At 72.9% G+C, this 57,671-nt stretch carries 48 protein-coding genes (1 of these 48 cut by a window edge); 26 read left to right on the top strand and 22 right to left on the bottom strand.

Annotated elements, in window-relative coordinates:
* Positions 1–34, top strand: partial view of a helix-turn-helix domain-containing protein gene (locus LE548_RS41150; RefSeq protein ID WP_225102170.1) — the end only. The gene continues 722 nt to the left of window position 1, outside the view; 34 of the gene's 756 nt are visible here — the last part of the coding sequence; its start codon lies beyond the left edge, outside the window; its stop codon occupies positions 32–34.
* 47 nt (positions 35–81) lie between these two features.
* Positions 82–258, top strand: a complete 177-nt coding sequence (locus LE548_RS41145; protein WP_225102169.1) for a hypothetical protein — start codon at positions 82–84, stop codon at positions 256–258.
* Positions 259–441: 183 nt separating this feature from the next.
* Here the strand turns inward: LE548_RS41145 and LE548_RS41140 are convergent, their stop codons facing one another.
* Both LE548_RS41140 and LE548_RS41135 read right to left on the bottom strand, forming a co-directional pair.
* Positions 442–1,707, bottom strand: coding sequence for a nucleotide disphospho-sugar-binding domain-containing protein (locus LE548_RS41140; protein ID WP_225102168.1), 1,266 nt, complete (start codon positions 1,705–1,707; stop codon positions 442–444).
* 4 nt (positions 1,708–1,711) lie between these two features.
* Complete coding sequence (locus LE548_RS41135) at positions 1,712–2,974, bottom strand: nucleotide disphospho-sugar-binding domain-containing protein (RefSeq protein WP_225102167.1); 1,263 nt, start codon at positions 2,972–2,974, stop codon at positions 1,712–1,714.
* Between the two features lie 162 nt (positions 2,975–3,136).
* Between LE548_RS41135 and LE548_RS41130 the strand changes: the two genes are divergently transcribed.
* From LE548_RS41130 to LE548_RS41100, 7 genes are all read left to right on the top strand, one after another.
* On the top strand, positions 3,137–3,781 hold the full coding sequence (locus tag LE548_RS41130; protein WP_225102166.1) for an SDR family NAD(P)-dependent oxidoreductase: 645 nt from the start codon (positions 3,137–3,139) through the stop codon (positions 3,779–3,781).
* Between the two features lie 14 nt (positions 3,782–3,795).
* Positions 3,796–5,031 (top strand): nucleotide disphospho-sugar-binding domain-containing protein, encoded by a 1,236-nt coding sequence (locus LE548_RS41125; protein WP_225102165.1) that lies wholly within the window; start codon positions 3,796–3,798, stop codon positions 5,029–5,031.
* Positions 5,032–5,084: 53 nt separating this feature from the next.
* Positions 5,085–5,765, top strand: a complete 681-nt coding sequence (locus tag LE548_RS41120) for a TylF/MycF/NovP-related O-methyltransferase (protein WP_225102164.1) — start codon at positions 5,085–5,087, stop codon at positions 5,763–5,765.
* Positions 5,766–6,548 (top strand): NAD(P)-dependent oxidoreductase, encoded by a 783-nt coding sequence (locus LE548_RS41115; protein ID WP_225102163.1) that lies wholly within the window; start codon positions 5,766–5,768, stop codon positions 6,546–6,548.
* Between the two features lie 10 nt (positions 6,549–6,558).
* Positions 6,559–8,037: an FAD-dependent monooxygenase gene (locus LE548_RS41110; RefSeq protein ID WP_225102162.1), complete on the top strand. Its 1,479-nt coding sequence runs from the start codon at positions 6,559–6,561 to the stop codon at positions 8,035–8,037.
* A 31-nt stretch (positions 8,038–8,068) separates the two neighbouring features.
* On the top strand, positions 8,069–9,136 hold the full coding sequence (locus tag LE548_RS41105; RefSeq protein ID WP_225102161.1) for a glucose-1-phosphate thymidylyltransferase: 1,068 nt from the start codon (positions 8,069–8,071) through the stop codon (positions 9,134–9,136).
* Positions 9,137–9,220: 84 nt separating this feature from the next.
* Positions 9,221–9,478, top strand: a complete 258-nt coding sequence (locus tag LE548_RS41100) for an acyl carrier protein (protein WP_225102160.1) — start codon at positions 9,221–9,223, stop codon at positions 9,476–9,478.
* 331 nt (positions 9,479–9,809) lie between these two features.
* Here the strand turns inward: LE548_RS41100 and rfbH are convergent, their stop codons facing one another.
* The 6 genes from rfbH to LE548_RS41070 all read right to left on the bottom strand — a co-directional run bounded on the left by rfbH (position 9,810) and on the right by LE548_RS41070 (position 16,594).
* Positions 9,810–11,108: a lipopolysaccharide biosynthesis protein RfbH gene (gene rfbH, locus LE548_RS41095; protein ID WP_225102159.1), complete on the bottom strand. Its 1,299-nt coding sequence runs from the start codon at positions 11,106–11,108 to the stop codon at positions 9,810–9,812.
* A 116-nt stretch (positions 11,109–11,224) separates the two neighbouring features.
* On the bottom strand, positions 11,225–12,148 hold the full coding sequence (locus tag LE548_RS41090) for an NAD(P)-dependent oxidoreductase (protein ID WP_225102158.1): 924 nt from the start codon (positions 12,146–12,148) through the stop codon (positions 11,225–11,227).
* Complete coding sequence (locus LE548_RS41085; RefSeq protein WP_225102157.1) at positions 12,148–13,497, bottom strand: NDP-hexose 2,3-dehydratase family protein; 1,350 nt, start codon at positions 13,495–13,497, stop codon at positions 12,148–12,150. The genes LE548_RS41090 and LE548_RS41085 overlap by 1 nt, the downstream gene beginning before the upstream one ends.
* 49 nt (positions 13,498–13,546) lie before the next feature.
* A complete protein-coding gene (locus LE548_RS41080; protein WP_225102156.1) occupies positions 13,547–14,761 on the bottom strand; it encodes a nucleotide disphospho-sugar-binding domain-containing protein in 1,215 nt (404 codons plus the stop codon).
* 20 nt (positions 14,762–14,781) lie between these two features.
* On the bottom strand, positions 14,782–15,825 hold the full coding sequence (locus LE548_RS41075; RefSeq protein ID WP_225102155.1) for a ketoacyl-ACP synthase III family protein: 1,044 nt from the start codon (positions 15,823–15,825) through the stop codon (positions 14,782–14,784).
* Positions 15,826–15,835: 10 nt separating this feature from the next.
* Positions 15,836–16,594, bottom strand: a complete 759-nt coding sequence (locus tag LE548_RS41070; RefSeq protein WP_225102154.1) for an SDR family NAD(P)-dependent oxidoreductase — start codon at positions 16,592–16,594, stop codon at positions 15,836–15,838.
* A 172-nt stretch (positions 16,595–16,766) separates the two neighbouring features.
* Between LE548_RS41070 and LE548_RS41065 the strand changes: the two genes are divergently transcribed.
* Positions 16,767–19,925, top strand: coding sequence for an AMP-binding protein (locus LE548_RS41065; protein ID WP_225102153.1), 3,159 nt, complete (start codon positions 16,767–16,769; stop codon positions 19,923–19,925).
* 15 nt (positions 19,926–19,940) lie between these two features.
* Here LE548_RS41065 and LE548_RS41060 read toward each other — a convergent pair whose 3' ends face one another.
* Positions 19,941–21,317 carry an NDP-hexose 2,3-dehydratase family protein gene (locus LE548_RS41060; protein ID WP_225102152.1) on the bottom strand — a complete coding sequence of 459 codons (1,377 nt, stop codon included), beginning with the start codon at positions 21,315–21,317 and terminating at the stop codon, positions 19,941–19,943.
* 147 nt (positions 21,318–21,464) lie between these two features.
* On the opposite strand from LE548_RS41060, the gene LE548_RS41055 reads away from it, so the two are divergent.
* Together LE548_RS41055 and LE548_RS41050 are read left to right on the top strand one after the other, a co-directional pair.
* Entirely contained in the window at positions 21,465–22,328 is an 864-nt protein-coding gene (locus tag LE548_RS41055) for an AfsR/SARP family transcriptional regulator (RefSeq protein ID WP_225102151.1), read from the top strand.
* Positions 22,325–24,706: an NB-ARC domain-containing protein gene (locus LE548_RS41050; RefSeq protein ID WP_263637164.1), complete on the top strand. Its 2,382-nt coding sequence runs from the start codon at positions 22,325–22,327 to the stop codon at positions 24,704–24,706. Before LE548_RS41055 ends, LE548_RS41050 begins: the two co-directional genes overlap by 4 nt.
* A 22-nt stretch (positions 24,707–24,728) precedes the next feature.
* Here the strand turns inward: LE548_RS41050 and LE548_RS41045 are convergent, their stop codons facing one another.
* From LE548_RS41045 to LE548_RS41035, 3 genes are read right to left on the bottom strand one after another with little or no spacing between them, the layout of a single operon-like run.
* Positions 24,729–25,775: a methyltransferase gene (locus tag LE548_RS41045; protein ID WP_225102150.1), complete on the bottom strand. Its 1,047-nt coding sequence runs from the start codon at positions 25,773–25,775 to the stop codon at positions 24,729–24,731.
* Positions 25,768–26,979, bottom strand: coding sequence for an acyl-CoA dehydrogenase family protein (locus LE548_RS41040; RefSeq protein ID WP_225102149.1), 1,212 nt, complete (start codon positions 26,977–26,979; stop codon positions 25,768–25,770). The genes LE548_RS41045 and LE548_RS41040 overlap by 8 nt, the downstream gene beginning before the upstream one ends.
* Before the next feature lie 17 nt (positions 26,980–26,996).
* On the bottom strand, positions 26,997–28,028 hold the full coding sequence (locus tag LE548_RS41035) for a class I SAM-dependent methyltransferase (protein ID WP_225102148.1): 1,032 nt from the start codon (positions 28,026–28,028) through the stop codon (positions 26,997–26,999).
* Between the two features lie 113 nt (positions 28,029–28,141).
* Between LE548_RS41035 and LE548_RS41030 the strand changes: the two genes are divergently transcribed.
* From LE548_RS41030 to LE548_RS41015, 4 genes are all read left to right on the top strand, one after another.
* A complete protein-coding gene (locus tag LE548_RS41030) occupies positions 28,142–29,809 on the top strand; it encodes an FAD-dependent monooxygenase (protein WP_225102147.1) in 1,668 nt (555 codons plus the stop codon).
* Between the two features lie 70 nt (positions 29,810–29,879).
* A complete protein-coding gene (locus LE548_RS41025) occupies positions 29,880–30,887 on the top strand; it encodes an ATP-binding cassette domain-containing protein (protein WP_225102146.1) in 1,008 nt (335 codons plus the stop codon).
* Positions 30,884–31,714 carry an ABC transporter permease gene (locus LE548_RS41020; RefSeq protein ID WP_225102145.1) on the top strand — a complete coding sequence of 277 codons (831 nt, stop codon included), beginning with the start codon at positions 30,884–30,886 and terminating at the stop codon, positions 31,712–31,714. Before LE548_RS41025 ends, LE548_RS41020 begins: the two co-directional genes overlap by 4 nt.
* Positions 31,715–31,811: 97 nt before the next feature.
* Complete coding sequence (locus tag LE548_RS41015; protein WP_225102144.1) at positions 31,812–33,032, top strand: nucleotide disphospho-sugar-binding domain-containing protein; 1,221 nt, start codon at positions 31,812–31,814, stop codon at positions 33,030–33,032.
* A gap of 62 nt (positions 33,033–33,094) precedes the next feature.
* On the opposite strand, the gene LE548_RS41010 is transcribed toward LE548_RS41015, so the two are convergent.
* Positions 33,095–34,225 carry a polysaccharide pyruvyl transferase family protein gene (locus LE548_RS41010; RefSeq protein WP_225102143.1) on the bottom strand — a complete coding sequence of 377 codons (1,131 nt, stop codon included), beginning with the start codon at positions 34,223–34,225 and terminating at the stop codon, positions 33,095–33,097.
* A gap of 196 nt (positions 34,226–34,421) precedes the next feature.
* On the opposite strand from LE548_RS41010, the gene LE548_RS41005 reads away from it, so the two are divergent.
* Positions 34,422–35,612, top strand: a complete 1,191-nt coding sequence (locus LE548_RS41005; RefSeq protein WP_225102142.1) for a nucleotide disphospho-sugar-binding domain-containing protein — start codon at positions 34,422–34,424, stop codon at positions 35,610–35,612.
* Positions 35,609–36,883 (top strand): nucleotide disphospho-sugar-binding domain-containing protein, encoded by a 1,275-nt coding sequence (locus LE548_RS41000; protein ID WP_225102141.1) that lies wholly within the window; start codon positions 35,609–35,611, stop codon positions 36,881–36,883. Before LE548_RS41005 ends, LE548_RS41000 begins: the two co-directional genes overlap by 4 nt.
* Here the strand turns inward: LE548_RS41000 and LE548_RS40995 are convergent.
* From LE548_RS40995 to LE548_RS40980, 4 genes are read right to left on the bottom strand one after another with little or no spacing between them, the layout of a single operon-like run.
* Positions 36,835–38,370, bottom strand: coding sequence for a PH domain-containing protein (locus LE548_RS40995; RefSeq protein WP_225102140.1), 1,536 nt, complete (start codon positions 38,368–38,370; stop codon positions 36,835–36,837). The genes LE548_RS41000 and LE548_RS40995 overlap by 49 nt on opposite strands.
* Complete coding sequence (locus tag LE548_RS40990; protein WP_225102139.1) at positions 38,367–38,876, bottom strand: PH domain-containing protein; 510 nt, start codon at positions 38,874–38,876, stop codon at positions 38,367–38,369. The genes LE548_RS40995 and LE548_RS40990 overlap by 4 nt, the downstream gene beginning before the upstream one ends.
* Positions 38,873–40,084, bottom strand: coding sequence for a nucleotide disphospho-sugar-binding domain-containing protein (locus tag LE548_RS40985; RefSeq protein WP_225102138.1), 1,212 nt, complete (start codon positions 40,082–40,084; stop codon positions 38,873–38,875). The genes LE548_RS40990 and LE548_RS40985 overlap by 4 nt, the downstream gene beginning before the upstream one ends.
* Before the next feature lie 56 nt (positions 40,085–40,140).
* A complete protein-coding gene (locus tag LE548_RS40980; protein WP_225102137.1) occupies positions 40,141–41,139 on the bottom strand; it encodes a Gfo/Idh/MocA family protein in 999 nt (332 codons plus the stop codon).
* Positions 41,140–41,267: 128 nt separating this feature from the next.
* On the opposite strand from LE548_RS40980, the gene LE548_RS40975 reads away from it, so the two are divergent.
* Entirely contained in the window at positions 41,268–41,873 is a 606-nt protein-coding gene (locus tag LE548_RS40975; protein WP_225102136.1) for a dTDP-4-dehydrorhamnose 3,5-epimerase family protein, read from the top strand.
* Between the two features lie 38 nt (positions 41,874–41,911).
* On the opposite strand, the gene LE548_RS40970 is transcribed toward LE548_RS40975, so the two are convergent.
* The 4 genes from LE548_RS40970 to fabG form a co-directional block, all read right to left on the bottom strand.
* Entirely contained in the window at positions 41,912–42,679 is a 768-nt protein-coding gene (locus LE548_RS40970) for an SDR family oxidoreductase (protein ID WP_225102135.1), read from the bottom strand.
* A complete protein-coding gene (locus tag LE548_RS40965) occupies positions 42,676–44,511 on the bottom strand; it encodes an AMP-binding protein (RefSeq protein ID WP_225102134.1) in 1,836 nt (611 codons plus the stop codon). Before LE548_RS40965 ends, LE548_RS40970 begins: the two co-directional genes overlap by 4 nt.
* A complete protein-coding gene (locus tag LE548_RS40960) occupies positions 44,504–45,451 on the bottom strand; it encodes an aromatase/cyclase (protein WP_225102133.1) in 948 nt (315 codons plus the stop codon). The genes LE548_RS40965 and LE548_RS40960 overlap by 8 nt, the downstream gene beginning before the upstream one ends.
* A gap of 73 nt (positions 45,452–45,524) precedes the next feature.
* Positions 45,525–46,310: a 3-oxoacyl-ACP reductase FabG gene (gene fabG / locus LE548_RS40955; protein WP_225102132.1), complete on the bottom strand. Its 786-nt coding sequence runs from the start codon at positions 46,308–46,310 to the stop codon at positions 45,525–45,527.
* Between the two features lie 187 nt (positions 46,311–46,497).
* On the opposite strand from fabG, the gene LE548_RS40950 reads away from it, so the two are divergent.
* Positions 46,498–46,965: a nuclear transport factor 2 family protein gene (locus LE548_RS40950; RefSeq protein WP_225102131.1), complete on the top strand. Its 468-nt coding sequence runs from the start codon at positions 46,498–46,500 to the stop codon at positions 46,963–46,965.
* 108 nt (positions 46,966–47,073) lie between these two features.
* A complete protein-coding gene (locus LE548_RS40945) occupies positions 47,074–50,238 on the top strand; it encodes a non-ribosomal peptide synthetase (RefSeq protein ID WP_225102130.1) in 3,165 nt (1,054 codons plus the stop codon).
* Positions 50,239–50,335: 97 nt separating this feature from the next.
* Here LE548_RS40945 and LE548_RS40940 read toward each other — a convergent pair whose 3' ends face one another.
* Entirely contained in the window at positions 50,336–51,778 is a 1,443-nt protein-coding gene (locus LE548_RS40940; RefSeq protein WP_225102129.1) for a class I SAM-dependent methyltransferase, read from the bottom strand.
* A gap of 355 nt (positions 51,779–52,133) precedes the next feature.
* On the opposite strand from LE548_RS40940, the gene LE548_RS40935 reads away from it, so the two are divergent.
* The 5 genes from LE548_RS40935 to LE548_RS40915 all read left to right on the top strand — a co-directional run bounded on the left by LE548_RS40935 (position 52,134) and on the right by LE548_RS40915 (position 57,666).
* Complete coding sequence (locus LE548_RS40935) at positions 52,134–53,078, top strand: AfsR/SARP family transcriptional regulator (protein WP_225102128.1); 945 nt, start codon at positions 52,134–52,136, stop codon at positions 53,076–53,078.
* Positions 53,079–53,187: 109 nt separating this feature from the next.
* Complete coding sequence (gene rfbB / locus LE548_RS40930) at positions 53,188–54,171, top strand: dTDP-glucose 4,6-dehydratase (protein ID WP_225102127.1); 984 nt, start codon at positions 53,188–53,190, stop codon at positions 54,169–54,171.
* Between the two features lie 236 nt (positions 54,172–54,407).
* Positions 54,408–55,169, top strand: a complete 762-nt coding sequence (locus LE548_RS40925; RefSeq protein ID WP_225102126.1) for a thioesterase II family protein — start codon at positions 54,408–54,410, stop codon at positions 55,167–55,169.
* Positions 55,166–56,431, top strand: coding sequence for a beta-ketoacyl synthase (locus LE548_RS40920; RefSeq protein ID WP_225102125.1), 1,266 nt, complete (start codon positions 55,166–55,168; stop codon positions 56,429–56,431). Before LE548_RS40925 ends, LE548_RS40920 begins: the two co-directional genes overlap by 4 nt.
* Positions 56,428–57,666: a ketosynthase chain-length factor gene (locus LE548_RS40915; RefSeq protein ID WP_225102124.1), complete on the top strand. Its 1,239-nt coding sequence runs from the start codon at positions 56,428–56,430 to the stop codon at positions 57,664–57,666. The genes LE548_RS40920 and LE548_RS40915 overlap by 4 nt, the downstream gene beginning before the upstream one ends.
* The last annotated feature ends 5 nt before the right edge of the window (positions 57,667–57,671 follow it).

Genomic DNA, 57,671 nt, shown 5'->3' with positions numbered 1-57,671 from the left:
CGACGCCGCCCAGCCGCATCCGGACCACGGATAGACACACCAGCCGGTCAGCGGCCAGGGACGGGTGTCTCCCGCGGCGGCGTGGCCGAGGGCTTCGAGGCCGGACAGCCAGGCGCCGGCGACAGCTGGGCACTGCCCGCCGAGTGCACCGCGGGCCCGTCGTACGAGGTCGAGGGCTTCGACCCCATTGCCTGCGTGTGCCTCGAACTGGACGGGGGTCCCGGCCTGACAGTCGGTGAGCAGCGGGCCGCCGGCTGAGCGAGCGGCGTCGGCACCGGCCACGTCATCATCCCGTCCCTGCCCGTCCTGGCCGCCGAACGCCGACTCCCCGGCGCGGGCCGGCACGCCGCATCCCTGCGCTTCGCGGAACACGTCCCGTTCACCACGGCACACGCGCCGCTGAACCCCACCCCACCCCACCTCGCGGCGGGGCCACCGGGGTCAGCCCTGTGCGGGCACCGGGACAGGCAGGTCCGCCGCCGTCAGCCGTCCGGACCGGGCGAGCCGCTCCAGCGGCAGCACCAGGTCCGCAGGCGCCGGCTGCCTCTCGACCGCCGCACGCAGCCGGCCGGCCGCCGCTTTGAAGCCCGGTTCCGTCAGAACGGCGACCGCCGCGCGAGCCACGCCGCCGGGATCGGCGTTCAGCACAGGCAGGGCGACACCGCCCCCCGTGGCCGCAATCCGCCTGCTCACCACGCCCTGCTCGTCCGTGAAGTAGAGGGCGAGCTGCGGCATTCCGGCGGCGGCCGCGGTCATCAGCGCGTTGGCGCTGCCGTGGTGGATGACCGCGTCGCTCGCGGTCAGCAGCAGACCCAGCGGGTAGCTGTCCAGAGTCCGTACCCCCTCGGGGAGCGGTCCCAGCGCCTGCCTCTGCTGCGGTGTGGTGGTGAGCACCACCTCCGCCCCCCGGTCGAGCACCGCCTCGATCGCGGCGCGCAGCGGCGGGATCTCCGCGGCCTCGGCCGCGGCCGACGTCCCCACCAGCACGCACACCCGGGGGCGCGCCCGCTGCCTCAGCAGCCAGCCCGGCAGTTGCCCTGGCCCGTTGTAGGGGATGTAGCGGACCGGGATCCGCAGCGCGGACCCCATCGGCACGGTGACACCGGCGGGCGAGGAGTCGACGGCGTACTCGACATGGCCGGTGTGCCACCGGGGCCTGCCGTACCGCGGGAAGGACCCGGAGGGATCACCGTCGCCGAGGTCGATCCCCGGCTCCGTCTCGGCCGTCCCGAACAGCCCCGGCGGGTGGTACACGGCCGGGCAGCCGGACAGCTGTGCCACCAGGGCACCCTCCGGTGCGGTCAGGTCGTGCACCACGAGGTCAGGGCGCCACCGGCGGGCGAACGAGACGGCTCCGTCGTAGCTGCGCCGGATGCTCTCGTGCGTCCGCGCCTGGAACCGGGGGGCCTCGGCGGCCACGTCGAACTCGTCGAGGGAACGGACCGGCTGTCCCGTGTACGGATGCAGGGGCAGCCCCGCACGGGCGCCCGCCACGGTCTCCAGGTAACGGAACATCCGGCCCATGGTCGTCATGTCGACGGATTCGAGGACCGGCACGGCGACCAGGCCCGCACGGCCGACGTACTCGGCCTGGGCCGGCGGGCAGGCGACCCGCACGTCGTGCCCCGCGGCCTGCAGCGCCCAGGCGAGCGGCACCATGCAGTAGTAGTGCCCGCGCCAGTCGGAGGCGGTGAACAGCACGCGCATCTGCTCACCGCTCCCCGGGAAGCGACGCCGGGGAGAGCCGGCCCGTGCGGGCCAGCTCCACCAGGGGTGCCACGAGCTGGGCGGGTGAGGGCTGAGCGGCGAGGCCCGCGGAGACCTGAGCGGCCGACCGTCTCAGGCCGTCGTCGTCCAGGAGCGCGGCGACGGCCTCGTGGATCTGCTCCGGTGCCGAGGTAAGCGCCGACAGGGCCAGCGCGGCGCCGCCGCGGGTGAGGCGCTCCCGGAAGACGGGCTGGTCGATGCTGAGCGTGAGGCACAGCTGGGGCACTCCCGCGGTGAAGGCGTTCATCGCCGTCCCCGCGCCGCCGTGGTGGATCACCGCGTCGCAGGTGGGGAGCAGCAGATCGACCGGAAAGTCCGACAGCACCTGCACACCGGGGGGCAACTCACCAAGAGCCGCGACCTGTTCACCGCTCGCGGTGAGCACCACCTCGGCGCCGGTCGCGGCGGCCGCCTCCAGCGTGTGCCGCAGCGCGGGCACGAACGGCCCGTACATCGCGGTCGCCGAGTAGCCCCACAACACGCACACACGCCGGCCGGCCGGCGGTTCCAGCAGCCAGTCCGGCAGGACGCGCACCCCGTTGTACGGCACGGGGCGGACCGGGATCCGCAGGGCGTCGCCGTGGGGTGGAAGCGACTCGCGGGGGGAGGGGTCGATGACGTACTCGATCTGGTCACGGTTCCAGGGCTTCGCGCCGTGCCGGGCGAACGACCCCGTCGGATCCTCAAGACCGGTCTCCAGGACCGGGTCGGTCTCGGCGGCGCCGAACAGTCCCGCCGAGTGGTAGAGCGCGGGCACCCCTGCCAGCCGGGCGGCCAGTGCGCCTTCGGGGGCCATCATGTCGTAGACCGCCAGGTCCGGGCGCCATGCCCCGGCGAACTCGACCACCGCGTCGTAACTGCGCTGGACGCTGCGGCCCGCCTCCTGCCAGAACCGCGCGGTCTCGGCCGCCACGTCGAACTCCGTCAGATCCTGCACCGGCTTCCCGGTCACGGGGTGCAGCGGCGGCCCCGGCAGGGGGCTGGTGCCGTCCACCGCCTCCTGATAGCGGATCAGCCGGGTGCAGTACGTCATGTCCGGGCCGTCGAGAACCGGCATCGCGACGAGTCCCGCGTCGCTGACGGCCCGCGCCTGCCCGGGCGGGCAGGCCACCCGCACCTCGTGCCCCGCGGCCTGCAGGGCCCAGCCCAGCGGCACCATGCAGTAGTAGTGCCCGCCCCAGTCGGACGTGGTGAACAGCGCTCTCATCCAGGTCTCCCGGCTCGTCGTGTCACGCGGGCAGCCTTTCCCGCGGGCTTAGACGGCACGTAGAAGACACATCGAGTCGGCCGCGGGGGCGCGGGGCGGAAGGGATCGGGCCTTGCCGCAACCTATAACGCGGCTCGAATGAGTGAATCTAGGTTCTGCGCCATGACGCAGTTGCCGTTGGACGCAAAGGTCGCGCTGGTGACCGGCGCCGAGACCGAGATAGGCGCGGCCGTGGCCGCGGAACTGGCCCGCAGTGGCGCGGCGGTCGCCGTGCAGTACCTCACCTCGTTCACCCGGGCGAAACAGGTGGTACGGGGAATCGAGGGCGCCGGCGGACAAGCCGTGGCGATCAAGGCCGACCTGCAGGACCGCGCCCAGGCCGAACTCCTCTGCAAGAAGGCCGGCGGCGCGTTCGGCGACGTCGACATCCTGGTGGTGACGGACCCCGGCCGGTCCGGCCCGCCGTCGCACCCCGACCGCGATCCGGCGACGGAGCTGGCCGACACGGTGCGGGCCCGGCTGCTCGACTGCCTCGCCCCCGTCTACGCCGCGCTGCCCACCATGGTCGGCCGGGGCACCGGATCGCTCGTGTACATCTGCGGCTCGGCGCTGGCGGGTACGGGCACACCCGGCCCGGCGCACGCCATCACCAGCGCGGCCGTCCGCGCCGCGCTGGACGAACTCGCCCGGGAATACGGATCGTTCGGGATCCAGACGCATGTCCTCCCGGCCGATTCGGCACAGCAGGTCGGGCACACCGTCGCGCTGCTGGTGGCCGAGGGTTCGCCGGCCCGGGCGGGGGCGTGACGGTGGGGGCCGGCATGCGTGTGCTGTTCACCACCACGAACTGGAAGGGCATCTACTTCTGCATGGTGCCGCTGGGCTGGGCCCTGCAGGCCGCCGGCCACGACGTGCTGCTGGCCTGCGCCCCCTCCCAGGCGGCGGCGATCAGCGCGGCCGGGCTGACCCCGGCTCCCGTGCTGGAGGGCTTCGAGCTGATGCAGGTGGAGCGGATGTCGCGGTATGCCGCCGCGGTACGCTCCCCCGGCGACTTCGACGCGGTCCCCCCGGTCCACCCGGTCACCGGGCAGGCCGTCGGCGACTACGCCGAGTACGACGTGCTGGCGCACGAGGAGGAGTTCGCCCGGCGCTACCGCGAGACGCTGGGGCGCAACTGCGACGCGGCGGTGGAGTTCGCCCGGTCCTGGCGCCCCTCGCTCGTGGTCCACGACCTGATGACACCGGAGGGAGTCCTGGCGGCTCTGGCCACCAAGGTGCCGTCGGTGTACCACTCGCCCGGCATGTTCGGCAGCGTCGAGGCGAGCCTGCACGACCCCACGGGTGCCTTTCCCCGGCACGGTGTGCATGGCTGGGACCGCTCGCAGATCGCCTACGCCATCGACCCCTCACCGGACCGGCTGGCCCCCGACATGGGCCGTGCGCTGCGGATGCCCGTGCGCTACGTCCCGTACAACGGGCCCGGGGCGATGGAGCCCTGGCTCCTGGAGCGACCCGAGCGGCCACGTGTCTGCATGATCTGGGGAAACTCCGCGTCCGGCATCTTCGGCACCCAGGTGCCCGCCCTGCGGTACGCGATCGACGCCGTCACCGCGGCAGGCGCGGAACTGCTCCTGACGACCGCCCCGGAACAGGCCGACGCCCTCGGCGACCTCCCGGACGGCGTACGGCTGCTGCGCGACCACCCGCTGCATCTGCTGCTGCCGCACTGCGACGCCGTCATCCACCAGGGCAGCGTCAACCCGATGATGACCGCGGCCGGGCTGCCCCAGCTCATCCTCGCCCTGACGGACGATCAGGTCGAGATCGGCCGGCGCTTCGGGCGGGGCGGCTCGTCGCTGCTGCTGCCCGGCCTGGAGGCCACCGCGCAGCAGACGCGCGAGGCCGTCTCCAGGCTGCTCACCGACGACGGGCTGCGTGCGGCGGCCCGGCGTGTTCAGAGCGACATCGACAGTCACCCGGCGGTGGCCCGGCTGGTACCCGCGCTGGAGCAACTGGCGCGCACCGGCACGCTGACCGCCGCGGACCTCCCCCGGTAGCCCACGGCGGGCGCATCACCGGACGACGACCCACGACAGCGAGGAAAAAGGCAGTGACGACGATCAGCGATGCGCCCCGGCACGACAGCCTGGACGAACTCCACCAGTGGCTGCTGCGCGAGCACGGGGAAACCGTGGACCCGGACCGCCTCGGGCATGTACGCAGGGAGGTCGAGCGTGTCGTCGCGGCCGGGGTGCCCGGCGCGGTGGTCGAGCTCGGCTGCTTCCGGGGCGCCATGACCCTGTGGATCCGCTCGGTGCTCGACTCCCTCGGGGACGACCGGCCGGTGCATGTGTTCGACTCCTTCGAAGGGCTTCCCGACACCACGGAGGAGGACGAGATCGTCATGCCGCTCGGCGCGATGTCCGCCGGCCAGGCGGAGGTGGCGGCCACGTTCGAGATCTGGCACAAGACACCGCCGCTGATGTACCCCGGCTGGTTCGAGGACACGCTCCACACCCAGCTGCCCGAGCAGATCGCGTTCGGCTATCTCGACGGCGACCTCTACACCTCGACCGTGGTCTCCCTCGCCGAGTGCATCCCGCGGCTCGCCCCCGGCGGCTCGGTGATCCTGGACGACTACGCGGACCCGGAGGCCAACCCCCGTACGGTGGTGAAGTTCCCCGGCGTCAAGCTCGCGTGCGACGAGTACTTCGGCCTGCCGTCACCGGTCGAGGTCCTGATCGGCGAGGGCGACCTCGCGTACGGGCGCTACATCAGGGCGCAGTCCTGAATGGACGTCATCGGGAACGGGTTCCTGGCCGGTCATCTGTCCACCATCGCGCAGGGCCACCCGGGGGTGGTGGTCGCGGCGGCCGGGGTCTCCGCGGCGCAGCACACCTCGGCCGAGTCCTTCCGGCGGGAAACCGCGCTCCTCAACGACCTGATACGCCGCTGCTCACGCAGCGGGGAGCGGCTGGTCTTCTTCTCCACGGCTTCCAGCGGCCTCTACACCCAGCCCGGACAGCCGGGGACCGAGGACGGCCCGGTGCGGCCCACCACCCCGTACGGGCAGCACAAGTACGCCCTGGAACAGGAGTTGGCGGTGTCGGAGATCGACTATCTGACGCTCCGGCTCGGCCATGTGGTGGGCCCCGACCAGCCGCCCCACCAGCTGCTGCCCGCGCTGACGGCGCAGGTGCGGTCCGGGCGGGTGCGGATCTTCCCCGGCTCCCGGCGGGACCTGATCGACGTCACCGATGTCGTCACGATCATCGATGCCCTGCTCGGCACCGGCGCCAGCCGTACGACCGTCAACGTGGCCTCCGGCTGCGCGGTGCCCATCGAGCGGATCGTGCGCCACATCGAGCGCCGGCTGGGCCTGACGGCGCAGTGGGTCGACGGTACCCCGGCCGTCACCCAGGAGATCAGCACGGCCAAGCTGCGCCGTCTGGTTCCGCGCGCGGAGCGCATGGGCTTCGGCCCCGACTACTACCGCCGGGTGCTCGACAAGTACCTCTCCCCTGTCGGCGCGGCCGGCTCCGACCACCGGCCCCTGCCGGTGACTCCCCTGTGAGGAGACCAACGTGGTTGATGTGATCGTGGCCGGCGGGGGGCCGGTCGGGACTCTGCTCGCCTGCGAACTGAGGCTGCACGGCATCGATGTCGTCGTACTGGAGCAGTCGCCGCAGCCCAGCCCGCATTCGCGAGCCTTCAGGCTGCAGCCGCGGACCATGGAGATGCTGGACTACCGCGGTCTGGCGGAGCGGTTCAGGGACGGCCGTCTGGAGTGGCCCAAGGCCCACTTCGCCGGACTGAGCCCCCTGCTGGATCTCGCGCGGCTGACGAGCAGTCACCCCTATTCCCTGCTGATCCCGCAGGCGGACACCGAGCGGCTGCTCCAGGAGCGGGCCGCCGAGCTCGGCGCGGAGGTCCGGCGCGGCCACCAGGTGACCGGACTGGTCCAGGACGCCGACGGCGTGACCGTCAGCGTGAGCGGACCGCAGGGCCCGTACGACCTGCGGGCGCGCTTCCTCGTCGGCTGCGACGGTGGCCGCAGCACAGTCCGCAGGCTGTCCGGCATCGGCTTTCCCGGCACCGCGGCCAGCGTCACCGCGCTGCTCGGCGACGTCATCCTCGACGACCCGGCCCAGCTCCCCTCCGGCATACCGGGCACCGCGCGGACCGCCGACGGGCTGCTGATGTGCGTCGCCCTGCAGGACCCCGTCGTCCGCGTGCTGACGACCGAGTTCCGGCCTCCGCAGGGCGGACCCGACGACCCCGTCACCCTCGACGATCTGCGCGAGAGCATCGGCCGGGTCATCGGCAGGCAGGTCGACATCCGCGAACCGCGCTGGCTCTCGCGTTTCAGCGACGCCACGCGGCTGGCCGAGCGGTACCGCAGCGGGCGGGTGCTCCTCGCCGGCGACGCCGCCCACATCCACTTCCCGATCGGCGCCCAGGGCCTCAACCTGGGCCTCCAGGAAGCCATGAACCTCGGCTGGAAGCTGGCGGCCGAGGTGCACGGCACCGCGCCGGAGGGACTCCTCGACACCTACCACGCGGAACGACACCCGGTGGCGCAGCGCGTCCTCAAGGAGACCCAGGCGCAACTGGCGCTGATGAACCCCGACCCCCGCACGGACCCGCTGCGGGAACTCTTCGGCGAGCTGCTGGCGCTGCCCGAGGCCAACGCGCATCTGTCCGGCCTGGTGGCGGGCACCGACGTGGTCTACGCCCCGAGCGCGGACGCGCACCCCTGGGTGGGCCGCAGCGCGCCCGACCTGGAGCTGAAGACCGACGGCGGCCCGGTCCGGGTCGCCGAACTGCTGCGCACGGGCGGCGGTGTGCTCCTCGACCTGACCGGTTCCGACGCGTTCGACGCCACCGCCCGGCAGTGGTCCGGCCGGGTCGCCCTGGTCCGCGCGCACACTCCCGGGGCGCCGGCGGCGCAGGCCCTCCTCATCCGTCCGGACGGCCATGTCGCCTGGGCGGGTGAGGCCGATGCCGCGGCCGCGGGACTTCACGACGCCCTGCGCATCTGGTTCGGGCTCGGCCGATCGTGACCGTGTCACCCCTCAATCCACGGAGAAGGTCATGAAAGCCCTGATTCTGTCCGGCGGTACAGGCACGCGATTGCGCCCGTTCACGTACTCGATCCCCAAGCAGCTCGTCCCGGTGGCCAACAAGCCCGTGCTGCTGCACTGCCTGGAAAACGTGCGCGACATGGGGGTGACCGATGTCGGCGTGATCGTGGGCGGCCAGGAGGAGCAGATCAGGGCCGCCGTCGGCGACGGTTCCGAACTGGGCCTGGAGATCACCTACATTCCGCAAGCCCTGCCGCTGGGTCTGGCGCACTGCGTCCTGATCGCCAGGGACTTCCTCGGGGACGACGACTTCGTCATGTACCTCGGCGACAACATGCTGGTCGGCGGGACGGCCGAAGCGGCCGAGGCATTCCGCAAGGAACGGCCGGACGCGGGCCTGCTGGTGACCGAGGTCGCCGATCCCCGGCAGTTCGGGGTCGCCGAGATCGACGCGGACGGCCGGGTCGTCGCCCTCGCGGAGAAGCCGCGGTTCCCGCGGAGCAACCTCGCGCTGATCGGCGTCTACTTCTTCACTCCGGCGATCCACGAGGCGGTCGCCCGGCTGAAGCCCAGCGCCCGGGGTGAGCTGGAGATCACCGACGCGGTGCAGCACCTCGTGGAGCGGGGCCACCATGTGACGGCCGAGCGGTTCACGGGTTATTGGAAGGACACCGGGAACGTCGACGACATGCTCGACTGCAACCGGGTGCTGCTGAACGGCCTGCGCTCGGGCGGCGACCGCGCCGGCGTGGACAGGAACAGCGTGATCCTCGGCGAGGTGGTGCTCGGTCCCGGAGCGAGGATCATCGGCTCACGGCTGGAGGGGCCCATCGTCGTGGGGGCGGGCACGGTGATCCGCGACAGCCACATCGGCCCGCACACGGCGGTGGGCCGCGACTGTGAGCTGTCCGGGACGGGCATCGCCAACTCCATCGTGCTGGACGGCGCTTCGATCCGTGACGTCCAGGACATCCACGGCTCGCTGATCGGCCGCTGGGCGGATGTCCAGGCGGGCGCGAGCAGGCCCCGGCGCAGGCTGCTCGTGGGCGACCACTCGCGTATCTCCCTGCCGGCCTGACCGGCCCGGCTCGAATTCTCCTTGAACAACTCCCTTTACCGTCGGTCAACGGCGGGATTCGGACTCCCCGGAGAGGCAATGACCATGACTGAATTCACCTTTGAACATCTGAAGCGTTTCATGCAGGAATGCGCCGGCGGCGAGGAGCCGGCGGGCCTCGACGAGAACGCGCTGGACGAGAGCTTCCCGGAGCTCGGTTTCGACTCCCTCGCTCTGCTGCAGATGGCGTCCCTGATCGAGCGGGAATTCGGCGTCGCCCTGCCGGACGAAGGGCTGCACAAGCTCGACACCCCGGGAAAGCTCATCGCCCTGGTCAACGAGCAGCTCAGCGCGCATGCGTAGAAAGGCCGCCCGGACAGGCATCGTCATAGCGATGCCTGTCCGGGTACTCGTTTACTGGCAAGCCCGCTGGCTGCTCCGTCATGCCGCCGCGTCCGTCGTCCGCTGCTTGTCCGCCCTGGGCTGCTTCTACATCGGCCCGCATGCATGGGAGCCCGCCGCGTTCGACCCCTTTCCCTCCCCTTCCTTCTCCTTCCCTTCTTCTCGGTTCCTGATCCTGGATGCACCGATCTCCGATCGGCACGGCACGTCGTAAGTGAAATGACGAAGGCATGGTGCGGTGCCCGGGCAGTTCTTCAGCCCGGGCACCTTCCTGGTGTCTGTACGGGGCCCGTCAGGCCGCCTTGGCGAACTCCCTGATGGACGTCACGACATAGTCGATCATCTCGGTGGTCAGCGCCGGGTAGACGCCCAGCCAGAACGTGTGCTCGGTGATGATGTCGGCGTTGGTCAGCTCACCCACGACTCGGTGCACCCGGTCGAGATAGGCGGGGTGCCGGGTGAGGTTGCCACCGAAGAAGCGGCGGGTGCCGATCTTCCGGGACTCCAGGAAGTCCACCAACTGACGCCGGGTGAACGGCGCGTCGGGCTGCACCGTGATCACGAAGCCGAACCAGCTCGGATCGCTGTCCGGCGTCGCGCTCGGCAGGAGCAGGCCGGGGACGTCGGCGAGCCCGTCGCGCATGCGCTGCCAGTTCCGCTTGCGGGCCTCGGCGAACTCGGCGACCTTCTTCAGCTGGCTCAGGCCGAGGGCCGCCTGGAGGTCCGTCGCCTTCAGGTTGTACCCCACGTGGGAGAAGATGTACTTGTGATCGTACCCGTGGGGCAGTGTGCCCAGCTGGTAGTCGAACCGCTTGAAGCAGGTGTTGTCCTCGCCCGGCTCGCACCAGCAGTCCCGGCCCCAGTCGCGCAGCTGCTCCACGATGCGGGCCAGTCCCAGGTTGCCGGTGACGACACAGCCGCCCTCGCCCGTGGTGATGTGGTGCGCCGGGTAGAAGCTGGCGGTGGCCAGGTCGCCGAACGAACCGGTGGGCTTGCCGCGGTAGAGCGAGCCGACGGCGTCGCAGTTGTCCTCGATGAGGAACAGGTCGTGCTCGGCGGCCAGCTGGGCCACCTCCTCGGCCTGGAACGGGTTGCCCAGCGCGTGCGCGATCATGATGGCCCGGGTCTTCGGCGAGATGGCCTGGGCGATCCGCTCCGGTGTCGTGTTGTACGTGCCGAGTTCCACATCCACGAAGACCGGGACCAGCCCGTTCTGGATGATCGGGTTGACGGTCGTCGGAAAGCCGGCGGCAACCGTGATCACCTCGTCGCCGGGATGCAGCCGCAGATCGCCGAGCTGGGGGGAGAGCAGAGCGCCGAGCGCCAGCAGATTGGCCGACGAACCGGAGTTGGTCATGTGCGCCTTGCGCAGCCCGAAGAGCTTGGCGAACTCCCGCTCGAACCGGCGTGAGCTGGTCCCGGCCGCGATGCGCATGTCCAGGGCCGCCTCGGTCAGAGCCACCCGGTCGTCCTCGTCCAGGGTCGCACCGGACGGCCAGATGGGTGTGACACCCGGAATGAACTCATCCCGGGCCTTCTCGTGGTGGTACTTGCGCACCAGGTCGAGGATCTGTGTCTTTCCCTCACTCATGCAACGTCACTTCCTGAAGTCTTTCCGGCAAGGAAAGGGGGCGGCGGTGGGGGACCGTCGGTGGTGACCACCATGGACCGTGGGTTTCGAGACTGCTTCGATGCCTCGGCGAGGCGTTACGGGAAGGCCGCCCGCCACATCGACACCAGACCGTCGTGCGGGGTGAACCGGGCCTGCCAGCCGAGCAGTTCGCGGATGGCCGAGATGTCCGCGTGCTGCTCCCCGAGCGAGGAACTGCGGGCGGCGACCGCTCGGGCCTTCGGGGAGTGGACGGTGACCGTGGTGGGCACCGCGCTCACCTCGATCAGATCGTCGATCAGCTCACGTACGCTCATCGCCTCGCCGCGGCCGACCTCCAGCACCTGTCCGCAGGCGGCGGGGCCGGCACACGCGCGGACGACGGCATCGGCCACGTCCCGCGCGTCCACGAAGTCGCGGTGGGCGGTGAGCGGCGGGAGTTCGAGCCGGCACGGCTCGCCCCAGCGTGCCGCGGCCGCCAGCCGGTCCGTGATCCCGCCGAGCAGACTGCCGGCCGGGGCACCGGCCCCGAGCGTGTTGGAGACACGCAGCACCACTGCCTCGATCGCGCCCGCCCCGGCCGCCGCGCGCACGCTCTGCGTGGCCCGTGCCTTCGTACGGGCGTAGACGGTGGCCGGCTCGGCGCTCGCGGACTCGTGCGGACCGGTGAGCGAGAGTTCGTGCAGCGAGCCGATCTGCACCAGCCGCGCCCGCAGCGGCAGCCCGGCCGACATCTCGATCAGGCGCTCCACCAGCACGGCGTTGAGCGCGGTCATCTGCTCGTCCGTGGCGCCCCACACGGCGCCCGCCGCGTTCACCACCACCGCGGGCCGTTCCCGCGCCAGCAGCGCGGCGAGGCCGCCCGCGTCCGGACCGCTCAGGTCGACGCGGACGGTGCGGATGCCCGCCACGCCGTCGACGCGGCGCCCCACGCTCAGCACGTCCCATGCCCCGGCCGCCAGCGCACGGCAGATGTGACGGCCGAGAAAGCCGCTGCCGCCCAGTACGACCACCCGTCTCATCACGCTCTCCGCAGCGTGTGCAGGCAGGTGAGCAGGCACCGCGCCTCCACGTTCACGTAGTGTGCGTGGCGCACCAGTTCGGAGGTCTCCCGCACCGTCGCCCACAGATAGCCGTCCGGCACGTCCACCGGGAAGTCGTCGCCCGCCTCGACGACGAGGTAGCGGTTCTCGGCGTGGTGGAACCGGCCGCCCTCCTCGGAGTGCACGGCATCGAAGCGGATCCGGTCGGCCGCGGCCCCCAGCACCTCGTCGAGGAACAGGGGGCGGGACGGGCCCGCGGCCGCGTAGTTGCCGGGCGCGCACTGCACCGTCGGCCCCAGCTCGACCGTGTCGAAGGTGCCGGCCTCGGTGCGTGCGTGCAACAGCATGTGCAGGACGCCGTCGATCCGGCGCGTCACCATGGCGATCAGCCCCTGGCTCGCCGGTCTCAGCAGCGGCTGGGACCAGCTGGGGACCTCCCGGTCCCCCGCCTCGACGTCGACGCCGAGGACGGAGAAGTAGCGGCCCTCGTCGTGGACGATCCGGTCCGCCGTGCGGTGCCAGCCGGTGACCTCGCGCAGCGGTATCCGGCTGCGGACGAGGGACCGGCGCGACTTGATCGCCGTGAACCGGCTCAGCAGGCGAGCCGTGTTCGCGGGGGCTGCCGCGGAGTGCGCCAGTGCCCCCGCGAAGGAGTCCTCCGGGGCCGGGGCGTCGTCGGCCGGGAAGGGCAGGGCGGCGAGGACACAGCGCGCGTCCATGTTGACCAGGTTGTCGGCGTGCAGCAGTTGGTCCAGGTGGCGGCGCGAGATCCAGCAGAAGCCGTCCCGCACCGGTACGTCCTCGGTGGTCTCGACGATGATGTTGCGGTTGCGCTTGCCGAGGAACCACGAGCCCTGCTCCGACTGCAGGGCGTCGGCCAGCGGGCGGCCCCTGCGCGGGTCGGTGAAGTGGTCGAGGTAGGGGACGGCGTTGCCCCGGTGCACCCGGGTGTAGTTGCTGTACGTCGCCTGGACGGTCGGCGACAGCTGGAGCGTGTTGATGTTCCCGGGTTCCATCTTCGCCTGCATCAGGAAGTGCGGGACCCCGTCGAACTCCTTCGTGAGGATGCCCAGGATGCCGATCTCCGGCTGCACGATGATGGGTTGCGACCAGCTCGTCTCCGCGCTGTCCCGCACGGTCGCGCGGACCCCCTCGACCGTGTAGAAGCGGCCGGTGTGGTGCACCAGGTTCCCGGTGTCCGGGTCGGTGCGCCATCCGGTGAGCCGGTCGAGCGGCACTTCCCGCACGCGGTAGTCGGTGGCCCTGCCGCGCTCGGCGAACCAGGTGTGGAACTGGTCGAGCGACGTCACCACGTTCTCGTACGACACGATGTCCTTCCTCGGTGTGGGGCTGCGCGGGTCCACCTGCCGGATCCGGTCACACGCCCTCGCGGGCCAGGGCCGCCAGGGCGGTGACGACCTCGCTGGGCGGCGGCATCGCGGCCATCTCGGCACGGAGCCCGGCCAGGGCCTTCGCGTACCGCTCGGCCTCCAGCAGGTCCCCGAGCGCGGCACGGATGCCGGCGGGGTCGCTCTCCGCGTCCAGGACGGTTCCGGCCCCGGCCTGTCCCACCCGGAACGCGATCTCCGCGTACGGCGGGGACTGCGGCAGGATCAGCTGGGGCACGCCGGAGGCGACGGCGGTCATCGCCGTCCCCGCGCCCCCGTGGTGGATGACGGCGTCGCAGGTGGGCAGCAGGAGACTGAACGGGACCTCCACGGCGATCCGCGCGCCGGGCGCCGCGTCGGCGAGCGCCTCGCCGAGGCCCGCACCGGCGGCGATCACGAGCTCGATGCCGAGGGGGGCGACCGCCTCCGCGAGGCCGCTGGTCACCCTGGTCGCCGTCGCGGTGTCGTACTGGCCGAGCGCGACTCCGCTCGTCACACAGACCCGTGGCCGCCGGGGCCGCTCGGCGAGCCACGGCGGCGCCGTGCCCGCGCCGTTGAACGGGACGTACCGCATGGACGTGCGCCGTACGTCGAACGACTCCGCGAGCCGCAGGCCCGGCGGGCTGGTGTCGATGAGGTGGTCGGAGCAGGCCCGTGGCTCGGCCCCGTACCGCTCGAACAGCTCGGCGTAGCCCGGCAGCCAGTCGCCGCTGCGCCCGGCCCGCTCGGTGTGGAGCAGGGTGCCCAGCTCCCAGCCCTTCACAAGGTGCGGCACCCCGACGGCGGCCGCGGCGACGGGACCGGCGAAGCACAGCGCGTCGCACACCACCAGGTCGGGCCGCCACCAGCGGGCGAAGGACACCAGGTCGTCGGTCATCGTCGCGGCGGCGGCCACCTGCTTGCCCGCCGTGTAGTCGAGGACGGTCGTCTGCCATTCGTCCAGCAGCTCGGGCCGCGCGGTCCAGCCGTCCGGCCAGGGGCGGTCGCTGCCCCAGGACCTGGCGTTGCGGGCCGGCCCCTTGCGCTGCGGCTCGGTGTCGGGGCCGATCGCGACGGCCGGCAGGCCCGTGCGCAGGACGGCGTCCTGGCAGGACGGGGGCGCGGCGACCCGCACCTCGATGCCGGCCGCCTGGCAGGCCCAGGCCAGCGGAACCATCGGGAACAGGTGGCCGGGTGCGGCCCAGGTGGCGAACAGTACGCGCATGGTCGTCAACCCTTCGGCGGTCAGGAGAGCCAGGGCGGCGTGGCGACGATCTCGACCACGGCGCCGCCGATGGACAGCCCGGACGCCAGGCCGATCATGAGCATGAGGTCGCCCGGCCCCAGTTCACCCGCCGTCAGCACATGGTCGAGGGCGGCCAGGTGATCGGCCGACGCGAGATGCCCGACCTCCTTGGCGTACTCCCAGCAGGACTTCTCCATCGGCAGCCCGAGCGGCATCATCAGCCGCTGCTCGGTGAAGTCCCGGGACACGCTCATGTACGAGACCCGGGCGATGTCCTGGAGTTTGACGCCCGCGTCCGCGGTGAGCCGGTCGGCGAGCGTGTGCAGTCCGTCGAGGCTGAGCCGGTTGAAGTCCGCGTAGGACGTGGTCCGGAAGAAGTCCTGGGACCGCTTGCCGAGGTCGAGGGGGATCCGCGTGGTCGCGGGCGGCGGGAAGACGGGCTCGCTGCCCCGGTGCAGCGCCTCCAGCTCCTGGACGAGGAGCGTGCCGACCGACCGCAGCCGGGCGAACCCCTTGCGCTTGGAGAGGACCGCTGCCGCGCCCGCGTCCCCGATGAGCTGGAAGGGCGCGGAGCGCCACCGGTCCACCAGCGGGGAGTCGAGGTTGTCGCCGATGGTGACGAGTGCGGTGTCCCGGGCCTCGTCCGCCCGCAGATAGCAGACGGCCAGCTCGAACGCGTCGAACATGCCGTTGCAGCCGTGCCGTACCTCGAAGGCGGGGACGCTGCGCCCGGTCGCTCTGCCGACGGTCTGCAGCTGTACGTAGTTCTGCGCGCACCAGGCGTCCGGCCCCTCGTGGAAGCAGGAGGAGTGGAACAGCGCGTCCACGTCGGAGCGGGACAGGGTGCCGCGGCCGAAGGCCTGCTCGGCGGCGATCACCGCCATGTCGGGCCCGGAGATGCCGGGGGAGACCGCGACCCCGGTCAGCCCCGTCTCCTCGTACGCCGCCGCGTCGTAGTGGCCCTGCGCCACGGCGTACGCGGAACTCACCGGCTCCGGCACGTACACGCCGACGGAGTCGATGTAGATGTCCTGAATCTTCACGGTGTCTCCCCTAGCGCCCGCCGTCGACGTGCAGCACCTGGCCGCTGATGTTCGTGTTCGAGGCCGAGCCGAGGAAGAGGACCGCCCTCGCCACGGCGTCCGGGTCGGACAGCCGGGCCGTGGGGGTGCGCTCGCGCTCCTGTTCCCGCAGCGCGGGCGGCAGCGCCCCCAGCACCCCCTCCGTGAGGGTCAGGCCGGGCGCCACGGCGTTGACGAGGACGCCGTCCGCGCCCGCCTCCCAGGCAAGGTTGCGGGCCAGCCCGTGCAGGGCGGCCTTCGCCGCACCGTAGACCTCCTGACCGCCGCGGCCGTGCGTGGCGATGTGCGAGGAGACCAGCACCAGCCGGCCCCACCGCCGTTCGCGCATACCGGCCAGCACGAGCTGGGCGGTGCGGATCGTGCCGGCAAGGTTGTCCGTCAGCGTCGCCTGCCATTCGTCCGCGGGCACCTCCTCGAAGCGGTCCCGGGGACCGCGCCGCGGGCCGCGCCGGTAGGCATTGGCCACCAGGACGTCCACACCGCCCCACCGCCGGGTCACCTCGGCGACGGCCTCCTGCGGCGAGCCGGGCTCGTCGAGTGCGTACCGCAGGGCCAACGCCCGTTCCCCGCCGCCCAGTTCGGTGACCAGGCGGTCCGCGGCGTCCTTGTCGTCGCGGTAGGTGAGCGCGACCCTGGCGCCCTCGGCGGCGAAGGCACGCGCGGTGGCGAGGCCGATGCCCCGTGTCGCGCCGGTGACCAGGACGACCCGGTCGGCAAGACCAAGATCCACGGGGTTCCTCCAGACAGTGGGGTGACGCGGTCCTCGGCCGCTGCGGTCGCTCGCGATCCTGCGGGCCCGGGTTCGAGACCTGGTCCAGCCGGATTCGATTCGACGGGGGCTTGAAGGCCATGGCCGAGGATCCGGCCTGACCGGTGCCGGGACCGTTGCCAAGGAGGCCGTCATGGAGAGGCAGAAACCGTCCGCGTCCAGCCCGACCGGGGAGGGCCGCTGCCACCCCGACGAGGAGCTGGTGCACGAACGGGTCGCCGCCCACGCCCGGCACTCACCCGACGCGCCCGCACTGCGCTGGAACGGCGCGGACATCTCCTACGGGGAACTGGCCGACAGGGCGCGGCGCAGCGCGGCGGTGCTGGCCGGGCTGGGAGTGGGCCGGGGCGATGTCGTGGTGGTGCGCGCGGCGTGCGTGCCGGACACCGTGGCGCTGCTGCTGGGCATCAGCCGGTGCGGCGCGGCCTACGCGGTCGTACCGCCGGACTGGCCATGGGGCCGGTACGCGCGGATCGCGGGCCTCGACGAGGTCCGGCTGTGCGTGGCCGACGGGACGGAAGCCCTGGTCCCGGGCGTGCGCACGATCACCCTGGCCGAAGCCGTCGCGGAGCCGGGGGCCGGGATCGGGGCCGGGGCCGCCGACGGCGGCACGCCCCCGGCGGAGCCGGGCGCGGCGCCGCTCACCGGCGCCGACGCGGTCTGCGTCTTCTTCACCTCGGGCAGCACCGGCGCGCCCAAGGGCGTGATCGCGACGCACCGCGGGGTGCTGCGGCTGGCGGAGCAGGACGCCTGCGTGGTGCCCGGCCGCATGGTGACCTACCAGGCCGCCTCGCCCGCGTGGGACGCCCTTCCCTGGGAGCTGTGGGTGCCGCTGCTCAGGGGCGGCACGGTGGTGCTGTCCGGCGGCGGGCACCCCACCGGCGCCAGGATCCGCGCGGCGGTCGGCCAGGGCGTCAACGCGCTGTTCCTCAACACCGTCATCTTCAACGCGCTCGTCGACGACGACATCGACAGCCTGGACGGCCTCGACCTGCTCATCACCGGCGGCGAGCGGCACTCCGTCCGCCATCTGACCGCCTTCCTCCGGAACCGCCCCGGCACCCGGCTGCTCCATGCGTACGGCCCCGCCGAGAACACCACGTACACGACGACGCACCTGCTCGACCCCGCGCAGGACGAACCCGAGGTCCCCATCGGCCGGCCGCTCACGGGCACGGACGTCTGGCTGCTCGACGAGGACCGGCGGCCCGTGCCGGAGGGTGCGACCGGCGAGCTGGCCGTCGGCGGCGAGGGTCTCGCGCTCGGCTATCTCGGCGACGCGCGGGAGACCGAGGAGCGCTTTCCCGTCCTGACGCTCGACGGTGCGCCGCGCCGGGTCTACCTCACCGGCGACCTGGCGAGGCGGGACGCGCGGGGACGGTTCGTCTTCGTCGGGCGGCGCGACCGGCAGATCAAGATCCGGGGAGTCCGGATCGAGCCCGCGGAGATCGAGGCGGTCATCGAGCGGGCCCCCGGCGTGAGCCGTGCGGCGGTCGTCGCGCTGACCGACGCCATGGGCCGCACCACGGGGCTGGCGGCGGTGGTGAGCAGCGAGGGCGGCCCGCTGCCGGACCGGGAGGCGGTCGCGCGGATCGCCGGGGAGTCACTGCCCGCCGCCTCCGTGCCGGAGCGCATCGCGGTCGTCGACCTGCTGCCGAAGCTCTCCAACGGCAAGGTGGACCACCGGGCGCTCGCCGCCCTCGTGCCGGCCGCACCCCGCACGGCGGACGGCTCCGGCCCCACCGGGCCGGCCCCGGCGGACGGCCGGACCGAGGACGACACGATGCGGACGGCGCTGTCGGTGGCCGGGGACCTCCTCGGTTACCGGATCGGCCCGGACGACGACCTGTTCGACCATGGGGCGACGTCGATGACCGCGATCCGCATCGCGACACGGCTGGCCCGGTTGCTCGGCCGTCCGGTGAGCGAGGTCGACGTCCTGGAAGGCCGGACCGTACGGGCCGTGCTGGCCCGGCTCGGGGAGCGGGAGCCGGACAGCGGGCAGGAGCAGGAGCAGGAGCATGGGCAGGAGGGCGACGCGGACGGGACGCTGTTCTCACTGGAGAAGTTCTGGCGGATGTCCGAGGACGAGCCCGACCTCCACGAGAGCATCATGCCCATGCTGTTCGTGCTGCGCGGCGAGCTGGACGTGGCGACACTGAACACCGCGTTCGACGCCGTGGTGGCGCGCCACGACGTCCTGCGGACCCGGTTCGGCCCGGGCCGGGGCGGCCCCGAGGCCACAGTGCTGGCGGCCGCCGATGTCACCGGCGTTCTCCAGGTGGACCCGGGCCCCCGGCCACCGCGTGCGCAGGCGGAGCGGGAGGCACGGCGCTGGCTCACCGAGCCGTTCACCCTGCGCGGGACGGTTCCGCTCCGGGCCCGGCTGCTGGCCACGGCCGAGGGGGAATGGCTGCTCGCCGTCGTCGGGCACCACATCGCCTTCGACGCCTGGTCGACCCGGCTGTTCTGGCGGGACCTCTTCGCCGCCTACCGGGCACTGGCCGCCGGGCAGCCGGCCTTCGACGGACCGGGCCCGTCCTTCTTCGCCACGTACCGGGCGCAGCAGCGCGAGCAGGCGTCCCGGCGGCCCGCGGCGGTGCGCGCCTGGCGCGAACGGGCCGAGGGAGTCGACTGGCTCAGGTTCCCCGGAGCCCCCGAAGTCCCGCGCTACGGACCGGCCGCGGAGGTGGAACTGGACCTCACCAGGGAGCTGATGTCCGCCGCCGGGCGAGCGGCGGCCACGGCCGGCGGCACGGCGAGCGCCGTCTTCCTGGCCGCCTTCGCGCGGGTGCTCGGCGCCCACACGGGCGCTGACGACCTCGCGGTGTGCACTCCGGTGGCCGGCCGCTTCGGACCGGCGTCCGCGCAGTCCATCGGCTGCTACGCGAGCATGCTCGCCCTGCGGCTGACCCCGTCGGCCGAGCCGGAGAAGCTGGTGCGCCAGGCCGCCGAGCAACTGCGTGAGGCGATGAGCGCCCCGCTGCTGTCGATCGACATCCAGCTGCCGCAGGCGTCGGCGGGCCTGCCGCGCAATCCGCTGCTCCAGGCGTACTTCGTGCTGGAGGAGGTTCCGCCGTCCCGGGTGGACATCACCGCGGAGCTGTACGGCGAGCAGATCAGGGTCGCCCCCCTCACCTGGGTGCCGGAGCTCCATCTGGAGCTGCGCCCGCACCCGGACCTCGGCGGCCTGATCCGGTACCGCACCGATGTGATGGCGCGCGGCGAGGCCGAACAACTGGCGGCCCGGGTGGTGACGGAAGCGGCCGAACTGGCCGCCCTGCTGGTCTGATCCCCGGCGCACGAGTCAGTCCAGCGAGTGCAGCAGGGCGACGAAGGTGCGCGCCTGCATGTTGAGGTAGTAGCTGTTGCGCAGCAGCCGGCCGATCTGATCAGCCGTCACCCAGACGAACTCGTCGGGCACCTCGGCCAGTTCGTCGCCCACCTCGATGATGCGGTAGCGGACCTCCGCGTGGTGGAAGCGGGCGCCCTCCTCCGACAGCACGGCGTCGTACAGGACGCGCTCCACGGGCGCGGACAGCGCGTACTCCAAAAAGCGCGGGCGCCGCTCGGCGGGCAGGTCCCGGTAGTTGTCCGGCGTGCACTGGACGGTCGGTCCGAATTCCGCGACGTCGAGCGCCCCCGCCTCCACCCGGGCGTGCAGGAGGACATGGCGTACCCCGTGGAACCGGCGGGTCAGCAGCACCGCGTGACCGCCCGGTGCCGGTGCGAGCAGGGGCTGCGACCAGTGCAGGATCTCGCGGCTCTCGGCATGTACCTCGGCGGCGATGACCTTGAAGAACTTGCCGTCGGGACGGGAGATCTCGTCGTCGAGCCGCCGCCACGACGCCGTCCGGGCGAGCGGTATGCGGTGCTGCGCCACTTCGTAACGGGCCTTGATCTCGCACAGCAGGCTGGTGACCTCGCCCAGCTCGTGCAGTGCCCGTCCGCCGTCGTCCGCCGGGCCGCCGGGCAGACAGGCCAGCACCGAGCACGCCTCCATGCTCAGGATGTTGTCCCGGTGCATGAGGGCGCGCAGCTGACCGAGGGTCAGCCAGCAGAAGTCCTCGTGCTCCGGGACGCCGCCCTTGGTCTCGACGACCATGTGCCGGTTGCGCTTGCGCAGGAACCAGGCGCTGCGCTCGGACTGCAGGCTGTCGACGAGCAGGCGCCCGGTCCGGGGCGGCACGAAGTGCTCGATGTAGGGGATGGTGCGGCCTCGGTGCACCCCCGTGTAGTTGCTGCGGGTGGCCTGCACGGTCGGCGACAGCCGCACCGCGCCGGTGTTGCCGGGCTCCAGCTTCGCCTGCATCAGGAAGTGCAGCACGCCGTCGAACTCCCGGACCAGGATGCCGAGGATGCCGATCTCGCGCTGGACCAGGATGGGCTGCTCCCAGCTGCCGATCTGCTCGTCGGCCTCCACCCGCAGGCCCTCGACCGAGAAGAAGCGCCCGCTGTCGTGCGCGAGGGAACCGGTGCGGGGGTCGAAGCTCCAGTTCGACAGCTGGGCGAAGGGGATGCGCGTCACCTGGAAGACGCCCCTTCGCCGGCGGGCGGCGAACCAGGCGTCGAACCGGTCGTTGGGCATCACCGGGCTGTCCACCACCCGCGCGGAGGCGGCGATCCGGCCGTGCGGACCGGACGCGGTTGCGGGGGCGGTGGACTCCGTGGAAGAAATGAGCATGCTGCTGACCTTGTCCTCGGGGCGATGGCCGGGACGGAACCTAACGAAGCGCTTCCGAGGGTGATTCGAATCCAGGCCGAGCAGTCCCGGGACCTCCGCACACGTCGGGTAGTGTCGCCAGGTGGAGCGAGGCGGAGGAGAAGCACTATGGCGCAGGCCGGCACGAGCGTGGCGGTCCTCGGCCCGCTGGTGATCCGCGACCCGCAGGGCTGCCGGGTGCCGTTGCCCGGAACCCGCCTCAGCACCCTGGTGATCCGGCTGGCGCTCGCGGGTGGCCGCCCGGTCGCCCGCGACCGCCTCATCGACGACCTGTGGGGCGAGACCCCGCTCGCCAATCCGCTCAACGCCGTCCAGGCCCTGGTGTCGCGGCTGCGCAAACTGGCACCCCACCTGCCCGTCGAGTCCGGTCTCGCCGGATACGCCCTCGGCATCGCACCCGAAGCGGTGGACCTGTGGCGGTTCGAGGAGCTCACGGCCCGCGGCCGCGGCCAGTTGCCGGACCGGCCCGATCTGGCGGCGCTCACTCTGCGCGAGGCCCTGGACCTGTGGCGGGGCGAACCGTTCACGGAGGCGGCCGGAGCCCTGTTCACGCTGGCGCCCGCCGCCCACGTCAGGGAACTGCGCTGGTCGGCCCTGGCGGCCCGGATCGACGCCGACCTCGCCCTGGGCCGCGCCGCCGAGATCCTTCCCGAGCTGGAGCGGCTCTTCGCCGAAGTGCCCACCGACGAGCGGTGGGCCGCCCGCCTGATGCTGGCCCTGCGCGCAGCCGGGCGGCAGGCGGACGCCCTCGACGTGTACGGGCAGACCCGCCGCGCCCTTGCCGAGCTGGGCATCGACTGCTCCGCCGAACTGGCGGACATCCATCTGGCGGTGCTGAGAGGCGAGCCCGTTCCCGGCGGGGCGCCGTCCCCGGGCGCGGCGGCGCCGGNCCCCCCCGCGCCGGGGTACCGGCGAGGCTCACCGGGTTCCTCGGGCGGGAGGACGAACTCGCCCGGCTGGCCGCGCTGTTGAGCGAACGGCGCCAGGTCACGGTCGTCGGGCCGGGGGGCATCGGCAAGACCCGGCTGGTGACACAGGCCGCGGACGGCCTCGCCGACCGGTTCGACGACGGTGTCTGGTGGGTGGACCTGGCGGAGCTGCGCGACCCCGGCCGGGTCGCGGAAGCCGTGCTGGCCGCCCTCGAACCGGGCGGCCCCGCCGTGCTCGGCGGCCAGAGCCCGGCCGCCCGCAGCACCTGCGAACGGCTCGTCGACCTCATCGGCAGCCGCCGGCTGCTGCTGATGCTCGACAACTGCGAGCACCTGGTGGACGCGGTGGCCCGGCTCAGCGACGCGGTGCTCGGCGCCTGCCCCGGTGTGTGCGTGCTGGCCACCAGCCGCGAGCCGCTGGCCGTCGCGGGCGAGGGCGTGCTGCCCCTGGGCCCGCTGCCGGTACCGCCGCCGGATGCCGTCCTGCCGGAGGTGACCGCGAGTCCGGCGGTACGCCTGCTGGCCGAGCGGGCCCGGGAGGTGCGCCCCTCCTTCGTGGTGGACGAGACCAACGCGGCCGACGTGGCCCGCATCTGCCGCCGGCTCGAAGGCCTGCCCCTGGCCCTGGAACTGGCGGCGGCACGGCTGCGCGCCCTGTCACCCGCCCAGATCGCCGAACGGCTGGAGGAGCACTTCCGGCTGCTGACCGCCGACCGCCGGGGCCGCCCCGCCCGCCACCGCACCCTCGACGCCGCCGTCGCCTGGAGCTGGGACCTGCTGGACACCGAGGAGCGCCTGCTGGCCCGGCGGCTCGCGGTCTTCTCCGGCGGCGCGACCCTGGAAGCCATCGAGCGGATATGCGCCGACCCGGACCGGGGGGTGCCGCCGGCGCGGGTGCTCGACCTCGTCACCGCGCTGGTGGACAAGTCGCTGGTCGTCGTCGACGAGCACGGCGGGCAGGCCCGCTACCGGATGCTCGGCACCATCCGCGAGTACCTGGGGGAGCAGCTCTCCGCGGCCGAGGGCGAGTCGGTGCGGCGCGCCCATGCCCGGTACTTCCTCGAACTGGCCGAGTCCGCCGAGTGGCAGCTCCTCGGCGCGGAGCAGGTGGCGTGGCTGGCCCGGCTCTCGGCGGAGCACGACAATCTCCAGGCGGCGCTGCACTGGTCGGTGGAGGCCGGCGAGGGGGCCGTCGCGGTACAGCTGGTGGCGGCCCTCGGCTGGTACTGGTTCCTGAGCGGGCAGCAGATCGAGGCGGCGGAGCGGGCGGCCCGGGCCCTGGCCGTTCACGGCGACGACGCCCCGGCCGACGCACGCGCACTGGTGCTCATCATGTCCGCCCTGGCGCCCGCCACCGCCGCGCACGGGCTGGCCGAGGCCATGACCGGGATCAGGCAGTGGATGGACCTGGCCGAACGCACCCGCCCGCACGGGGCACCCGAGCGCCCCGAACTCGCCGCGTTCCAGGCGATGCTACACATGTTCGACCAGGATCCGGCGGGGGCACTGGCCGCGATGGACCGGCTGACCCGTGACACGAACCCGTGGACCCGGGCGTGCGGGCACCTCAACTGCGGGCACATCCACGCCGTACAGGGCGATGTGGCGCAGGCCCGGCAGCACTACCGGACGGCGCTGCGCGAGGCCCGCGGCACCGGAGAGCGATGGGCGCAGATCCAGGCCCTCAGCGCGCTCGCCGAGATCGCCGCGACCGTCGAGGGCCCCAGCGGGGCCGCACAGCTCCTGGAGGACGCGCTCCAGCTGGCGGTGGAGCTCGGCGCGCTCGAAGACCAGGTCACCATCCGGGCGCGGCTGGGCAGCGAGCGGGCCCGGGCCGGTGATCCGGCCGGCGGCCGGGCCGAGCTGGACCGGGCGCTGGGCACGGCCCGGCGGTTCGGGATCACCCGCTGCCTTCCGCGGGTGCGCTGCGCTCTCGCCGAGGTCATGCGCTGGCAGGGCGACCTGCCCGGCGCGGCGGACGTCCTCTCCAGCAGTCTGACCTCCCTGGGGGCCGCCGCTGCCTGGCCCGACGCGGAACAGCTCGCCCTGACGCTCTGCGGGCTGGGCCATGTCGACGTGGCCGGCTCGCGCACGGCCAGTGCCACGGAACGCTACGAGGAGGCCGTGACGCACGCACTCCTGCTGGGCGACCCGCGGGTGATCGCTTCGGTGGCGCGGCTCGGCGCCGACATCGCCCAGGAACAGGGGGACGCGGAGCGGGCCATGAGCCTGCTCGGCGTCGGGGACGGTCTGACGGGCAGGGCGGGCCGCACCCATCCCGACACGCTTCGGATCCGGTCTCGCTGCGAAGCCCTTGCCGCCGCCCCGGAGCTCGACCGCGCCTACCGCGCCGGCGCGGCCGCGGCGGCGGCGGGCCCCGGGGAGCAGGCCGGTGTGCTCACCGCGGCGGCGGGCGGCTGAGCCGCCCGCCGGGCGCGCGGCCTCACACCGCGCCGGGTACCACCGCTTCGATCAGGTGCACCACGCTCCCGGTCGCGGTGATGCCCCGGAACTCCAGCCCCGCCCGTTCGAGCAGGGCACGGAACTCGTCCGCCGTGCGCTCGCGGCCACCCTGGCTGACCAGCATCAGCAGGTTCATCACCGTGGCGATCTCGGGAGTGCCGGTGGCGTCGAGGACCTGCTCGACCAGGACGACCCGGGCCCCGGCCGCAACGTTGCGCGCCAGGGTGCGCAGCGCCGCGACGGCCGTGGCGTCGTTCCACATGTGCACGACGCCCTTGAGCAGGTACATATCGGCTTTGACCGGGACGTCGACATGGCAGTCGCCGGCCACCACACGGCAGCGGTCGGCGAGGCCGCCCTCGCGCAGCTCCGGGTCGGCGTCGGCCACCACCCGCTCCAGGTCGAACAGGACACCGTTCAGGCCCGGACGGCTTTCCAGCAGGGCTCGCAGGAGCGTGCCGCGCCCGCCGCCGATGTCGGCGACCGTGTTCGTGCCGGCCAGGTCGAGCGCCGCCACCACGGCCGCCGCGGTCGTCTCGCCGGACTTCGCCATCGCCTGGTCGAAGAGCGCGCCCAACTCCGGCTCGTCCTCGTGCAGATGGGCGAAGAGCGGCTTGCCGTACAGGCCCGCGAACACGCTGTCACCGGTCCGTACCGCCTCGTCCAGCCGGGACCAGATGTTCCAGGCGAACGGGGCGCCCGCCAGCAGGGCCATCGCTCTGCGGCTGGCGGGCGCATCGGTGCGCAGCAGCCGGGACATCTCGGTGTGGGCGTATCCGCCGTCCTCGGCCTGACGGAACACGCCATGGCAGACGAGCGCCCGCAGGAGCTGGACGAGCGCCTCCTCGTCCGCGCCCACCGCGGCCGCGAGCGAGCCGGCCGCAACGGGCTCCTCGCCGATCGCGTCGGCCAGCCCGAGCCGCGCCGCGGCGGTCACGGCGGCCGTGACGCCGAGGCTGTAGGCGAGGGCGTGCAGACGCAGCGGCGCCGGGGTGCCGGGCGCCTGGCCCGGGACCTGGTCAGCCATGGGACGGTTCCTCCTCGGAGCCGGGCCGGTACGCCCCGAGCGTGTGCCGGGCGTACACCGCGCAGTTGCTGTCGAATTGCAGTGCGGCGTGGCTGCCCGCCGCGTGGACGTCCCGCCAGGCCCGTTCGACCGGGCTGCCTTCGGCCTGGCCGCGGGCCCCGCTCTCCCGCTGCAGCCGGTCCACCGCGTCCATCAGGGACTCGGCGACGATCGCGTAGTCACGGTGGCTGCGGGGAACGGCATCGGGTGCGAGCTCGCCGCCCGCGTCCGCGGTGGCGGCGATCCGGCCGACGAGGAGTACGGCCGTCTCGACGGCGGCCGAGGAGCGGGCCAGCGCGGCCTGCACGGAAGCCTTCTCGGCGGACGGCACCGTACGGCCCATGAGGACCTCGGTCTTCGACGCGATCCACCGTGACCAGGCGTCCAGCGCGCCCTGCGCCGCACCCACGGCCGGAGCGACCATGGTGAGCCCGTTCACCAGGCGGAAGGGCACCGCGTGACAGGGCGCGGGCGCGGTGTCGGGCGCGGTGCCCGCCAGCAGTACGGCCTGGGGGAACGTCAGGTGCTCCGGGACGAAGACGTCGCCGAGCACCACCGTCTTGCTGCCGGTGCCGCGCAGGCCCACGGTGAACCAGGTGTCCTGGACCTCGCAGGCGTGGCGCGGGACGGCGAAGAACCGCAGCTGTTTCTCCGTGTGGCCGGGCTCCCAGGCCGACAGCAGGATCCAGTCGGCGAAGTCCACTGCGCTGATGAAGTTCCAGGTGCCGTTCAGCAGCCAGCCGCCGGCGGCCCGTGCCGCGGTGCCGGCCGGGACGAATCCCGCGCAGATCCGGGCGTCGGGACCCTCGCGCCACACCTCGGTCTGGCCGCGGGCGGGCAGGTAGGCGGCCAGCCGCGCGTGGGAGGCGAAGAGCGAGGCGCACCATCCCGCGCTGGCGCACCCCGCGGCGACCTCGGTGACCGCGGCGACGAAGTCGGTGAACGTCCCGGCGTCACCGCCGAACCGGCGGGGCACGAAGTGCCGGGGGAACCCCGCCTCCACGACCGCGTGGACTGCTTCGGGCGCCAGCATGCGCCGGCGGTCGGCGAGCTGCGCGAGACCGGCCGCGACCGGCCGGGCCGCACGGGCGCCGGCGGGCAGCCCGCCGGACTCCGGTGCGGGCCGCCGCGGCCCGGCCACCGTGGCGAGTGAGGAATCCGGCATGAGCGGATCCTTTCCGTTCAGGGCCGCTCGGCGAGGAACAGCCGGTGCATGGCCTTCTCGGCGGAGTGGTCGGTGGGGTTCGCGAAGCCGGCTTCGGTCAGCATCCGCTTGTAGGTGTCGACGGAGTGGGTCTCGCCGCTGTGCGTCTGGACGAGCATGATCACCGAGAACATGTACGGCAGCGGGTTGGTGTGCGGGGTGTCCTGCGCATCGGTGGTGTGGCCGACCACCGCGATGCGACCACCCGGCTTGACCGCGGTGGCGGCGTGCTTGAGCAGCTCGACGGCCTCCGCCTCGGAGAAGTGGTGCAGCACGTTGGTGAGCATCACGATGTCGTACGGCCCGCCGAGCGGCGTCTTGAACATGTCGCCCGAGATGGTCCGGAAGCGGTCCGCGAGCCCGAGGCGCTCCGCGTGGCGCTGGGTGATCTCCAGGACGTTCGGCCAGTCCAGACCGGTGATGGTGGCCCGCGGCTCGCGCTGCGCGAAGGTGAATCCGTAGGAGCCGTGGCTGCACGCGATGTCGAGGACGTCCACCGTCTCGCGGTCCTTGGCCCACGGGACGAGCTGATCGGCCATCAGGTCGGCCGCGCCGTTGTTGAACCAGGAGGTGTTCGTGGCGAACTCCTCCCAGTAGTCGAACTGCGGGGTGAGCGCGTGCGTCTCGGCGACGGTTCCGCCGTGGCGCACCGCGTCGATCAGGTGCTTCTGGGCGTCCCACTCCCAGTCGCTCGCGCCGAGCCGGACGGCTCCGCCGAAGAACTGCGAGCCGGTGCTGACGAGGAGGGACTCACCGCCGGCCGGCAGCGCGTAGGTGTCGCCCTCGGCCCGCAGCAGCCCGATCGCGGCCAGCGCGTCCAGCAGGATGCGCATGCCCCGGGGGTGGGTGTCCGTGAGCTCGGCGAGGGCCGCCGCGGTCAGCGGGCCGTCCCCGAGCGGGTCGAAGAGACGCAGGTCGAACGCGGTGCGCAGCAGCGCGGTCTTCACGTAACCGCGGGCGATGTCGTGCAGCTGCCGGACGTCGACGCCGGGCAGTTCGGTGTTGGTCATGGCTACCTTCCGTGGCTGAGGGGCGAGCACATACTTGCGGCGCAGCTTCGAAGCGCGTTCGAAGGACGCCCGTCACCCTGCTCTCGCAGGTGACTCACGTGACGGGAAGCAGCATGGAAAGCAAAGTCGAAGTGGTGATCGCGGGCGGCGGTCTGGTGGGCCTGTCCCTCGCGCTCTTCCTTGCCGATCAGGGCGTGCGCACGCTCCTGGTCGAACAGCGCCGGGAGACGTCGAGGCTGCCGCGCGGACGCGGGCTGAACCTCCGTTCCATGGAGGTGCTGCGCGCCGCGGATGTCGAAGACGCCCTGCGCGCCGCCCCGCCGTCGGTCCTGCGCGACCTCCCGGAGATCGCCCGGGCGCGGACGCTGGTCAGCGAGGAGCTCTTCCACGCGGCCCGGCCCGCGGCCGAGGCCTATACGGCGATCAGCCCGACGGAGCCTCTCATGGTCGACCAGAACGAGGTGGAGGCAGTGCTGCGGGTGCACGCCGAACGGCGGGGCGCGCGCCTGCGGTTCGCCACCCGGCTCGAATCCTTCGAGCAGGACGCCACGGGAGTGACGGTGCGGCTGCGCGGCACGCCGGCCGGCACCGCCCACACCGTCCGGGCCGACTACCTGGTGGCCGCCGACGGCCACCGCTCCGCGGTGCGCGCCGCTCTCGGCATCGGTACGAGCGGAGTGGGCAGCATCGCCCACTACGCCAACATCCCCTTCCGCGCCGACCTCACGCGGCCGCTGCGGGGGCGCCGGCTGGCCCTGTGCTACCTCGACGAGCCCGTCGCCCACACCATGCTGACCCGGCTCGACCACGCGGAACGCTGGGTCCTCATGGTCCCGTACCGGCCCGAACAGGGGGAAAGCGCGGCGGACTTCACCGCCCGGCGCTGCGTGGAACTGATCCGGGCCGCGACCGGCGTGCCCGATCTGGCACCCGAACTCCTGGAGGACCTCGACACCCCCGGGGCGACCGTGCAGACCTGGGAGCTCGCCTCCTGGACGGCGGACCGGTACCGCGAGGGGCGGGTGCTGCTGACGGGTGACGCGGCCCATGTGATGGCACCGGCCGGCGGCCTCGGCGGCAACACGGGCATCCAGGACGCGCACAACCTCGCCTGGAAGCTCGCGGCCCTGCTGCGCGGCACCGGCGGAGAGAGCTTGCTCGACACCTACGAACAGGAGCGCCGTCCCGTCGCGCTCTCGGTCGGCGAGCAGTCGGTACGCCAGCAGCTGCGCAGGCGCTCCGGCGAACGTGCGGACGGGGAGCCTGCGCCCCACCCGCTCGCCGCCGTGCTCGGCCACCGGTACCGCTCCCACGCCGTGCCGGCCGAGCGGGACCGGGCCGAACCACCGCTCGTCTCCATGGAGTTCACGGGCGAGCCGGGCAGCCGGGCCCCGCACCACCCGCTCCTGCGCGACGGGCGGCGGCTGTCCACCCTCGATCTGTACCGGACCCGGTTCGTGCTGCTGTGCGGGGAGCGGGGCGAGCGGTGGGCCGACGCGGGCCGCCGCCTCGGTGCCGCGGCGTGGGTCCGCGTCCACCGCATGGGGGCCGGGCTGCGGGACGCGACGGACGGCTGGGCCGCGGCCCACGGGGTGTCGGACAGCGGCGCCGTGCTGGTCCGGCCGGACGGATTCGTCTGCTGGCGGGCGGCCGACGACGCCGATCCGGACCCGGTCGGCAGGCTCGACGCCGTGCTCGCACAGGTGCTGGGCCGCCCGTCCGGCGCCGGGGAACCACGGCCGCACGGCCCTCTCAGCCCCGTATCAGCGCCGTATCAGTGAACCGCTCGACCATCCCCGATCGGAACAGCCGGAGCATCGCAACAGCCGGAGCAAGGGAGAAAGGACCAACATGACGGAGGCACTGCTCGCCGAGGGACTGGCCAAGCGCTTCGGCGACGTCACGGCCCTCGCAGGCATCGATCTCGCGGTGCGCGAAGGGCAGGTGCTGGGTCTGCTCGGGCCGAACGGCGCCGGCAAGACGACGGCCGTGCGCATTCTGTCCACGCTGATCAAGCCGGACGCGGGACGGGCCCTCATCGGCGGCTACGACGTGGTGCGCGAGGCGGCCCAGGTCCGCCACCTCATCGCGCTCACCGGGCAGTACGCGGCAGTCGACGAGAACCTCACCGGGGCCGAGAACCTGGTGCTGATCGCCCGGCTGCTCGAAATGAGCCGGCCCGGTGCCCGGCAGCGGGCGGCCGAGCTGCTGGAGGCGTTCAGCCTGACCGAGGCGGCCCGCCGCACGGTCCGCACCTACTCGGGCGGCATGCGGCGCCGGCTCGACCTGGCGGCGAGCCTGGTGGGCAGGCCCCGGGTGCTGTTCCTGGACGAGCCCACCACGGGCCTCGACCCCAAGAGCCGCATCGAACTGTGGCGGGCGGTGCGCCGGCTCGCGCAGGAGGGCACCGCGGTGCTGCTGACCACCCAGTACATGGAGGAGGCGGACCACCTCGCCGACGACCTCATCGTGATCGACAAGGGGGAGGTCGCGGCCCGGGGCACCGCCGCGGCCCTCAAGGCGAAGGCCGGCGACCGCACGCTCGTCGTACGGCCGGACAACCCGGACGACCTGGAGGCGATGCTGGCCGCCGTGCGCCAGGTCGCGCCCGGGGCGGACGAGGAGGACGGCACGGTCGTCGTCCCGTCGGCCGACGGGGCACTGATGTCGGCGGTGCTGCGCCGGCTGGACGAGGCGGGGCTGCGGCTGGACGAGGCCGGCCTGCGCAAGCCCAGCCTGGACGAGGCGTTCCTCGCCATCGTCGGCACTCCGGCCGGGCAGCCCGATCGCACCGAGAAGGCGAAGGCGGCCCACGAGGGTTCCCGCCCGGCCGCGCACAGTGAGGAGCACGCCGCATGACCACCGACGTCCTGACGCCGTCGTCCGTGACCAGCCCCGCCTCCGCGGCGCAGATCCGCAGGCTGGGGCCGGTCCGGCTGTACCGCCACACCGCGGCCCTGACCTGGCGGGTCCTCACTCAGATCCGGCACAACCCGGAACCGCTGTTCCTGCTGGGCATCCAGCCCATCCTGTTCCTGCTGCTCTCCACGTACATCTACGGCGGGCAGATGGCCGGATCCAGCCATGCGTACCTGCAGTACGAAGTGCCCGGAGTGCTCGGCTACAACGCCGTGTTCGCGACCATGAGCAGTGCGCCCGCACTGTTCGGGGACGTCTCGCGCGGTGTCTTCGACCGGTTCCGTTCCATGCCCGTCTCCCGGCTCGCCCCGCTGTTCGCCCGCTACCTCGCCGACCTGGTGCTGCAGATGTGGGCCCTCGTCCTGGTGCTGGTCGTCGGCTTCTCGCTCGGGTTCCGGGTCCACACGCACTGGTGGCACCTGTTCTACGGCGTGCTCCTGCTGGCCGGCTTCTCCTTCGGCATGGCCTGGATGGCGATGGCGATCGGCCTGTCGGTGAAGTCGGCGGAGACGGTTCAGATGCTCTCCTTCCTCTGCACCATCCCGCTGACCTTCATCAGCGGCGCCTTCGCCCGCCCCGACACCATGCCCGGCTGGCTCCAGGCGTTCGTCAAGGTCAATCCGGTCACCTGGCTGGCCGCCGCGGAGCGCGGGCTGCTGCTGGGGGGCGCGGTCGCCCGGCCGGTCTTCTACACCCTGCTCTCCTCGCTCGTGGTGGCCGCCGTGTTCGCGCCGCTGGCCATCCGGGGAATCGCCCGGCGCCGCTGAGCACCCACCCCCGCTCCTTCCGACAGGTCCGGCCGGAATCCCGGCCGGACCTCCCTTGAGTTCCGAGAGCGCCGTGCTGGAGGCGACAATGCGGTTGTTGTTCACGACATCGAACTGGGCCGGCCACTACTTCTGCATGATCCCGCTCGGCTGGGCGGCCCAGGCGGCCGGGCACGAGGTCCGGGTCGTCTGCGCCCCGGCCCAGGCGGAGACGATCGGGCGGGCCGGTCTGGTGCCGGTGCCCGTCCTGGAGAGCCCCGACATGATGTACATGGCGCGGCTCAATCTGTACGCCCAGGTCGTCGAGGGCAGGACCGAGCTGCCGGACCTGCCGCTGCACCCGGTCACGGGGCAACGCGTCAGTCGGCTCGACGAGTTCGACGTGGCCGCGGCGCAGCGGGCGTTCACCGGCGAGTACAGCGATGCCGTGCGCATCAGCCATCTGCGGACGAGGGAGTTCGCCCGCGGCTGGCGGCCCGACCTCGTCTGCCACGACGTGCTCGCCGAGGAAGGCGCCCTGGTGGCCGAGGAGTTGGGGGTGCCGAGCGTGTACTGCGCGCCCGGCCTGTTCGGGACCGTCGACGAGGAACTGGGGCTTGATCTGGCCCTGCGCGACCTGATGAACAACATCGCGAGGCCAGGCGTGCCGGCCTGGGGCCGGGACCGCATCACCCGCGTGATCGACCCGTCTCCCCCCTCCGCCGTCCCGCCGCTCGGCGCCGCCGTCCGGATGCCCGTGCGGTACGTCCCGTACAACGGCCCGGGCACGCTGCCCGGTTGGACCCTCGCGCCGCGCGACCGCCCCCGGGTCTGCGTGGTGTGGGGCCGTTCCGCCACCGGGATCTACGGGCCGGACGTGCCCGCGCTGCGCGAGGCCGTCACGGCCGCGTGCGGCCTCGGCGCCGAGGTGGTGCTGACCGCGTCGCCCGAGCAGGTGCGGGCGCTCGGCCCGCTCCCGGACGGGGTCCGGGTGCTGGAGAACTTCCCGCTGCACCTGCTGCTCGCCGAGGCGGACGTGCTGGTCCATCACGGCAGCGACAACTGCCTGATGAACGGCGCGGTGGCGGGCGTGCCCCAGCTGGCCCTCGCGCTGGCCAGCGACCAGATCGTGTTCAGCAGGCGGCTCGCCGCGACCGGCGCCGTCATCGCGCTGGAGGGCCTGACCGCACAGCCGGCCCGCATTGTCACGTCCCTGGCGGCGCTCCTCGACGACCCCGGCCCGCGCGCGGCGGCCGGTCGCCTGCGCGCCGAGACGGCCCTCGCACCCGCACCGAGCGAGGTCCTGCGGGACCTGACAGAGCCCGCGACCGCCGTGTGACGGGGGGGGACGCCAACGGGGCCGGCCTCAGTGAGACCGGCCCCGCCGTCCGCGGTGTCTGGTCAACGCGCGCCGTAGATGCGCCCGGCCACCGCACGCTTGGCGGCGCGCAGGCGTTCCAGGGTCTGCGGCGGATAGCCGCCGCCCTGCGGCCGGTCCGGTATCTCCGTGCCCCCGGGGCCGCCGAGGCCGTCCAGGAGCTGCCAGTTCGACCCGCCGTCCGTCAGCGAGCGGTGCTTGGTGCCGTAGTAGTCCGGCCGGATGCTCAGGGCCACACCGGACGCCCCTCCCGCGGCAGCCACCAGATGGGGGTGGAAGCGGGTGGTCAGCCACGCCTGGCCGGGGCGCACGGGCAGTCCTTCCGCCAGCACCTGTGCCATCGAGTAGCTGCGCGCCCCCGGCAGAGTCCGCCGGGCCAGCTCCAGGACCGCCCCGTCCTGGTCGGGCGCGCATTCCAGCAGGCCCACCTCTGTCGCGCCCCAGGCGCGGACGACCTCGGCGAAGAAGGAGATCAGTTCCGCCGGATCGTCGTCGGCGAGCAGCGACTGGGCACTCACCATCACGTCCGGCGCGTCGTCCGCGCGCAGCAGCCCCGGCCCGAAGCCGAGGAAGACGTCGTCGCAGCTTTGCGCGGCCGGTTCGGCGCCGAGCAGTCCGGCCGACGCCGCGTCCCGCACGTCGACGACCGCGAAACCGGCCGCGAGCGACCGGATCAGGTCGCTCGCGCCCTCGGCCGGCGGCCACAGTCCCTGCCCGGTCATCGCGGCCAGCCCGCTGGAGAGCCCGGTGGCGGTCACGATCCCCGCGAGCAGACCGGCGAACGGGGCCCAGATGGCGTTGATGAACCCGCCGCCGACCAGATGCACCACGTCCGCGCGGCGCAGTTCCCGCAGCGCACCGGCCTGTTCGGGAAAGCGGTCCGGGTCGCGCACGGCGCCCGCGACCGCCTCGGCCGTCCTGGCCGGGTCCGGCGACCAGTGCAGTACGCACAGCTGCCACAGGCCGTTCAGGAACCGTGCGCGCGGATGCACGCCGCCCATCCGGGCGGCGGCCGCCTCGGGGCCGATGCAGTCCACCACCACCTCGGCGTCCGGAGCCACCTCGGCGAGATGGCGGAGCCAGGTCATGGCGATCAACTCGTCGCCGTAGTTGGGAATCCCCGCCGGGGAGACCAGGTAGTACACAGGTCGCACTCGATCCACCATGGGCCCATTGGGTGACACGGCCTTCGAGGCCGCTTCGAAGGGCGTTGGACACGTCACCGCCCCGCCGGCGGGGAGCCGGGGGCGAACGCTCCTTCCTTGAACGTGAGTTGAAGGGGCGCCCGGATACTTCGGGGGAAATCCGCCGTACGGAGGGGCCGCCCCTCCGCGCCCACGAGGAGGCCCCATGCGGGTGCTGATCATGGCCACACCGGTGGCCAGCCACTTCACACCGATCGTCCCCCTCGCCTGGGCGCTGCGTACGGCGGGGCACGAGGTCCTGGTGGCCGGTCAGCCCGACATCGTGGCACCAGCGCTCGCCGCCGGGCTGCAGGCCTTCGAGATCGGCGACCTGTTCGACGCGGTCGAGGCGCTGACGGCCAAGCTGCCCGCGGGCAAGCGGCCCAATCAGGCGGGCCGGGCCCAGGTGTCGGACCAGACCCCGTTCACTCTCGCGATGCCGTGGCTGATGCACGCCCGCTATCTGATGAAGCAGTACCTGGAGTTCGCCACCGAGTGGCAGCCGGACCTGGTCGTCAGCGACCCCATGGAGTTCAGCGCGCTGCTCGTGGGCGGGGTGCTCGGCGTTCCGGTGGTGCACCACCGCTGGGACATCGACCCCTTCGCCGACGAGTCGCTGGGCATGGCACGGACCCTGCTCGGCGCCCGCTTCGCCCGCCACGGCCTCGCGGGCCCGCTCCCCGGGCCGAGCCTGGTTCTGGACTCGTGCCCGCCCTCGGTGCGCGGCACGCCGGACGCCGCGGGCGGGGCTCCCACCAGAGCGGTGCGGTACGTCCCGTACAACGGTGCGGGCGCGCTGCCGGAGTGGCTGACCGAGCCCGCCGGGCGCTGCCGGGTGGCCGTCACGCTGGGCGGACTGACCGCCTCGCTCAACGGCGTTCCGCTGTTCCGCAGCGTGGTCGACGCGCTCGAAGCGGTCGAGGGCGTCGAGACGGTGGTGACCCTGCCGGGCGTCCATCACGCCGAGCTGGGGCCGGTGGGGCCGGCCACCCGGGTGGTCGAACCCGTGCCGCTCAACCTCTTCCTCGACTCGTGCGCGCTCGTCGTGCACCACGGCGGTACGGGTACGGCGCTGACGGCCTGCTCCTTCGGCCTGCCCCAGCTGGTGCTGCCGCAGATCGGCAACGAGTCGCTGTGGGCCGCGCGGCTGCGCGACCGCGGTGTGGCCCGTGAACTCACCGACCCCGCCGCCCAGGACGATCCGAAGGCGATCCGGGACGCGGTGCACGCCCTCATCGACGACCCCGCCTACCAATCCGGTGCGCGCAAGGTCGCCGACGAGATGGCCGCACTGCCCTCCCCCGCCGCTCTGGTGCCCGAACTGGAGGCGCTCGTCGCCGGGTTCGGTGCCCGATGAGAATGCTGGTCGCCGCGCTCGCGCCGAGCCATCTGCTGTGCATGGTCCCCATGGCGTGGGCGGCGCGTGCGGCCGGGCACGAGGTCCTGGTCGTGGGGCGCACCGAGGTCGCCCGGGCGGCCCGGCGGGCCGGGCTGCCCGCGGCCGAGGTGGCCGAGGTGGCCGAGCTGCCCGTGCCGCCGCCCGCACCCGGGGAGGCTCCCGGGCCCTTCGCCGCCCCGGCCGGGGCCGCCGGTCAGCCGGAGTCCGCGCTGTCCGGCGTGGCACGGATGCTGACGGACCGTCAGCGCAGTGTCTTCGCGGGGCGTGTCTGGCCGGCCGGGGGACACCCCTGGCAGGTGCGCGTGGGCCGGGTCGTCGACGGATTCCTGTCCGTGGCCCGGCGGTGGCGCCCCGATCTGGTGCTGTGCGACCCGATCGAGTTCACGGGCCTGGTCGTCGGCGCGGTCCTCGATGTGCCGGTGGTCGTGCAGCGCTGGGGAGGGCCCGACTCCATGAGCGCGGACGCGGTCGCCCGCGCCCGGGCCCTGCTGGCCGAGCCCGCGGCCCGGCTGGGTGCGAGCCGTGGCCTGCCCGCACCGGCACTGACCCTCGATCCCTGTCCGCCGAGCCTGCGGCTGGACACCGCGACCCCGGTACGGGGGGTCCGGTTCGTCCCGTTCAACGGAGCCCAGCCGACCCCGTCCTGGGCGCGCACACCGCCGCCGCGGCCCCGGGTGTGCGTGACCTTCGGGCTGTTCGGCAGCGAGGCGGCCCGGTCGGGCGCCGACTTCGTCGAGGGCGGTGATCTGGCGACACGCCTCGGCGCCGTCGCCGAGGCGCTGCTGCCGTGGACCGGCCTGGACGTGGTGCTGACCGTCCCGCAGGCGGCGGGGCCGCTGCCGCGGCGGCTGCCCGACCGGTTCCGGATCGTCGAACGTGCCCCGCTGGACGCCCTGTTCGCCTCCTGCGACCTGGTGGTCCACCACGGCGGCACCGGCACCGCGATGACCGCCTGTGCCCGTGGGGTGCCGCAGCTGCTGGTCCCCCCGCCGCACCCGGCCCTCGTGGACTGCGCCGCGGGGCTCGTGCGGCGAGGGGTGGGACGTGTCGTGGAGGGTGCGGACCAGACCGATCCCCTGGCGCTGCGGGCCGCGGTGAGCGACCTGATCGGCGGGAACGGTGCAGGAGCCGGTACCGGGTTCCACGAACAGGCCCGGCTCCTGGCCGCCGAGATCGCCGCTCAGCCGGCTCCGGCGGAACTCGTACCGGTCCTCGCCTCGCTGGCGTAGGGGCCGGCGGCCCTGGGGCCCGCCTCCGCGGCGGGCTCCAGGAACGGGTCGAGCATCCCCGGGATCAGGTCCTGGGCCACGTGCAGCGCGTCGACCGCGTCCATGTCGGGCAGATCGTAGCGGCGGCGTCCCGCGGCGGTGGTGGCGATGAGCGTGACGAGCCCGGCGCGCCGCTGGAAGAACGAGCCACGCAGCCGCAGCCCGACCACGCCCTGGTGCGACAGCGCCCAGCGGCGCCTGACCAGCACGCCCGAGCGGCCCACGAGGTACGGACCGGTCCGCGCATGACCCAGGGAACGGTACCCGTCGAGGGCCAGCAGGACGCCGAGCGGGAACAGCAGGGCCACTGCGGGCCACGGCCACACCGGCACCACCGACCACCGCACCCCCGCCGCGAAGAGCGCTGCGACCGCCGCGACCGCCAGCAGCGAACGTACGACCCGGCGGCGCAGCGCACGCCGCGGATGGGGGGAGAGCGCACACTCCACGGGGGCGGACTCGCGCAGCACCTCGATCGCGACCTGCCGCACATGGGCCACCTGCGCCGACGGCACCAGCAGCGCGCCGCCGCCGCGGCCCGGCCGCAGCCCGGTGGTGATCGCGACGCAGCGGGCACCGCCCAGGGCACGTACGGGAAGCGTCTCGCCGATCTCGATGCCCCGCACCCGGCGCTCCTCGATCGTGACGGTGCGCGTGGTCAGCAGCCCGTGCGAGGTCTGCAAGGTCCCGTCGGGCAGCCGCGACAGCCGGAAGTTGCCGAACATCACGGCGTAGAAGAGCGTCGACGCGGCAGTGGTGCACACGACGGCGGCCAGTGCCGCCGCCAGCACACCGTTCCAGGGGTGACTGCCGCGCAGCTGGTCCGCGAGGGCGTGTGCGGGCGCCGAGTCCCAGGGGTCCAGACTCATCTCGTGCAGCAGGGCGGCGAGCAGCGCGAGCAGGACGGGGCCGCCCACGTTCAGGGGGGCGTACCGCAGCCAGGCGGGCCGGAAGGAGCTCAGTTCGGTGCTCAGGGGCCGCGCCATGTCCGTACGGAACAGCTCGGCCCGCAGCCGGTCGGCGTCCGCCGCGCTCAGCGCGTCCAGCCGCAGGCGCCCCTCGGTACCGCGGTCGCCGGTGCCGGTGCCGAGGTCGACCCGGGCCAGTCCCAGCATCCGGTGCAGCAAGTGCGCGGTGACGTCGACGCTGCGCACCCGTTCACGTGGCACCGAGGTGACCTGACGGCGCAGCAGCCCACGGCGCAGCTGCACCTGTTCCTCGGTGACCCGGAACTCCGTTGTGTACCAGCGCACCGGGCCGAGCAGCACCGCGCCGGCCGAGGCCAGCAAGGACCACTGCCCTCCGTTGCCGGTGCTGACGCCGACGACCAGCGTCGCGACCAGAACGGGCAGGGCCCGCACCAGCTCGTGCAGGGGGTGCACCGCGAGCATCCTCGGATGGAGCCGCCGCCAGGGGGTCGGATCGGCAGGCACGGGAGCATCCGTCATGTGGCATCCCCCTTCGTGCTCTGGGCGCGCCGGGTGAGCGCGGCCGCCAGTTCCATGGCGGTGGTGTGGCCGAGTCCCTGAATGACCACGGGCCCTGCCGCCGAGGCCGTGGTGACGGTGACGTTCGTCAGGCCGAAGAGCTGCTCCAGCGGCCCGCGCGCGGTGTCGACGGTCTGGATGCGCGACACCGGCGCGATGCGGCGCTCCTCCACCAGCCAGCCGGTCTGGGTGTAGAGCGCCTCGGGAGCGGCCTCCCAGCGGTGTACCCGGTAGCGCCACGACGGCATGACGAGGGTGTGCGCGGCGCCGGCCACGGCGGTGACCGCCAGCGCCGCCAGATGCAGTCCGCGCCGCCCGTCGGACGCCCACAGCAGCCAGACGGTCTGCGCCGCGGCCAGCAGCAGCCAGCCGCAGGCCGCGCGCGTGGTCCAGTAGCCGACGGCGCGCCGGTCGAGCCGGTGCTCGGGCCGGCGCAGCACCGGCCCCGCCGTACCTGCGGCGGTCACTGCGCGGCCTCCGCCTTGGCGACGATCTCCTCCAGCGCGGGGACGACCGAAGCGGGCTGCGGCTGCTCCTCGATCTCCTGGCGCAGCGCGCCCGCGCCGTCCCGGTAGGCGGCGTCCTCCAGCAGCGCGGAGACGTGCTCGCGCACCGAAGCCGCGTCGACCTCGTCCTGGGGCAGATGGCGGCCCGCCCCCACGGCCACCAGCCGCTCCACGTTGAACCGGCCCTCGGGAATCTTGGTGATGCCCAGCTGGGGGACGCCGTAGGCCGCGGACGTCATCATCACGCCCGTGCCGCCGGTGTGCACGATGGCCTGGCAGGTCTGTACGAGGGCGCTGAGCGGGAGCCAGTCGACGGCGCGCACATTGTCCGGGAGGTCACCGAGGTGGCTGCGGTGCTCGGGGTCCATCGCACCGACGGTGAGGACGACTTCGGCGTCGAGCGAGGCCGCGCTGCGGGCGATCCGCCCGAAGAGCTCGATGATGCCCACGCCCAGCTTCTTCTGCTGCGAGGTCCCCCAGGTGACGAGGACCCGTGGGCGGGCCGGCCGCTCCAGCAGCCAGGACGGCTCGATGCCGGGGCCGTTGTAGGGGATGTAGCGCATCTGGACGCGGTTGATCTCGTGCTGCCCGGGCCAGCGCAGCCCCGGCGGGCACGGGTCGATCCACGCCTCGGGGTCCAGCAGGGGCTCGACGCCCCAGCGGGAGAACAGGTCCAGGTATCCGGCCCGGTGCTCCGTGCCCACCCAGTCCTTGATGTCCAGCCGCAGCAGCCGGGCCAGCCCGTACAGATGGCTCACGGTCGGTATGCCGAGGGCCTGCCCGGCGACCGGCCCGGCGAAGGTCACCGGGTCGTGCACGATCAGGTCCGGCCGCCACTCGCGGCAGTAGTCCACCAGCCCGTCCACCATGTGCTCGCAGACGCTGAACTGCTTCTCGGCCAGCTGGTCCGTGACGCGCATCCAGACAGCGGTCTCCGGTTCGTCCTTGTCGGCCGGCTTGGGGACGAACGTGCCGCGCCGGTACCAGGATTCCGCGTCGATGTCCGCCCCGACCGATACACCGGGCAGGCCCGACGCATGGACGGTGTCCATCAGCGACGGGGTACTGGCGAACCGCACCTCGTGCCCGGCGTTCAGGCAGGCCCAGGCGAGCGGCACCATGGGATAGAAGTGCGGCCGGGCGGCGTAGGCGGTGAACAGAATGCGCATGGAAAGTCCTTCGGGGGGGGTGGTGGTGAAGCCCGCGTCCGGTGGAACGAAGCGGGTCAGGAGGCGAGCCGGCGGATGTCGTCGACCAGTCGGGCGTGACGCAGGACCGCGTCCGTTCCGTGCCCGGTGCCGGCGGGCAGCGCGCCGCCGTCGAGCACGCCGCGGGCGAAGGCCCGTACGACGTTGGCGAACTGGTTGTCGGCGGCCAGGGTGATGTCCTGTGTGCCCTCCTGCCGTTCGATCCGGATCACCGGGCGGTGCTCCGGGGGCGGGGTGAAGGCGCGGTCGACGGCGATGCGCCCGGTGCTCCCCCAGAGTTCGTACGACGAACGGTAGGCGTTCGCCATGCCGAACGTGAGCTGGGCGGTCACCCCGGCCGGCGTGCGCAGCAGCGCGGCCCCGCCCATGTCGACGCCCCGGCGGGTACAGCGGCGCAGCACGGATCCGACGACCTCCAGGCCGTCGCCGAGGAACAGTTCGGCGGCCCGCACCGGATATCCGGCGACGTCGAGCAGCGCGCCGCCGCCGAGCGACGGCTGGTGGCGGATGTCCTCGTCGGGCAGCTCGGGAATGGTGAACGCGGCCGAGAACGCGCGCAGTTCACCGATGGCGCCCTCGGCGACCAGGCGGCGCACCTCGGCGTGCTGCGCGTGGTAGGTGAACATGAAGTTCTCCATGAGCAGCAGTCCGTGCGAGCGCGCCAGGTCCACCAGGCGGGTGGTGGTGGCGGCGTCCGTGGTGAGGGGCTTCTCGGCCAGGACGTGCTTGCCGGCGCGCAGGGCCGCCTCGATCCACCGCGCGTGCAGTCCGGCCGGCAGTGGTATGTACACCGCATCGATGTCGTCCCGCTGGAGCAGCGCCGCGTAGCCGTCGACGGCCGCGCAGCCGAACCGGTCGGCGAAACGCTTCGCCTTCTCCGCGTCCCTGCTGGCCACCGCGACCAGGTCCAGCTGGGGATCCGCGACCGCGGCGGGCAGGGTGCGCCGCCACGCGATGTCCGCGCAGCCCAGCACGCCCAGTCGCACCCGCCGCCCCGCACCGTCGTCGTCCGTCATGGCACCGCCTTTCCGCGCACTCGTCGCGAAGGATCCTGCCGGGACGGCTTCGAGCCGTCCTCAAGGAACGGGGGCCGCACGCACCAGCCTTGTTCGATCCTCAAGGGGACCTCCGTAGCCTCCCGGCCATGGAGTTCCACCCGTTGACAGTGCCTGGGTGCTATCTGCTGCGTCCCCGCCTCCTGCGCGACACTCGGGGCAGCTTCTACGAGGCGTTCAAGGAGCCGGACGTGGCCGAGGCGGTCGGCCGCCCCTTCACACCGCGACAGGTCAACTACTCGGTCTCCCGCCGCGGGGTGCTGCGGGGGATACACAGCGTCCTGCTGCCCCCCGGACAGGCGAAGATCGTCACCTGCCACCGGGGCGTGGTACGGGACATCGTCGTGGACATCCGGCTGGGATCACCCACCTTCGGAGTCCATGACGTCAACGTGCTGCGTGCGGAGGAAGGTGCCTCCGTCTTCGTCCCGGAGGGAGTGGGGCACGGCTTCGTGGCACTGACCGACGACGCCTGCGTGGGCTACCTCTGCTCCACGCCCTATGTGCCAGGCACCCCGCTCGACATCGATCCGCTGGACCCGGAACTCGCCCTGCCGTGGGGAACGAAGTGCGATCCGATCATGTCCCAGAAGGACGCCCAGGCACCGACCGTCGCGGCAGCCGCACAGGCGGGACTGCTGCCCACCTACGAGGAGTGCCTGGCCTGGTACGAGCGGATGCGCACCGAGGGCTGACCGGCCCGGCACTCATGGCTGCGGCCCGTGCGACGGCGTCAGGGGCGCAGGCCGAGTCCTCCGTCCGCGACCACGACCTGACCGCGCAGCCACGCCGCCTCGTCGGTGCACAGCAGTGCGACCACGTCGGCGACGTCCGACGGCATCGTCAGCCGGCCGGCCGGGGTGCGGGCGGCCAGGGCGGCCTCGACCGGCCCCTTCGCAGCGCCCGGGTCCTTGTCCAGTTTGGCGGTGGAGACGGCGTTGACGACGATGCCGTGTCCGCTCAGCTCCACGGCCAGGTATCCCACCAGCGACTCCAGGGCCGCCTTGGCGAGACCGAGGCTCACATATCCGGGCACGACCTGGTGCGCACCGGTGCTGGAGACGGCCACGACACGGCCGCCGGGCGGCATCAGACCGGGCAGCCGGGCCGCGGCGTGCAGCAGCGGGTCGACCGCCGTGGCGATGTCCTGGTGCAGAGCGGCGTGGTCGGCGCCGGTCGCCGGCATCGGTGTCCAGGTCGCCGCGTTGTGCACGAACACGTCCAGCCGGCCGTGCCGTTGCCGTACCGTCTGAAGCAGCTCGGGCACGGAGTCCGGCGCGCGCAGGTCCGCGCGGATCGCGGACGCGCTGCCCTTCAGGCCGTCCAGGGAGCGCAGCGCGTGCGCGGCGTCCTCGTCGCTGCTGCCGTAGCCCAGGATCACGTCGCAGCCACAGGCGCACAGTTTGCGCGCGATGGCCAGGCCGAGGCCCCGCGTACCACCGGTCACCAGCGCGATGCGGCCTTCCAGGCCCAGCGTGCTGCCGGTCGTCGGCTCGCTCATGCCGCGCCCGGCTCCAGGACGGACACCACCGGACCCTGGAACGGCTCGACGTCGGCGAGACGGGCGAACAGACCCAGGTGGCCGCGGAATTCGTCGGACTGGAGCACCGCGAGGTAGGAGGCGCTGTCGTCCCAGTACCCCACGTTGACGTACACCTCGGGGGTGCGGGCCGAGCGGATCAGCTGGGCGCGCTGGAAGCCCGGGCGGCTGCGCATGAACTCCGCATGTTCCTTGAACGCCTGCTCGAACTCGGCGGTGTCCGCCTTGACGGTGAACTTCGTGACGGCGACGACGGGCTCGACGGAATCTGACACTTCGTTACCTCCGGGACGGGGCGGGACGGCGGTCCGCCGCTTCATGAGTTCCTCGCGCAGCTGCCTGCGCTCGATCTTTCCGTTCGCGGACCGCGGGATCGCGTCCGCCGGCTCGGCGTACCGGACGTGCTGGTAGTAAGGGAGCTTCGCGTTCACCTCGGCCACCACACCGGGGACGGTCGCGGCGGGGTCGGCGAGGACGAGCAGGGCGCCGGCGACCGCGCCGCTGAGAGCGTGGGGCAGATCGGCCACCGCGCAGTCCGCGACGGCCGGATGGGCCCGCAGGGCCTTCTCCACCTCGGTCGGGGAGACCAGGTAGTTGTCGCACTTGAAGACGTCCTTGATCCGGTCGACCAGGAAGAGATAACCGTCCTCGTCGAGCAGGCCGATGTCGCCCGTGGCCAGCCAGCCCTCGGCATCCAGCGGCGACGTGCCCTCCAGATAGCCGCGCATGACCTGGGGGCCGCGCACCTGGACCTCGCCGCGCTCGCCCGCCGCCAGCTCCTGCCCGGTGCCGAGCCCGACGATCCGGCACTCGGTACCGTCCACCACAGGCCCGACCGAACCGGGCCGCGGCCTGTCGGGACCGTCGCTGTGGGTCAGCGGAGACGTCTCCGCCAGCCCGTACCCCTGGATGACGGGGACGCGGAAGTGGCCGTGCAGCGCGCCCGCGGTCTCGGCGGGCAGCGCGGAACCGCCGGAGGCGACCATCCGCACGGTGTCGAAGCCGAGCTGCGGCAGCCGGTCGTCGGCCGCCAGCCGGGACAGGCGCATCGGGATGCTGTAGTAGTGCGTCGCCCGGTGGCGGTTCGCCGAGTGCACCGCCTCGACCGGGTCGGGGGCGGGGCAGAGCACCTGGGACGCGCCCGCGTACAGGGCGGAGTTCAGATGCATCAGGTGGTACTTGGGCAGGTGGTTGAGGGTGACCGAGGTGTCGTCCAGCCGGTGCGCGCGGGCGACCTGTGCCGCGTTCACGAGCAGGTTGGCGTGGGTGAGCACCGCCGCCTTGGGCGGTCCGGTCGTTCCGCTGGTGAAGTGGAGGCACGCGGTGCCGCCGGGATGTCCGACGGCGGCCGGACGGTCCTCGGGCCACTCCTCGCCGAGCAGGAGTACCTCGCTCAGGTGCGGCAGCTCCGCGCGCAGCGGCCTCAGCTCCGCGAGGACCGGCGGGGTGACGATCGCCAGCCGGACCCGGCCGGCGCCCAGCAGATGGCGCAGTTCGTCGGCCCGGAGCAGCGGGTTGACCGGGACGACGACGTTGCCGCTGCGTACGATCCCGTGGAAGGCCACGGCGAAGGCCGGGTCCAGCGGGGACGCCAGTGCCACGCTCTCGCCGCCCGTCCCGATCAGCTTCTGGACGGCGGCGGCACACCGGTCGGCCGCCGCGTCCAGCTCGCTGAAGGTCAGCGCGGCGGAGTCCGGGGAGGCCGTGCGGACGGCCACCCGGTCCCCGTACCGGCGGGCGGCCCGGGAGACCAGACCGTCCAGGGTGTCCGCCGCCATGAGTGCGTCACTCATGCCCGTTCTCCGCATGGGCCTTGGCGAGGCGCAGGGTGGCCAGGCTGTTCGTGCCGAGCGCGGCGCGCACGGCCTTGCGGGCGTCGGAGACCGTCGCGTCGGCGCCCAGGACGTCCCGTACCGTGTGCGGGTTGATCACCACCGTGTGCCGGGACGTGGCCCGCACGCCGTCGGCGGTGGGACGGAAGGTCCACTCGCCGGTGTGGGCCGTCATGATGGCGGGTACGCGGGTCTGCTTGTAGACGATGCGGGTGTCCTGGAAGCAGACCCTGGCGGACTCCGTGGTGTGCACGGTGCCGTCCGGGGAGCGGGTGTCCATGGTCATCAGCTGGAGTCCGGGAACACGTTCGGTGAGCTCCAGCCGCGAGACGTGCGGGAGCCGCTCGGGCCACAGGTCGCTGCGCTCGATGAACGCGTAGACCTCGGTGGCCGGACCGGCGATGTCCACGCTGTCCTCGAACGTCATCACCAGCTCGGCGGTCTGCGCGTGGCTCTCGGCCGTGGTCTTCAGTGCGGCCAGCTCGGCCCTGCTGTTGCGGTCGACGGCTCGCTCGATCCAGTCCAGGCCCTCGGGGTCGTCGTCGACGGCGGCGTAGTCGTGGAGCAGGTCGACGGTGCAGCTGTCGTCGGTCAGGGCGGTGACGCGCCACTCCCCTCCCATGGCGGCGACGGGCGGCTGCGAGACCTCCTGGCGGAACGTGACGACACGGGCGGCGGCGTCGAGCCGGCGGCGTGAGGTCCACGTCCGCACCTCGCCGTTGGCCAGCGCCCAGAGCCGGATGACCTCCTGCTCGTCGTCGCCGCTCACCTGTTCCGCGTGGACGGTGGGCGCGAACAGCCGGGGCCAGCCGGTGACGTCCGCGATCAGTGCGTAGGTGATGTCGGCCGGTGCGGCGACCGCGACCGAATGCTCCGCGAAGTGCGTCTTGGGCTGTGACACCGCGCTCTCTTCCTCGTCTTCCTTGTTGCGTCGGCTGATGGGTCGCGTCCGGCCGGACCGGCCGCCGGTGCGCTCAGTAATTGCCGAGACCGCCGCAGACGTTGAGGGCCTGCGAGGTGATCGAGGCGGCGGCGTCGGTGGCCAGGTAGCCGACCAGAGCGGCGACCTCCTCGGGCGTGCTGTACCGGCCCAGCGGGATCTTGGCCTCGAAGCGGCTCAGCACCTCGTCCTCGGAGACGCCCCAGTGGTCGGCGTAGCCCGACCGGACGCGCTGGGCCATCGGCGTCTCGACGTAGCCGGGGCACACCGCGTTGACGGTGATGCCGGTGGGCGCCAGCTCGTTGCCGAGCGCCTTGGTGAAGCCGATGACTCCGTGCTTGGAGGCCGAGTAGGGGGCACCGAGGACCACGCCCTGCTTGCCGCCGGTGGACGCGATGCTGATGACCCGGCCCCAGGACTTGTCCCGCAGCCCGCCGGTGGTCAGCACCTCGCGGGTGACGAGGAAGACACTGTTGAGGTTGGTGTCGATGACGTCGTACCAGACCTCGTCGGGCAGGTCCGCGGTGACTCCGCCGCCGTTGCGGCCGGCGTTGTTGACCAGGATGTCGATGGTGCCGAACCGGTCCACGACCGCGCGCACCAGCCCCGCCACCTCCTCGCGCGACCGTACGTCGCAGGCGGCTCCGGCCACGTCCAGACCCCGGCCGGCGAGATCCTTGACCGTGGCGGCCACCGCCCCGGCGTCCCGTGCGCAGATGAACACCCGCGCGCCGGAGCCCGCGAGTGCCTCGGCAACGGCAAGCCCGATGCCGCTCGTCGCCCCGGTGACCAGGGCGACACGGCGCTGTTCGTTCGTCATGGCCCGAGCCTGGCAACGGCTGTTCGAGCGGGCTTCGACGCGGGACCGAGCCGGGCGGCGGCGGCGGGTCCGCCCCGGACCGTCGAAGGCACCTCGAAGCGCGCTCCAACGTCCCTCACCACGATACGGCCGTCGAGAGCCAGGTGGCCCCGCACGCGGTGGGCCACCTCGAAGGAAAGGACCTGCCGTGTCTGCCGTGTCCAGTGAGCCGACCACCCCGGCCGCCCCTGCCCGGGGTGCCGACGCCGACCTCTACACCGAGGTGCAGCACTTCTACGCCCGCCAGATGCAGCTGCTGGACGCGCGGTCCTGCGCCGAGTGGGCCGGCACCTTCACCGAGGACGGCGTGTTCGCCGCCAACGGCCTGCCCGCCCCGGCCGAGGGCCGGACCGCGATCGAGACCGCCGCCCGGGCCGCCCAGGACAGGCTGGCCGCCGAGGGCCTGGTGCACCGGCACTGGCTCGGCATGGTCACCGTCGACCGGGCCGACGACGGCACGGTGCGCGCCCGGTCGTACGCCCTGGTCATCCAGGTTCCGCTGGGCGGTGTGCCGGCCCTGCACCGCAGCACGGTGTGCGAGGACACGCTGGTGCGCGGCGAGGACGGCTCCCTGCTGGTCCGGGACCGCCGGGTGACCCGCGACGACCTGGCGTGATCCGGAGTGCAGGGCACCGCCGGCCATGAGGACAGAAGGCTCCGCGCTGCACGCGGCGGACGGAAAGGCTGACGAAGAATGACGCAAGCGGCAACACCCAGGGGCGCGGTGTCCCGCGCCGATCGGCTGGAACGGCTCGTCTGCGAGACACTCGGCGCGGAGCCGGGCCCGGCCTGGCGCGCGGAGGCGGCCGGCAGCTCGTTCATCGCGCTGGGAGGTGACTCCCTGGGGGCCGTCGCCCTCGTCGCCCAGGCGGAGGAACTCCTCGGCGTGAGCATCGATCTGGCCCGGCTGCTCGGCCTCGACCCGCTGGGCGAGGTACTGGCCGCCGCACTGGCGGCGGCCCCCGCAGAGGTGCGGCACCCGGCCGTGGCGGAGGCGGCCGCGCCGCGCCAGGGACTGCGCCCGACGCTGCCGGGGCAGGAGAGCATGCTGCTCACCCAGCAGTTCGTCGGCGGGTCCGCCCTGCACATGATGGTCACCGCCGAGCTCACCGGTCCGCTGGACGGCGCGGCGCTGCGGTCGACCCTCGACTGGCTGGTGGCCCGCCACGAGGAGCTGCGGACCGTGTACGTGGCCGAGTACGGCCGGTACTGGCGGCGGGTCCTGGAGCACTGGCAGGCGCCGGTGACCCGCATGTCGCTGTCGGTGGCCGAGGGCGACGACGCGGTGGATGTGGTGCATTCCCACCTCACCTCGGTGAGCGGGCAGTTCCTGGAGCCCACCAGGCGGCCTCCGGTCGCCTTCGTACTGACGGAACTCGGCCCCGAGCACCACCTGCTGACGTTCCTGCACCACGCCGTGACCGCCGACGGCTGGGGGGTCGGGGTCTTCTGGAGCGAGTTCGCCGAGCACTACCAGGCGCTGCGCGAGGGCCGGGACACCGACGGCACACCGGCGCCCTCGCCCGACCTCGTCGTCGACCGGGCCGAGCAGCTGGCCGCCTCGGGCCACACCGCCGAACTCCTTGCCCGGCGCACGGCCCAGCTCGCCGACGCGCCCAAGGTGCTGGAGCTCCCGAGCGACCTGGTCCGGCCGGCCTCGTTCGACTTCGTGGGCAAGCGGCTCTACTTCGGGCTCGGCGACGCGGCCCGCCAGGCGTGCGAGGACCTGTGCGCACGGACCGGTCTGAGCCGCACGGTCGTGCTCCTCGCTGCCTGGGCGCTGGCGCTGGGGCGCCGCGCGGGCACCCGGGACCTGCTGGTGGGCATCTCGTCGGCCGCGCGCGCCAGCTCCGAGATCATGCGCCTGCTCGGGCCGTGCAGCGTGCTGCTGCCGGTGCGGTGCGAGCTGGTGGACGACGCTCCGGTCGACGACTACCTGCGGTCGGTCTCCCGCGCCCTGACCGAGTCGCTCGCGGCCGGCGACGTTCCCTTCGAGGATCTCGTGGCCGGTCTCGGCGGCATGCCCGACGACCGCCGGATCCCCCTGGTCCAGGCAGTTTTCTCGGCGCACGACGACCTGGTGCCGCTGCACCTGCGCGCGGCCGAACTCGACATCGCGATCCACGAGGGGCACTGCTCGGGCACCGCCGCCGACGTCTCGCTGTATGTGCAGCGGTGGGGCAGCGACCCCAGGGTGGCCCTGGAGTACGCGACGTCCGTGCTCACCCTCGCCGAGGCCACCGAACTCGCCGACTCCTTCCGGGCCGCCCTGGTCGAGCTCGCGTCGGCCGCCGGGCACCCGCTCGCCCGCGTACGGGGGCTGACCGAGCGCCAGCGCGCGCGGATCCGGGAGCTGGGCGAGGGTTCCCCGGCGGCTCCGGCGGAGGGGATCTGGCAGACGTTCGAACGCTGTGCGGGCGAACACGCCGGCCTGACCGCCGTGGACGACCCCGCCTCCGGCATCTCGCTCACCTACGGCCAGTTGTACGACGCGGCGGTCGCCCAGTCGGTCCGCCTCGCCGAGGCGGGCGTGACGGTGGGGGACCACGTGGTGGTCGCGGTGCCGCGGTCCGCCGCCGAGGCCGTGGCCGTCCTCGCGGTGCTGCGGCTCGGCGCCGCCTACACCGCGCTGGGCACCGCCTATCCGTCCGGCACCCTGCGGGAGATGCTGGCCGCGCTGGCGCCACGCGCGGTACTCGGTTCAGGGGAGCATGCGGACCTGCTCACGGGGCTCGCCCCGGAGGGCTGTGCGCGCGTCGCCCTGGTGGATCCGACGAGGCCGCACCCGGACGTCGCGCCCCCGCCCGCCGCTCCGGCCGACCCGGAGCGGGTCGCCTACCTCACTTTCACCTCGGGATCGACCGGGCAGCCGAAGGCCGTGCGCGTCCCGCAGCGCGGGGTGGCGAGGCTGCTGGCGGACCGGGAGGCGCTGTACACCGGGCCGGGAGAGCGCTACCTGCGGCTCGCCCCGCTGTCGTTCGACGTCTCCACGGTCGAGCTGTTCGTGCCGCTCGCCACCGGTGCCACGGTCGTGGTCCATCCGGAGCGGCCGGTCTCCGCTGCCGGGCTCGCGGACTTCCTCACCGAACGGCGGGTCACGGTGGCCCTGCTGACAGCGGGGCTGTTCCGGCTCGTCGTCGAGCACCGCCCGGACGCGTTCGCCGGCGTACGGCAGGTCATGGCGGGCGGCGACGTCGTACCGCCGGAGCAGATCCGGATGCTGCTGGAGCGATTTCCCGGGCTGAGGGTCAGCAATGGCTACGGGCCGACGGAGAACACCACGCTGACGACGGTGCACCACCTCGACGACGTGTGCGCCGCCGTCGCCCCGGTGCCGATCGGCCGTCCGGTCGCGGGCACCGGTGTGCTGGTTCTGGACGACCGGGGCGGGCTGGTACCGCCGGGAGGCATCGGCGAACTGTGCGTCCTGGGCGCCGGAGTGGCACTGGACTACCTCGGCGACGAGGAGCGCACCCGCGTCGCGTTCGGTCCCGTCTCGCCCGAGGACGGCCGGCGCGGCTACCGCACCGGCGACATGGTGCGCTGGGACGGAGCGGGCCGCTTGCGCTTCCTCGGCCGCCGGGACCACCAGGTCAAGATCCGCGGCTACCGGATCGAGCTCGACGAGGTACGGGGCAGGCTCGCCGGGCACCCGGCGGTCCGGGACTCGGTTGTGGTCACCGTCGGGGACGGGCCCGAGAGCCGGCGCATGCTCGCGGCCGTCGTCGCCGAACCGGCCGCCGGACTCGTCGAGGAACTCCGGCAGTTCATGGGGGAGGTGCTTCCGGCGCACGCGATCCCCGCACTGTGGGCGGTGGTGGACCGCCTGCCGGTGACGGACAACGGCAAGACCGACATCGGGGCACTGGAGAAGGCGGCCCTGGGGTAGGGCCTGTCCGGCGGATCCTGGCCGCCCGGCGCCTACGGGTGGGGCAGTGGCGGTGTGCCACTGCCCCGCTTCCGTCTGCGGGCAGGGAGCCCGTCGCTCAGGGCAGTTCGGGCAGGACCTCGTACCGGCTCGGGCGCTCGTGGGGTGCCAGCTCGGTCTCGGCGAGTCTGCGCAGCTGCGGTACGAGCTGCTTGCGCGCGATGCCCAGCGCGCGCTGCACCACCGGTTCGGCCACCCATGCCCCCGGCGCCGGTGCGGGCGCCGCGGGGAAACGGGGCAGGGGGCGGCGGTCACCGTCGCGGCCGTCGGGCAGGAAGGCCGCGTCGTAGGAGCCGTCGGCGGCGCCGGCGGCCCGGCTGAGGTGGCAGCGCATGCCGCGCCGGGCGGCCAGCGCGAAGAGTTCCTCCGGGTCGACGCCCACGCCCGCCGCCCCGGCGAGCCGGCGCAGCTCCGCGACCGGCGGCACATCGGTGCCGGCGAGCGCGGCGGCGAGCGCGGCGGCGCCCGCCGTCCGGGCGTTGGGGATCCCTCGCAGGCCGAGGGCGTACCGGCGGTCTGCCAGCAGCCGGTCCAGGGCGGGCAGCGTCAGCGGCTCGCCGGACCAGTCGCGCCAGTCGCCGATGTCGGCCAGCGGCGGCTGGTGGTGCAGCACGGCATCGAAGCGGAATCCGTTCATCTCGTTGCGGGCGGCCCCGCGCCGCGGCCGTATCTCGGCGTGCCACTCGGGGGTGTCGGCGGCGGACGCGGTGAACCACTGAGGGGCGATCGACATCTGGGGGTCCTCCCGCAGCCGCAACTGCCAGGCACGCCGCAGGTCGCTGCCGGACATCGCGTCGTCCGCCTGGGCCAGCACCACGGATGCGTGGAAAGCCTCGGCCAGGGACCGGTCCCGTACGTCCCCGAACACCGCCCTGCCGCGTCGGCCGGTCGCCCGCAGGGCGGCATCGAGGGTACGGCGCAGATAGGCGGTGTCGGGGAAGTAGTGGACGACCGAGTTGCACACCACCAGGTCGAACCCGGCGCCGGCGAAGCGCTCGGCCTCGGTCGCCTCGCCCTGGTGGAGCTCGACCTGGCGCAGCCCGGCCCGCCCGACGGCGGTCGCGAGCCCGTCGAGGATGGGGCGGGAGAGGTCGAACGCCGTGTAGCGCCGGGTGTCCGGAGCGAGCCGGAGCAGCAACAGACCGGTGCCGCAACCGAGTTCCAGCACGGTGGCGGGGTTCGTCTCGCGCAGCAGGGCGACGGTGCGCGCCACCCACTCCCGCATGTCCTCCTCCGGGAGCGGCCGCCCGGTGTAGCTGCTGGTCCATCCGCTGATGTCGAAGTCCGTGCCGGACGCGGGTGCCTGGGCCGCGGTGCTGTCGGCGACGGCGGTCCACAGCAGACGCAGTTCCTGGCGGGCCCGGTCCCGGTCGAGGACGGGCACCACCTGGGCGGTGTCGGGCTGGTGCGGCGGGACCGAGACCTCGGCGACTCCTGGATGCCGGGCGAGCGCGGCCGAGGCGCGGGCGGCGGCCGAGGCGGGCGGCGCGGTATGGGGCATGGGGGCGACCTCTCGACGGGGGGCCGGAGCCGGTTCACTAGCACTCTCCGGCGTCGCACACAAACCGGCCCGGGTAAAAAGGGAGTCTTAATATCCCTAAGAGAATTCGAGGCTCCTTATACGGGTCTTAGCGGCCCATTCGAGCCCGGCGCCGACGCACCGAAGGGTTGACTGTAGGTAATCTGTCGGCTCTCGATCGTGTCCGGCAATCGGGTCAAAGCGGAAATTCCTCCGTGCTGAACCGGCAGATTTGGGCGTGTCCTGAGGTTAGCCTCACCCCCCTGCCCATCCTTGCCATTACATTTGTGCGCAGCTAATGTAGGCGGCGGAAACGGTTTCTGTTCAACCAATCCGGATGTCACTGAACGCCGCGCCGCAATCCGCAGCGTTCGAGAGCTCTGTGAGCCTGACGGCATCCGGGTTTTGCTTTGTGATGTCATGCAGCAACCGCTTGGCCAGAAGCGGTGACCTGCGTCATGAATGGGGGAATGGCGTCATGCCGCTGAAGGGTTCCGTCGTACAGGAAATCCATCCACGCAACCTGAAGTTCAGAGTACTGGGTCCACTGGAAGTCCTGCAGGACGATGTCAGCTGTACACCGACCGCTCCGAAGGTGCGGGGAGTCCTCGCTCTGCTGATCCTGCGCGCCAACCGCGTGGTGGACACGACGTCCTTCATCGAGGAACTGTGGGGTGAGCGCCCGCCGCGCAGCGCGGTCACCACGGCGCAGACGTACATCTACCACCTGCGCAAGCTCTTCGCCCGTGAAGCCGGCCCGGAGGCCGAGGAGCTCTTCGTCACCCGGCCGCCCGGCTATATGCTCACCGTCGCCCACGGCCAGCTCGACCTGCACGAATTCGAGCGGCTGACCACCCGCGGCCGGGTACTCCTCGCCGACGGGAAGCCCGCCGAGGCCGGTCATGTGCTCCGGCAGGCGCTGCAGTTGTGGCGCGGTCCCGCGCTGGCCAACGTGCCGGCGGGCCGGCTCCTCGAAGGCACCATCGCGCACCTGGAAGAAGAGCGGATCCACGCCACCCAGCTGCGCATCGAGGCCGATCTGCAACTCGGCCGGCACCGCGCGCTCATCGCCGAGCTGCGGTCACTCGTCGCGCTCTACCCTCTCAACGAATGGTTTCACGGCAAACTGATCCTGTCGCTGAGCAGGTCCGGCCGTCGCGGCGAGTCCCTCCAGGCATACGAGTCCCTGCGTCGGATTCTCGACCGGGAGCTGGGTCTTTCCCCCTCCCCGGAACTCCAGAGCCTTCAGCGCGAAGCCCTGACGCTGGGCACCACTGCGTAAGCGACGCCGAGCGGCGTGNCGCACAGCGGTCGCTCCGGCCCATTCCTCGACCTTCCTGGGACAAGAAAAAGGAAGGACGTTGCACAATTATCCTTGGAAAGGAAGCGGCGTGCAGCTCCTTATTACCGGCGGTGCCGGCTTCATCGGCTCACACTACGTCCGTACGATGCTGGAGGGAGGATTCGAGGGCTATGCGGACGCGCATGTCACGGTGGTGGACAAACTTACCTATGCAGGGAATCTGGCAAACATCCCCGTCGGTCATCCCCGTCTACGTTTTGTCGAAGGGGACATCTGCGACGCGGAACTGATGAGGGATCTCGTCATGGGCCAGGACGCCGTGGTCAACTTCGCGGCCGAGTCCCATGTCGACCGCTCGCTCCACGGTGCCGCCGAATTCATCCGTACCAACGTCGGCGGCACCCAGTGCCTGCTCGACGCCTGCCTGCTCGCCGGGGTCCCGCAGTTCGTGCAGGTGTCGACGGACGAGGTGTACGGCTCGATCGACGACGGCGCCTGGACCGAGGAGTGGCCGCTACGGCCCAACTCCCCTTATGCGGCCGCCAAGGCCGGAGGCGATCTGATCGCCCTGGCCTACGCCGCCACCCACGGCATGGACGTCCGGATCACCCGGTGCAGCAACAACTACGGCCCGTACCAGCACATCGAGAAGCTCATCCCGCTGTTCGTCACCCGGCTGCTGACCGGACAGACCGTCCCCCTGTACGGCGACGGGCGCAACGTCCGCGAATGGGTGCACGTCGACGACCACTGCCGCGGCATCCACGCCGTCCTCACCAAGGGACGGTCCGGCGAGATCTACAACATCGGCGCGGGAACAGCCCTCACCAACCGGGAGATGACAGACCGGCTGCTGCGGCTGTGCGGAGCGGACTGGAGCAGCGTCCGCCACGTCGAGGACCGCAAGGGACACGACCGCCGGTACGCGCTCGACGACGGCAAGATCCGCAGGGAACTCGGCTACCGGCCGCAGGTGCCGTTCGAGCAGGGGCTGGCCGAAACCGTCGAGTGGTACCGCACCCATCCGGACTGGTGGGAGAAGCTGCACACGGCCCCGAACACGACGCGCTGACCTGCGCCTGCGAACCTCACGGCTCTGCACCACGATCATCCCCCCGGTGACCGCCCGGCTCCCCCGCCGGACCACTTCAGGCCAGCGTAGAGGGCGAGATCCTTCGCCGCACGCGGAATCGCCCCGCACATGCGCTGCACCTTCGGGCCCTCGGATCTCTCGAACCGAGCTTGAACGGCCCGGGGCAGTGTGGGTCCGGCGGGCACCACCAGGGCCCGGCCGGGGAGGGGCGTCAAGTGCTGGGCGACGACGGGCGACTGCGGCTGTACTGCTTTCACCACGCGGGCGCGGGGAGCCTGGCGTTCGGACCCTGGCAGGATCTGCTGGGTCCTCGTGTCGAGGTCGTCCCGGTGCTGCTGCCCGGTCGTGACGCCCGCTTCAGCGAGCCCAGGATCACCGACCTGAACGCACTGCACCGGGAACTGCGCACCGTCGTCGACCATCCGGCGGACCGCCCGTACGCGCTGTACGGGCACAGTATGGGCGGCCTGATCGCACATCATGTCGCGGCACACTGGCGACGGTTCGCGGCCGCGCCGCCCCGGCTGACGGTGATCGGCGCCTCGCAGCCCCCCGACGCCGTCGTGCCGATCCTCGACAGCGACGTGCCCCCTGAGGAGGCGCTGCTGGAACTGGTCGGCCACTCCAGCGCGCGGACGCTTCCCCGCAGCGCGCTGCGCCGCTATGTCCTCCCGGTGCTCCGGGACGATCTGGCACTCGCCCGGGTGCTGCGGGCGGCCGCCCGGCCCGTGGACGTGCCGGTGCTGGCCGTCAGCGGCGACACCGACCCCCTGGCCGACGCCCGGACGATGGCCGGCTGGGCGCGGTGGACCACGGGCGCTTTCACCCGGCACACCCTCCCCGGCGACCACTACTTCGTACGGGACCGGACGCTGACCGAGTTCCTGGCACATGTGCTGGAGCCCTCGGGGACCGGCCCGGACACGGCATCGGCACCACCTGAAGGCAGGAGAATCGGTTTGGAGACCGCATCGTGAACAGACGGGTCGTCATCACCGGAATCGGCGTGATCGCTCCCGGCGGCAACGGGCTCAAGGAGTTCTGGTCGCTGCTCACCGCGGGCCGCACCGCCACCCGCCCCATCTCCCTGTTCGACGCGTCGGCGTTCCGCTCCCGGATAGCCGCCGAGTGCGACTTCGACCCGGAGTCCCACGGCCTCTCGCCCGACCGTGTGCAACGCCTCGACCGTGCCGTCCAGTTCGCACTGGTCAGCGCCGACGAGGCGGTCCGCGACAGCGGGATCGCCGGGGAGTACGACCCTGCGCGCATCGGCGTGACCCTGGGCAGCGCGGTCGGCTGCACCACCGGTCTCGACCGCGAGTACGCGCAGGTCAGTGAAGCCGGGCGACGCTGGGAGGTCGACCACACCCGGGCGGTCCCCTGGCTCTACGACTACTTCGTGCCCAGTTCCATGGCCGCCGAAGTGGCGTGGCAGGCCGGGGCGCAGGGCCCCGTGGCCATGGTCTCCACCGGCTGCACCTCCGGTCTGGACGCGGTGGGCCAGGCCACCGAGCTGATCCGTGAAGGAGCGGCCGACGTCATGATCGCCGGAGCCACCGACGCTCCGATCTCCCCGATCACGGTGGCCTGCTTCGACGCCATCCGGGCCACCTCCCCGCGCAACGACGAACCACAGACCGCCTCCCGCCCCTTCGACCGCACCCGCAACGGCTTCGTCCTGGGCGAGGGTTCGGCCGTGTTCGTCCTGGAGGAGCTCGGCCATGCCCTGCGCCGCGGAGCCCACGCCTACGCGGAGATCTCCGGCTTCGCCACCCGCTGCAACGCCTTCCACATGACCGGACTGCGGCCCGACGGCAAGGAGATGGCCGAAGCCATCCGGCAGGCCCTCGGCGAGGCACGTACCGACCCCACAGCCGTGGACTACGTCAACGCACACGGTTCGGGCACCCAGCAGAACGACCGGCACGAGACGGCGGCCTTCAAGCGCAGTCTCGGCAGCCACGCCTACGACGTCCCGGTCAGCTCCATCAAGTCCATGATCGGTCACTCACTGGGCGCGATCGGCTCGCTGGAGATCGCGGCCTGCGCCCTGGCCATCGAGCACGACATCGTTCCCCCCACCGCCAACCTCCACGAGCCCGACCCCGAGTGCGACCTCGACTACACGCCGCTCGTCGCACGCCGGCAGAAGGTGGACACCGTGCTCACCGTCGGCAGCGGGTTCGGCGGATTCCAGAGCGCGATGGTGCTCACCGCTCCCGGAAAGGACAACCGATGACCACCGTCACGGCTCCCGCCGCCACGACGACCGCCGTGGTCACCGGTATCGGTGTGGCCGCCCCCAACGGCCTGGGCACCCGGGCGTGGTGGGAGGCGACGCTGCGCGGTGAGAGCGGCATCCGCCCCGTCACCCTCTTCGACGCCTCCTCCTACCCGGCCCGCCTGGCCGGGGAGGTGCCCGGCTTCGACGCCGCCGCCCACCTCCCCGGAAGGCTGCTGCCGCAGACCGACCGGATGACACGCCTGTCACTCTTCGCCGCCGCGGCAGCGCTCGCGGACGCGGGAGTGGACCCCGAGGAACTGCCCGAGTACGGCGCCGGAGTGGTCACCGCCAGCTCCGCCGGCGGATTCGAGTTCGGGCAGCGCGAACTGCAGGCCCTGTGGAGCCAGGGCGGCGAATACGTCAGTGTGTACCAGTCGTTCGCCTGGTTCTACGCGGTGAACACCGGGCAGATCTCCATCCGCCACCAGCTGCGCGGCCCCGGCAGCGTCGTCGTCACCGATCAGGCCGGAGGCCTCGACGCGGTGGCCGCGGCCCGGCGCCGGGTCCGCCGGGGCACGCCCCTGATGCTCACCGGCGGTGTCGACTCCGCGCTGTGCCCGTGGGGCTGGACGGCGCGGCTGGCCGGCGGCGGCCTCAGCGACGACGACCGGCCGCACGCGGCCTACCTCCCGTTCTCCGCCGACGCACACGGCCATGTCGCGGGTGAGGGCGGAGCGCTGCTGGTACTGGAGGACGCCGAGGCCGCACGGGCCCGGGGCGCGGTCGGCTACGGCACCGTGTCCGGCTACGCGACCACGTTCGACCCCGCTCCCGGCACCGGCGCCGTCAGCGGCCTGGGCCGGGCCGCCGAAGGCGCCCTGGCCGATGCGGGCATCGCGCCGGACGACGTGGACGCCGTCTTCGCCGACGCGGCCGGCGACCCGGAAGCCGACCGCGAGGAGGCCGACGCGATCCGCCGGCTGTTCGGCCCGTACTGCGTGCCCGTGACCGCTCCCAAGACCATGACCGGACGGCTCGGCGCCGGCGGCGCCTCCCTCGACCTGGCCGCCGCCCTGCACGCCCTGCGCCACCAGGTGCTGCCGCCCACCGTGCACACCACCGCGGCGCCCCATCACACGCTGGACCTGGTCACCAACACACCGCTGCGGGCCGGCCTGCGCCACATCCTCGTCCTGGCGCGCGGGCGCGGGGGGTTCAACTCCGCCGTCGTCGTCAGCGCCCTGGACTGACCGGT

This window comes from Streptomyces sp. CoH27 (assembly GCF_020181035.1).
Lineage (GTDB): Bacteria > Actinomycetota > Actinomycetes > Streptomycetales > Streptomycetaceae > Streptomyces > Streptomyces camelliae.
Note: the sequence above shows the minus strand (reverse complement) of the source record. Positions and strands in the feature narration are given on the sequence as shown.

Bases quoted from the DNA above. Each gene is read 5' to 3' on its own strand.
- LE548_RS41140 (WP_225102168.1), bottom strand. From the start codon at position 1,707: ATGCGCGTGCTGTTCACCGCCTCCGACTGGCGCGGGCACTACTACTGC.
- LE548_RS41135 (WP_225102167.1), bottom strand. From the start codon at position 2,974: ATGAGAGCGCTGTTCACCACGTCCGACTGGGGCGGGCACTACTACTGC.
- LE548_RS41130 (WP_225102166.1), top strand. From the start codon at position 3,137: ATGACGCAGTTGCCGTTGGACGCAAAGGTCGCGCTGGTGACCGGCGCC.
- LE548_RS41125 (WP_225102165.1), top strand. From the start codon at position 3,796: ATGCGTGTGCTGTTCACCACCACGAACTGGAAGGGCATCTACTTCTGC.
- LE548_RS41115 (WP_225102163.1), top strand. From the start codon at position 5,766: ATGGACGTCATCGGGAACGGGTTCCTGGCCGGTCATCTGTCCACCATC.
- LE548_RS41105 (WP_225102161.1), top strand. From the start codon at position 8,069: ATGAAAGCCCTGATTCTGTCCGGCGGTACAGGCACGCGATTGCGCCCG.
- LE548_RS41100 (WP_225102160.1), top strand. From the start codon at position 9,221: ATGACTGAATTCACCTTTGAACATCTGAAGCGTTTCATGCAGGAATGC.
- rfbH (WP_225102159.1), bottom strand. From the start codon at position 11,108: ATGAGTGAGGGAAAGACACAGATCCTCGACCTGGTGCGCAAGTACCAC.
- LE548_RS41090 (WP_225102158.1), bottom strand. From the start codon at position 12,148: ATGAGACGGGTGGTCGTACTGGGCGGCAGCGGCTTTCTCGGCCGTCAC.
- LE548_RS41080 (WP_225102156.1), bottom strand. From the start codon at position 14,761: ATGCGCGTACTGTTCGCCACCTGGGCCGCACCCGGCCACCTGTTCCCG.
- LE548_RS41065 (WP_225102153.1), top strand. From the start codon at position 16,767: ATGGAGAGGCAGAAACCGTCCGCGTCCAGCCCGACCGGGGAGGGCCGC.
- LE548_RS41060 (WP_225102152.1), bottom strand. From the start codon at position 21,317: ATGCTCATTTCTTCCACGGAGTCCACCGCCCCCGCAACCGCGTCCGGT.
- LE548_RS41045 (WP_225102150.1), bottom strand. From the start codon at position 25,775: ATGGCTGACCAGGTCCCGGGCCAGGCGCCCGGCACCCCGGCGCCGCTG.
- LE548_RS41040 (WP_225102149.1), bottom strand. From the start codon at position 26,979: ATGCCGGATTCCTCACTCGCCACGGTGGCCGGGCCGCGGCGGCCCGCA.
- LE548_RS41035 (WP_225102148.1), bottom strand. From the start codon at position 28,028: ATGACCAACACCGAACTGCCCGGCGTCGACGTCCGGCAGCTGCACGAC.
- LE548_RS41030 (WP_225102147.1), top strand. From the start codon at position 28,142: ATGGAAAGCAAAGTCGAAGTGGTGATCGCGGGCGGCGGTCTGGTGGGC.
- LE548_RS41025 (WP_225102146.1), top strand. From the start codon at position 29,880: ATGACGGAGGCACTGCTCGCCGAGGGACTGGCCAAGCGCTTCGGCGAC.
- LE548_RS41020 (WP_225102145.1), top strand. From the start codon at position 30,884: ATGACCACCGACGTCCTGACGCCGTCGTCCGTGACCAGCCCCGCCTCC.
- LE548_RS41005 (WP_225102142.1), top strand. From the start codon at position 34,422: ATGCGGGTGCTGATCATGGCCACACCGGTGGCCAGCCACTTCACACCG.
- LE548_RS41000 (WP_225102141.1), top strand. From the start codon at position 35,609: ATGAGAATGCTGGTCGCCGCGCTCGCGCCGAGCCATCTGCTGTGCATG.
- LE548_RS40995 (WP_225102140.1), bottom strand. From the start codon at position 38,370: ATGACGGATGCTCCCGTGCCTGCCGATCCGACCCCCTGGCGGCGGCTC.
- LE548_RS40985 (WP_225102138.1), bottom strand. From the start codon at position 40,084: ATGCGCATTCTGTTCACCGCCTACGCCGCCCGGCCGCACTTCTATCCC.
- LE548_RS40980 (WP_225102137.1), bottom strand. From the start codon at position 41,139: ATGACGGACGACGACGGTGCGGGGCGGCGGGTGCGACTGGGCGTGCTG.
- LE548_RS40975 (WP_225102136.1), top strand. From the start codon at position 41,268: ATGGAGTTCCACCCGTTGACAGTGCCTGGGTGCTATCTGCTGCGTCCC.
- LE548_RS40970 (WP_225102135.1), bottom strand. From the start codon at position 42,679: ATGAGCGAGCCGACGACCGGCAGCACGCTGGGCCTGGAAGGCCGCATC.
- LE548_RS40965 (WP_225102134.1), bottom strand. From the start codon at position 44,511: ATGAGTGACGCACTCATGGCGGCGGACACCCTGGACGGTCTGGTCTCC.
- fabG (WP_225102132.1), bottom strand. From the start codon at position 46,310: ATGACGAACGAACAGCGCCGTGTCGCCCTGGTCACCGGGGCGACGAGC.
- LE548_RS40940 (WP_225102129.1), bottom strand. From the start codon at position 51,778: ATGCCCCATACCGCGCCGCCCGCCTCGGCCGCCGCCCGCGCCTCGGCC.
- LE548_RS40935 (WP_225102128.1), top strand. From the start codon at position 52,134: ATGTCACTGAACGCCGCGCCGCAATCCGCAGCGTTCGAGAGCTCTGTG.
- LE548_RS40915 (WP_225102124.1), top strand. From the start codon at position 56,428: ATGACCACCGTCACGGCTCCCGCCGCCACGACGACCGCCGTGGTCACC.